General features: G+C 66.5%; 41 protein-coding genes (1 of these 41 running past the window's edge). 24 read left to right on the top strand and 17 right to left on the bottom strand.

Annotation, left to right across the window (positions count from 1 at the left end):
* Positions 1-508, bottom strand: the beginning of a protein-coding gene (epsL, locus tag ACP7EY_RS06105; protein WP_426191519.1) for an XrtB/PEP-CTERM-associated polysaccharide biosynthesis outer membrane protein EpsL. 806 nt of this gene lie to the left of the window's left edge; 508 of the gene's 1,314 nt are visible here — the first part of the coding sequence; it begins with the start codon at positions 506-508; its stop codon lies off the left edge, out of view.
* Between the two features lie 272 nt (positions 509-780).
* Here epsL and ACP7EY_RS06100 point away from each other — a divergent pair, with 272 nt between their 5' ends.
* On the top strand, positions 781-1,926 hold the full coding sequence (locus ACP7EY_RS06100; protein WP_426191517.1) for a hypothetical protein: 1,146 nt from the start codon (positions 781-783) through the stop codon (positions 1,924-1,926).
* Between the two features lie 22 nt (positions 1,927-1,948).
* Here the strand turns inward: ACP7EY_RS06100 and ACP7EY_RS06095 are convergent, their stop codons facing one another.
* The 3 genes from ACP7EY_RS06095 to ACP7EY_RS06085 form a co-directional block, all read right to left on the bottom strand.
* On the bottom strand, positions 1,949-3,454 hold the full coding sequence (locus tag ACP7EY_RS06095; RefSeq protein WP_426191515.1) for an undecaprenyl-phosphate glucose phosphotransferase: 1,506 nt from the start codon (positions 3,452-3,454) through the stop codon (positions 1,949-1,951).
* A gap of 232 nt (positions 3,455-3,686) precedes the next feature.
* Positions 3,687-4,259 carry an FxDxF family PEP-CTERM protein gene (locus tag ACP7EY_RS06090; RefSeq protein WP_426191513.1) on the bottom strand — a complete coding sequence of 191 codons (573 nt, stop codon included), beginning with the start codon at positions 4,257-4,259 and terminating at the stop codon, positions 3,687-3,689.
* A gap of 247 nt (positions 4,260-4,506) precedes the next feature.
* Positions 4,507-5,700 carry a glycosyltransferase family 4 protein gene (locus tag ACP7EY_RS06085; protein ID WP_426191511.1) on the bottom strand — a complete coding sequence of 398 codons (1,194 nt, stop codon included), beginning with the start codon at positions 5,698-5,700 and terminating at the stop codon, positions 4,507-4,509.
* A gap of 449 nt (positions 5,701-6,149) precedes the next feature.
* Between ACP7EY_RS06085 and ACP7EY_RS06080 the strand changes: the two genes are divergently transcribed.
* Positions 6,150-7,349, top strand: coding sequence for a glycosyltransferase family 4 protein (locus tag ACP7EY_RS06080; RefSeq protein ID WP_426191509.1), 1,200 nt, complete (start codon positions 6,150-6,152; stop codon positions 7,347-7,349).
* 18 nt (positions 7,350-7,367) lie between these two features.
* Here ACP7EY_RS06080 and ACP7EY_RS06075 read toward each other — a convergent pair whose 3' ends face one another.
* The 3 genes from ACP7EY_RS06075 to ACP7EY_RS06065 all read right to left on the bottom strand — a co-directional run bounded on the left by ACP7EY_RS06075 (position 7,368) and on the right by ACP7EY_RS06065 (position 10,044).
* Positions 7,368-7,910, bottom strand: a complete 543-nt coding sequence (locus tag ACP7EY_RS06075; protein ID WP_426191507.1) for a cytochrome b — start codon at positions 7,908-7,910, stop codon at positions 7,368-7,370.
* Between the two features lie 89 nt (positions 7,911-7,999).
* Positions 8,000-9,382 carry an ATP-binding protein gene (locus ACP7EY_RS06070; protein WP_426191505.1) on the bottom strand — a complete coding sequence of 461 codons (1,383 nt, stop codon included), beginning with the start codon at positions 9,380-9,382 and terminating at the stop codon, positions 8,000-8,002.
* Positions 9,379-10,044, bottom strand: a complete 666-nt coding sequence (locus tag ACP7EY_RS06065; RefSeq protein ID WP_426191504.1) for a response regulator — start codon at positions 10,042-10,044, stop codon at positions 9,379-9,381. The genes ACP7EY_RS06070 and ACP7EY_RS06065 overlap by 4 nt, the downstream gene beginning before the upstream one ends.
* Before the next feature lie 114 nt (positions 10,045-10,158).
* On the opposite strand from ACP7EY_RS06065, the gene ACP7EY_RS06060 reads away from it, so the two are divergent.
* From ACP7EY_RS06060 to ACP7EY_RS06040, 5 genes are all read left to right on the top strand, one after another.
* Positions 10,159-11,322, top strand: a complete 1,164-nt coding sequence (locus ACP7EY_RS06060; RefSeq protein ID WP_426191502.1) for an efflux RND transporter periplasmic adaptor subunit — start codon at positions 10,159-10,161, stop codon at positions 11,320-11,322.
* Positions 11,322-14,411 carry an efflux RND transporter permease subunit gene (locus tag ACP7EY_RS06055; protein ID WP_426191500.1) on the top strand — a complete coding sequence of 1,030 codons (3,090 nt, stop codon included), beginning with the start codon at positions 11,322-11,324 and terminating at the stop codon, positions 14,409-14,411. Before ACP7EY_RS06060 ends, ACP7EY_RS06055 begins: the two co-directional genes overlap by 1 nt.
* Positions 14,404-14,724, top strand: coding sequence for a DUF3240 family protein (locus tag ACP7EY_RS06050; RefSeq protein ID WP_426191498.1), 321 nt, complete (start codon positions 14,404-14,406; stop codon positions 14,722-14,724). The genes ACP7EY_RS06055 and ACP7EY_RS06050 overlap by 8 nt, the downstream gene beginning before the upstream one ends.
* Positions 14,721-15,965, top strand: a complete 1,245-nt coding sequence (locus tag ACP7EY_RS06045) for a TolC family protein (RefSeq protein ID WP_426191496.1) — start codon at positions 14,721-14,723, stop codon at positions 15,963-15,965. Before ACP7EY_RS06050 ends, ACP7EY_RS06045 begins: the two co-directional genes overlap by 4 nt.
* Positions 15,966-16,121: 156 nt before the next feature.
* Positions 16,122-17,213, top strand: coding sequence for a DMT family transporter (locus ACP7EY_RS06040; RefSeq protein WP_426191494.1), 1,092 nt, complete (start codon positions 16,122-16,124; stop codon positions 17,211-17,213).
* A gap of 31 nt (positions 17,214-17,244) precedes the next feature.
* On the opposite strand, the gene ACP7EY_RS06035 is transcribed toward ACP7EY_RS06040, so the two are convergent.
* On the bottom strand, positions 17,245-18,351 hold the full coding sequence (locus ACP7EY_RS06035; RefSeq protein ID WP_426191492.1) for an S-(hydroxymethyl)glutathione dehydrogenase/class III alcohol dehydrogenase: 1,107 nt from the start codon (positions 18,349-18,351) through the stop codon (positions 17,245-17,247).
* 140 nt (positions 18,352-18,491) lie between these two features.
* On the opposite strand from ACP7EY_RS06035, the gene ACP7EY_RS06030 reads away from it, so the two are divergent.
* The 4 genes from ACP7EY_RS06030 to ACP7EY_RS06015 all read left to right on the top strand — a co-directional run bounded on the left by ACP7EY_RS06030 (position 18,492) and on the right by ACP7EY_RS06015 (position 24,370).
* Complete coding sequence (locus ACP7EY_RS06030) at positions 18,492-19,505, top strand: GlxA family transcriptional regulator (RefSeq protein ID WP_426191490.1); 1,014 nt, start codon at positions 18,492-18,494, stop codon at positions 19,503-19,505.
* 350 nt (positions 19,506-19,855) lie between these two features.
* Positions 19,856-20,149: a hypothetical protein gene (locus tag ACP7EY_RS06025; RefSeq protein WP_426191488.1), complete on the top strand. Its 294-nt coding sequence runs from the start codon at positions 19,856-19,858 to the stop codon at positions 20,147-20,149.
* A 25-nt stretch (positions 20,150-20,174) separates the two neighbouring features.
* Positions 20,175-21,053: a cupin-like domain-containing protein gene (locus tag ACP7EY_RS06020; RefSeq protein WP_426191486.1), complete on the top strand. Its 879-nt coding sequence runs from the start codon at positions 20,175-20,177 to the stop codon at positions 21,051-21,053.
* The gene (locus ACP7EY_RS06015; RefSeq protein ID WP_426191484.1) at positions 21,050-24,370 is read left to right on the top strand and encodes a lantibiotic dehydratase; all 3,321 of its coding nucleotides are present in this window, start codon (positions 21,050-21,052) and stop codon (positions 24,368-24,370) included. Before ACP7EY_RS06020 ends, ACP7EY_RS06015 begins: the two co-directional genes overlap by 4 nt.
* On the opposite strand, the gene ACP7EY_RS06010 is transcribed toward ACP7EY_RS06015, so the two are convergent.
* A complete protein-coding gene (locus ACP7EY_RS06010; protein WP_426191482.1) occupies positions 24,339-25,133 on the bottom strand; it encodes a transglutaminase domain-containing protein in 795 nt (264 codons plus the stop codon). The two genes, ACP7EY_RS06015 and ACP7EY_RS06010, sit on opposite strands and share 32 nt — an antisense overlap.
* 234 nt (positions 25,134-25,367) lie before the next feature.
* Between ACP7EY_RS06010 and ACP7EY_RS06005 the strand changes: the two genes are divergently transcribed.
* The 6 genes from ACP7EY_RS06005 to ACP7EY_RS05980 all read left to right on the top strand — a co-directional run bounded on the left by ACP7EY_RS06005 (position 25,368) and on the right by ACP7EY_RS05980 (position 34,120).
* Positions 25,368-27,908: a circularly permuted type 2 ATP-grasp protein gene (locus tag ACP7EY_RS06005; RefSeq protein WP_426191480.1), complete on the top strand. Its 2,541-nt coding sequence runs from the start codon at positions 25,368-25,370 to the stop codon at positions 27,906-27,908.
* Positions 27,905-28,840, top strand: coding sequence for a transglutaminase family protein (locus ACP7EY_RS06000; protein ID WP_426191478.1), 936 nt, complete (start codon positions 27,905-27,907; stop codon positions 28,838-28,840). Before ACP7EY_RS06005 ends, ACP7EY_RS06000 begins: the two co-directional genes overlap by 4 nt.
* A gap of 216 nt (positions 28,841-29,056) precedes the next feature.
* A complete protein-coding gene (locus ACP7EY_RS05995) occupies positions 29,057-30,451 on the top strand; it encodes a hypothetical protein (protein WP_426191476.1) in 1,395 nt (464 codons plus the stop codon).
* A complete protein-coding gene (locus ACP7EY_RS05990; protein WP_426191474.1) occupies positions 30,426-31,850 on the top strand; it encodes a CHAT domain-containing protein in 1,425 nt (474 codons plus the stop codon). The genes ACP7EY_RS05995 and ACP7EY_RS05990 overlap by 26 nt, the downstream gene beginning before the upstream one ends.
* On the top strand, positions 31,819-33,189 hold the full coding sequence (locus tag ACP7EY_RS05985) for a hypothetical protein (RefSeq protein WP_426191687.1): 1,371 nt from the start codon (positions 31,819-31,821) through the stop codon (positions 33,187-33,189). Before ACP7EY_RS05990 ends, ACP7EY_RS05985 begins: the two co-directional genes overlap by 32 nt.
* A gap of 457 nt (positions 33,190-33,646) precedes the next feature.
* Positions 33,647-34,120, top strand: a complete 474-nt coding sequence (locus ACP7EY_RS05980) for a LysR substrate-binding domain-containing protein (RefSeq protein ID WP_426191472.1) — start codon at positions 33,647-33,649, stop codon at positions 34,118-34,120.
* A 37-nt stretch (positions 34,121-34,157) separates the two neighbouring features.
* Here ACP7EY_RS05980 and ACP7EY_RS05975 read toward each other — a convergent pair whose 3' ends face one another.
* From ACP7EY_RS05975 to ACP7EY_RS05955, 5 genes are all read right to left on the bottom strand, one after another.
* Positions 34,158-36,353 carry an OsmC domain/YcaO domain-containing protein gene (locus tag ACP7EY_RS05975; RefSeq protein ID WP_426191470.1) on the bottom strand — a complete coding sequence of 732 codons (2,196 nt, stop codon included), beginning with the start codon at positions 36,351-36,353 and terminating at the stop codon, positions 34,158-34,160.
* Positions 36,354-36,614: 261 nt separating this feature from the next.
* Entirely contained in the window at positions 36,615-37,877 is a 1,263-nt protein-coding gene (locus ACP7EY_RS05970; protein ID WP_426191468.1) for an esterase/lipase family protein, read from the bottom strand.
* On the bottom strand, positions 37,843-38,616 hold the full coding sequence (locus ACP7EY_RS05965) for a hypothetical protein (protein ID WP_426191466.1): 774 nt from the start codon (positions 38,614-38,616) through the stop codon (positions 37,843-37,845). Before ACP7EY_RS05965 ends, ACP7EY_RS05970 begins: the two co-directional genes overlap by 35 nt.
* Before the next feature lie 27 nt (positions 38,617-38,643).
* Positions 38,644-39,210 (bottom strand): phasin family protein, encoded by a 567-nt coding sequence (locus ACP7EY_RS05960; RefSeq protein WP_426191464.1) that lies wholly within the window; start codon positions 39,208-39,210, stop codon positions 38,644-38,646.
* The gene (locus ACP7EY_RS05955; protein ID WP_426191462.1) at positions 39,207-40,940 is read right to left on the bottom strand and encodes an AMP-binding protein; all 1,734 of its coding nucleotides are present in this window, start codon (positions 40,938-40,940) and stop codon (positions 39,207-39,209) included. The genes ACP7EY_RS05960 and ACP7EY_RS05955 overlap by 4 nt, the downstream gene beginning before the upstream one ends.
* Before the next feature lie 250 nt (positions 40,941-41,190).
* Here ACP7EY_RS05955 and ACP7EY_RS05950 point away from each other — a divergent pair, with 250 nt between their 5' ends.
* Positions 41,191-41,853 carry a hypothetical protein gene (locus ACP7EY_RS05950; RefSeq protein WP_426191458.1) on the top strand — a complete coding sequence of 221 codons (663 nt, stop codon included), beginning with the start codon at positions 41,191-41,193 and terminating at the stop codon, positions 41,851-41,853.
* A 452-nt stretch (positions 41,854-42,305) separates the two neighbouring features.
* Here ACP7EY_RS05950 and ACP7EY_RS05945 read toward each other — a convergent pair whose 3' ends face one another.
* Together ACP7EY_RS05945 and ACP7EY_RS05940 are read right to left on the bottom strand one after the other, a co-directional pair.
* Complete coding sequence (locus ACP7EY_RS05945) at positions 42,306-43,742, bottom strand: wax ester/triacylglycerol synthase family O-acyltransferase (RefSeq protein WP_426191456.1); 1,437 nt, start codon at positions 43,740-43,742, stop codon at positions 42,306-42,308.
* A gap of 1 nt (position 43,743) precedes the next feature.
* The gene (locus ACP7EY_RS05940) at positions 43,744-45,729 is read right to left on the bottom strand and encodes an SDR family oxidoreductase (protein WP_426191454.1); all 1,986 of its coding nucleotides are present in this window, start codon (positions 45,727-45,729) and stop codon (positions 43,744-43,746) included.
* A 438-nt stretch (positions 45,730-46,167) separates the two neighbouring features.
* Here ACP7EY_RS05940 and ACP7EY_RS05935 point away from each other — a divergent pair, with 438 nt between their 5' ends.
* The 6 genes from ACP7EY_RS05935 (at position 46,168) to ACP7EY_RS05910 (ending at position 56,956) form a co-directional block, all read left to right on the top strand.
* The gene (locus ACP7EY_RS05935) at positions 46,168-48,243 is read left to right on the top strand and encodes a CHAT domain-containing protein (protein ID WP_426191453.1); all 2,076 of its coding nucleotides are present in this window, start codon (positions 46,168-46,170) and stop codon (positions 48,241-48,243) included.
* On the top strand, positions 48,240-51,851 hold the full coding sequence (locus ACP7EY_RS05930; RefSeq protein ID WP_426191451.1) for a hypothetical protein: 3,612 nt from the start codon (positions 48,240-48,242) through the stop codon (positions 51,849-51,851). Before ACP7EY_RS05935 ends, ACP7EY_RS05930 begins: the two co-directional genes overlap by 4 nt.
* A 19-nt stretch (positions 51,852-51,870) precedes the next feature.
* On the top strand, positions 51,871-53,193 hold the full coding sequence (locus ACP7EY_RS05925; RefSeq protein WP_426191449.1) for a hypothetical protein: 1,323 nt from the start codon (positions 51,871-51,873) through the stop codon (positions 53,191-53,193).
* Positions 53,190-54,647 (top strand): C25 family cysteine peptidase, encoded by a 1,458-nt coding sequence (locus ACP7EY_RS05920; RefSeq protein WP_426191447.1) that lies wholly within the window; start codon positions 53,190-53,192, stop codon positions 54,645-54,647. The genes ACP7EY_RS05925 and ACP7EY_RS05920 overlap by 4 nt, the downstream gene beginning before the upstream one ends.
* A gap of 237 nt (positions 54,648-54,884) precedes the next feature.
* Positions 54,885-56,570: a sensor histidine kinase gene (locus ACP7EY_RS05915; protein ID WP_426191445.1), complete on the top strand. Its 1,686-nt coding sequence runs from the start codon at positions 54,885-54,887 to the stop codon at positions 56,568-56,570.
* Positions 56,567-56,956, top strand: a complete 390-nt coding sequence (locus ACP7EY_RS05910) for a response regulator (RefSeq protein WP_426191443.1) — start codon at positions 56,567-56,569, stop codon at positions 56,954-56,956. Before ACP7EY_RS05915 ends, ACP7EY_RS05910 begins: the two co-directional genes overlap by 4 nt.
* Positions 56,957-56,988: 32 nt before the next feature.
* Here ACP7EY_RS05910 and ACP7EY_RS05905 read toward each other — a convergent pair whose 3' ends face one another.
* Entirely contained in the window at positions 56,989-57,627 is a 639-nt protein-coding gene (locus ACP7EY_RS05905; protein ID WP_426191441.1) for a hypothetical protein, read from the bottom strand.
* Positions 57,628-57,671: the final 44 nt, after the last annotated feature.

The raw sequence follows: 57,671 nt of genomic DNA, 5'->3' as shown, positions 1-57,671 counted from the left end.
CCAGCGTCACGGTTCGGAAATAGCCGGCATTGCCATTCCAGTTATTTCCCAATTGCCAGGCCCAATCGGCATTCGCATTTTCACCCCGGTAATCGAGGCGCGACAAACGGTTAAATTTTGTACGACTGTTCGCCACATTTGCCGTGATTAATTGGCGTCCGAACAATTGTCGATAATCGACACCCGCAAACGCGGTCCATGCGCTGTCCGATAAGCTGCGCGTGCCGGTAGCCGCCAGGGCCGCCTCGGGACTGCTCAAGCCCAGCACGTTTGAATCGACGCTGGCCGTCAAGCCGATCGACGGCCGCAATACATCGCTATTGAGCTGCGCCTGGGCCGGCGTGCTCAAGCAAAGGCCAATCAAAAATAGTGGTGAAGTAACACCAAGCAGTCCCTGCACGAAACCCGCTTGCTGTTGCCCCTCCCCATCACTCAATGGGCGCCGCTGCGCACTGATGTTCGCCATGTCGCCTTGAGATAAACGCAAAACCGGATGATAAAAAGGCATTGATTCAAACTTTTTCTAGAGCAGGGATTATCAGGGTTCATCCCGCGGGTATTTACTATAGGAAAAATCTTACGGGCCAAAAACCAACAAATACGTCCTTGTTGAAGTAATCGTACAGAGCAAGATTTCTGCGTGCTATTATTTTTCCATCGGGAAACTTATATTTCCATAGATAATTTTCACCATCGCGCCGACACGCTACAAAGCGCCGTGTTGTCATCGGCCACGCACCCTGGACGACGCGCATTCAAGCAATTTTCGGAGAATTCACCATGATTTTTACGCACTGTATTTCGGCGTCCGCGCCCCTGCCGGCACGCTGCATCGCCGTGGCCTGCTCGACCCTGCTGCTGGTCGCTGGCGCCGCGCCGCCGACTACGGCCGCCCCCGCCGTAGCCGTCATGCTCACGCCGGCAAGTTGCGAGTTCGCAGCCGTTCAGGCCGTGGTCGCCCTTGCGCGGACGGGCCAGACAGTCAACATTCCCGCCGGCACCTGCGACTGGGGCACCAAGCAGCTTTCCATCGCGGCGGGGATCGCCCTGAAAGGCGCGGGCATCGATGCCACCATCCTGCAACGAAGCGGCGCAGTCGCGGTCAACACCTACCTGGTGCGTTTCGATTGCGGCAACGGCAAGCAGGCAAATTTTTCCGGCATGACCCTCGCTGGCGCCAACCTGCCCTACAGCGAAGACCGCGGCCTGGGCCTGATCAACGGCTGCGTCGATTTCCGCGTGTCGAACGCCAAGTTCACCAAGTTCGTATTCGCCGGCATTGAAGTGCGCGGCGCGATCAGGCAGCGCGGCGTTATTTACAACAGTCAATTTATCGATAACTACAACGCGACCGTGCACAACCTGGGCTACGGTGTCGTCGTGTTCGGCGATGGCACCTGGCCCGCGCTCGAACTGGGCTCGGCCAATGCCGTTTTTGTCGAAGATAATTACATGTCCGGCAACCGCCATCACATCGCCGCCAACAACGGCGCCCGCTATGTTTTTCGCCGCAATACGGCCGTGGCGAACACTTTGACCAAGGATTTTTCGCAAGTCGATGCGCACGGACTGTCGAGCGCGCCGCGCGGTACGCGCAGTTGGGAAATCTACGACAACACGTTTTCGGCCATCCTCAGCGCGGGCCGCAATTTCGCTGCGATCGGCATCCGGGGTGGTGACGGCGTGGTTTTCCACAATACGTACACGAGCAATATTGCCTACCCTGTCGCGCTGCTTCTCGAGGGCGCTGCGTGCGGCACCTATCCGGTGCAGGACCAGATCAGCCAGGCCTACATCGCCGAAAGCATCAGCAAACCCGTGACCAGCCTGTGCGAAGCGTCGATCGCCCTCAATCGCGAGTATTTCCTCACGACCAAGGACCAATACAAGCCCTACACCTACCCTCACCCGCTGCGGCAGAACTGAACCAGCGACGGCGGGCAGTGCGTCAGTACGCATTGGCGTCGAACCAGACGGCAATTGCGGTACGCAGGATGATTTTGATATCGAGCGCCAGCGACCAGTTTTCAATGTAGTGGAGATCGAACTGCACCCGTCGATGCATCTTGTCGACGGTATTGGTCTCGCCACGCAAGCCATTGACCTGCGCCCAGCCCGTGATGCCCGGCTTGACATTATGGCGCGCAAAATACTCCGAGATAATCGAAGAAAATTCGATATTGTGTTGCACTGCGTGGGGCCGCGGCCCGACGATCGACATGCTCCCCCGGATCACGTTGAACAATTGCGGCAGTTCGTCCAGGCTGCTACGGCGCAGGAACTTGCCCACCTTGGTGACGCGAAAGTCGTTACGGGTTGCCTGCTTGACTTCGCTGCTGGCCGAATCGGCGACGGTCATGGAACGAAACTTGTAGACTTCGAACACATCGTTGTTGAAGCCATGCCGGCGCTGCTTGAAGATCACCGGGCCCTTGCTGTCGAGCTTGATGGCAAGGGCGATCAGCAACAGCAACGGTGCAATCAGCAGCAATAAAACGCTGGATATGACCAGGTCTTCCGCTCGCTTGATGATGCCGCTCTGTTCGGCCACGCGGCCGTTGGCGATGGTCAGCACGGGAACCGTGCCGACCCGTTCCATGTTCATCCCGGCGAACCGCCACACCACGTCATTGGGCACCAGGTCGATGCGCACAGGGACCGTGCGCAATTTATTGAGCAGTCCATCGATGCGCTCGGAAGCGACCCACGGCAGCGCGACGATGACACGGTCGACGTAATTGGAACGAATATAGTCCAGCAAGGCCGTGGTGCTGCCCAACATTTGTACACGCAGCGATTCGGGGATCGGCCGGTCGAGTCGGTCGTCGAACACGCCGAGCACCTTGACGTTGGCATGGTGCGCCACCCGGATCGCACGAATCATTTTGACGGCGTGCTCATTGGCCCCCACCACGACGATGGTTTCAAACATCTTGTCGGCCGCGATAGCACGCCGCACCACTTGGGTAACAACGATGCGGTTGATCACCAGCAGCGCGGCCGACGCGCAAATCGTCAAACCGAACCAGAGTCGGGAATACTCATGCAGGCTGCCCGACAGGTAGCCGCAGACGGAAATGAGGCAAAGTGCGCACGTGCCGCCCACAAACAGGGTGCTGATCATGGTGTACAGGGACGTAAGCGCGCGTGCACGGTATCCCTGCGCAATATGCAAGGACACAATGGTCACCACCGTGCCCAGATAAACGAACAGGTGACTCGCTGGCGCCATCGTCGACCCAAAACCGAAGCGCAAAAAATAGCCTCCGAATCCGGCCAGTAACAAGGCCAGCAGATCCGCTATCTTCAAAACATTGAGCCAGTGCGCGGCCCCGTAACCGGCCAAATCGCCCACGCCACGGCGCGGAAACGCCGGCACTTGCGCATGCCCCACAGGGGCGGCGACGCTCGCATCCTGGTCCGTCACAACGGTTGAGCCGACATGATTATTCATGATTCACACACCCATTCATAAGAAATCAGTCGCGGCAAGCACAGTGCCAGCGTCGAGGGGACGCGGCATTTACATCCGGTTATCGTAATATTGCTTACGAGCAGCGTACTTTCTTCATTCCGCTGCTGATTCGCCTGCGCGCAGACGAAACCGTCAATTCGTACAATTAGGACAGGTCCGGACTATCCTGCCTGGTGAAGTGCATCAACTCGCTCATTAGCGATGGGCGCAGTCAGTGACCTTGTTCATTGCGTACGGCAGGCATTCCATCGCCTGATCTGCGACGGCGCGCGATAAAACAAAGCACTGCCAGACCGCCAATCAACATGCTCGCACTCTCGGGTTCCGGTACCGCGCTCACGTAGCCGTCGCCAGAAAATGCGACGCCCAAGTTACCGACCACAACACCGCCCACACGCAGGGAGTACAAACCTGCTGTCGCAGTGACCGCGTCAAGTCCCCAACTTTCAATGCTGCCCGTCGAATTCCTTGTTCCAGCCGCAATCAAGGTCGCGCCCGAATACAGGCCGAACGACGTAATATCGAGGTCATGCCCGCCCGAGAGCTTGGACGTCAGCGACGACCCCAGAATGGAGGGCCCATCAAGGCTGAAATTAAGAACCTCCAGGAACGATTTACCTGCGTTTCCACCAACAAAGGCGGCGCTAAACACCGTATTACTCTCGTCAAGGATGATCGACTGTGTATGCACAAGGGCCGGCGTCAAGGTGACCGTTTCCACTGCATTGGCCGAGAGCGACAGCAAAGCCAAGGAGAAACTGGCAAGCAAATTCTTGTAGTTCACGAATATGTACTCCGTCTAAAGGACAACATAGAAAGGCATGCCGCAGGGGCTCTTTTATAGTTAACACCGCGATCCAATACCAGGTCGTACCATGTTTGTTTTTCAAGCCGCAATTCAGCCGAAAATGGCCGCTGCCACGGCATACCATGATTGCCTGAATGCCATTCACGGCAAATACGAACTGCAATTTATGACGCCCACCACCACAATGGCTTCACCGGGCGGCCATGCTGCCTGTGATACGGTGCTATTTGCGTACTCCGCGCGCGGCGCCGGTCTTGATATTGGCTTGCGCATGCGCCAATTTCACCTTGATGCGCTGATATACCTGGCGCGTATCACGGGCGATGGCACTCCAGCGATAGGTCTCGGCAAGCTGCTGTCGTGCGGCTTCCGCTTGCCCCGCGCTGCGCGTGCTGGCGGCAACTTGCGTGATTTGACGCGCCAGCTTGTCGACGTCACCGAGTGGATAAAAAACCAGTCCTGGATTGCGCACTTCGAGATTGGCCGGAATATCGCTGGCAATCGCCGGCAGGCCATAACTGAGCGCCTCCAGCAAGGCGATCGGCAAGCCTTCGTGCGACGACGGCAATACGAACATCGCCGCGTGCGCATACAGTTCGCGCAGTGCCAGGCCCGACTGGAATCCCGTGCACACCACGTTCCGCACGCCAGCAGTGGCGGCGCGTATCGACCGTGCATAAGCCCCTTGATGGTCGGCGTCGCCCACCAGCACCAATTTCCAGTCGTCCAGTCCAGCAGCGATAAATGCTTCAATCAGGTCCAGGTGGCGCTTCTCCGGCACCAGGCGGCTTACCATCAACACGTATTTTTTCGGCGTCAGGCCAAAGGCAGTGAGCGCGCCGGTAGTGGCCGGGATCTCGCGCAGCGTCACGCCGTTTGGAATCAACACGCTGCCGCAACCATGCTTCACCCGTACCAGGTCCGCGATGCCCCGCGAGATCACGATGCGCTCATTGGCGAAACGCATCCCCCAGCGCTCTCCCATGCGTAACACGGCTCTGGCCAATCGCCCCCATTTTTGCCGCTCATAATCGGCCCCATGGTGTGTCACCACCACCCGCAGGCCCAGCAGGCGTGCCAGCGGTGTCATCAGGGCGGGACCGATCGCGTGAATATGCAATACATCGGGACGCCGCCAGGCCGCATATAAAACACCGATCAAGGTGTGTCCGATTGCCTCGATAGTTTTTTTCCGGGGGGCCCACAGGCGGGTAAACCGCAATCCCCGCCACGCCGCCGGATTATCGTGGGGCTGGTAGCTGTCGCGCACCACCACCTCGATATCGCAGCCCATTTGCGCCAATTCGGTATACAGGTGCTCGGCGTGATTTTCGACGCCGCCCTGAACATTGGGAAAGCCACGCAGGCCCAGCACCATGACAGAAATATTCTCGTTCGCTCTCATCGCATCAGGCATCGCAGGTCACATTTCGCACACATAAACACACAGAAATATCAAACTTATACTTTTAGTTATTCAAATTTTAACTGCTATATTTTGCGTGTCAACATATTTTAAAAAGATATACGTTACCACCCGAAAAAACAACCAAATGTGTATCCCATATTTCATATATCTAATATTTGTTACCGCCGAATCGCCATGACACTATCGAGGCAATCATGCGCAAGGTTCGCCGCGCGCAGATCCTGGGCACCACGGTATGCCTACGAAAAAAATAATTATTTTTTTGTTCTTTGCAGTGAAGTGCTATGAGCGTATATGCTTGAGGGATGCGAAGAATACCCGAGACAGCTGAACTTCATGTTCTGCTGATCGTCCGCGCGAGCCCCAGTCTTGCAAAGGCTGGCGTGATACCGCTATTGACAAGCGGCGCCAACGCCCACTATTGAGTGAACAGACCCATGCAGGAAATGAAAAAAGACCCCGTCGTCGTGTTGTTTCAATACCGGATCTTTCATTACCGGAAAGAATTGTTATTGCTGCTGCGGGAAAAATTGGCAGCAGCAGGTGTCAAACTCGAACTGGTATATGGACAAGCATACGGGGATGAGATTCTTAAAAATGATGTGGCGACGCTTGATTGGGGACACCAGGTGAATAACTGGTACTTTCCCATCAAGGAGAAAAAGGATTTATGCTGGCAGCCGCTCCCCAAATCGGTGCAAAAACCCGACATGGTTATCTTTATGCAGGAGAACCGCCTGCTATCGAATTATTTCTGGATATTGCAAAGTAAACTGGGACGCACACGGACGGCGTTCTGGGGGCATGGCCGCGACTTCCAGAGCAAGGCGCCGGGCGGATTGCGCGAACGCTGGAAGAACTGGACCATCAAGTCGGTCGACTGGTGGTTTGCGTATACGGCGATGACGCTTGATGTATTGAAGGACAGCGGCTTCCCGTCCAGTCGGACGACCTTGCTCAACAACTCAATCGACACGGCCGGCTTCCAGCGCGAAGCGAACGCGGTATCAGCGGACGACCTGGCGACATTGCGCGCGCAGTTCGGCATTGCCGACGGCGCACCGGTCGGCCTGTTCTGCGGCTCCCTCTATCCCGACAAGAAGCCCGAATTCATGATCGCCGCGGCCGATCTGATTCACCGGCGCCACGGTAATTTTCACTTTATCGTCATCGGCGACGGCCAGAGCGCGCCGGACATGCGCGTGGCCGCCCTGACCCGTCCGTGGATGCACTGCGTGGGCGTCAAGCGCGGCACCGACAAGGCCGCACTGTTCAAACTGGCTAGCTTTGTCATCAACCCGGGACTGGTGGGCCTGCACGTGCTTGACGCCTTCGCCCTGTCGCTGCCAATGCTGACGACCCGTACGGCATTGCACAGTCCGGAAATCGCCTACCTCGAGCATGGCAAGACCGGCCTGATCACCGACGATGACCCGAGTGCCTTTGCCGACTGCGCGCTCGCGCTCATCGAGGACCCGGTCTACGCCGCCACCATGCGCGAAAACTGCCAGCGTGCCAGCCTGGACTATTCCGTCGATCGCATGGCAAGCCGGTTTGCCGAAGGCATCATGCGCTGCTTGCGGGAGATTCCGAAGACCCGGCACGCCTTGTCGCCACACGCGCCCGCACGCCCATAGCGCCGGGCGCCCGCACGGCTATCTGGGCAACATCCGCCGCAAGGTATCATCGCGCACCACATAATGGTGATACAGGGCCGCCGCCGCGTGCAGGCCGATCAGCACGTAGCCGATGGTGGCGCCGGCTTCGTGGAGTTCCTTGAGCAAGTGCGCCAGTGACTCGCTGGCGCCGATCAGGGGCGGCAAGCGCAGGCCGAAGAACACGATGTCCGCCCCTGCCGCGCTGCGGATGGCCCAGCCCAGCAGCGGCATGCCCAGCATGAAACCATATAGCGCAATTTTCATCAGCCGCGCCGTGACGAGCACCGTGCGTGCAGGCGGCGGCGCAATGGCCGGCGCCTTCGCCGTGAAACTGACGGCCAGGCGCAGCAGCGCCAGTCCCAGCACCGACAATCCCAGCGTGTAATGCCAGCTTTTCATCGCCTCGCGCGTGACGCTGCCTTTCGGAAAATAGCCGCGCAACTCCATGCTGGCAAACACGGCCACCAGCAGCAACAGCATCAGCCAGTGCAGTGCGGCGGGCAAGGCGCCATAGTGCGTCGTACTGTTTCGCCATTTCATGATGACTCCATTCCTGTGTGATGCGTAAGCAAAGCGCCATCAAAACGATGACGACCGTTGCAGTGTGGCCCCCACTTATTAAGGAATAGTTAAGTACCGTCGGTGGCGAAGCGCACCGTGACGGCCAGCCCGCGGCCATCGGGGCCGGCGGACAGGCTGACCGTGGCGCCGTGGACGTCGGCGATGCGGCGCACGATCGACAGACCGAGCCCGCTGCCGGGCCGGTTCGCATCGGCCAGCCGAAAAAAACGCTCGAAGACGCGCTCGCGCATGGCCGGCGCGATGCCGGGGCCGGAATCGCTCACGCTGACCCAGGCGGCAGCGCCGTCGCCGTGGCAGGCCAGCACCACGGTCCCGCCCGGCGGCGTGTAGCGAAACGCATTGTCGAGCAGGTTGCGCACCAGGATCAGCAGCAACTCGGGATGGACCGGGCACGTCGCCGGCGCCAGTGCCGTCTGCAGGCTGTGACGGTACTGGCCAGCGCTGGCGCGCCAGGCCTGTACCTGCCCGGCCAGCAGGACCGCCATATCGTGCTGCTCGGGCGGGACGCTCGCTTGCAGCGGGTCCAGCCGCGCCAGCGTCAGCAACTGGTCGACCAGGCGGGTGGCGCGATCGACGCTCACGCCCAGGCTGGCGATGAATTCCAGCCGCTCGCCGTCGTTGCGGGCCCGCTCGATCACTTGCAGGCTCGTCTTGATGGCCGCCAGCGGCGTGCGCAACTCGTGCGCGGCGTCGGCGGTGAAACGCTGTTCGTGCGCCATCGTCTGGCGCACCCGCCCGAACAGGCGATTGATCGCCAGCAGCAAGGGCGCCAGTTCGTCGGGCGCCCCGCGCAGGCTGACCTCGGCCAGGTCGTTCGGCGTGCGCAGCGCCACCTCGTCGGCCGAGGCTTGCAGCACCCGGAACACCTGGTTGACGCTCCACCAGATCGCCACCCCCGCCACGCTCACGGCCAGCAGCGCGAAGCCGAAGAATTTCAGGGCGAAGCGGGTGCTGATGTCGCGCCGGTGCGCGGCCGGTTCGGCGACCTGGATCTGCAGGCGGCGGCTGCTGTTCCAGCTGGCATACACGCGCCACTGCTGACCGTCGACCCGGGCCCAGGAAAACCCGCTGGCGCCGGGTCCGGCAAAACCGACCAGGGGCGCCCCGGCGTTTCTGTACAAGATACGCTGGTCGGCGCTCCAGATCTGGAACAGCAGATATTGCCGGTGATTGTGATTTTCCTGGGTCGCCATCACCAGCGGCGCACCGGCCGCATGCTCCTGCACTTCGTGGTCGGCCAGCGAGAGCAACAAGTGGGCGGTCTCGCTGAGGGACTGGTCGAACAGCGCCTCGCTTTCCTGTTGCGTATCGAAGTACACGATCAGCGCGCTCACGCCCCACAGCAGCAGCGTCAGGCCCAGCAGCAGCGACAACAGGGTGCGCCGCAGCGACCAGCGACGGCCCCTGCCCAGCCACAGCGGCGCATTCATGGGGCCGCCTTGTCGATGCGGTAGCCGACCGCGTGGACGGTGCTGATGAGGCACTTGCCCAGCTTCTTGCGCAGGTGGTGGATATGCACCTGCACCGCATTGCTCTCGATTTCTTCGCCCCAGCCGTACACGCTTTCCTCCAGCCGTTCCCGGCTGATCACCTGGCCGCAGTGCTCAATGAGCATCAGCAGGATGCTGAACTCCTTGGCCGTCAGGGCGACCGCCAGGCCCGCCCTGTGCACTTGCCGGGCGGCGGCGTCGATGACGATATCGCCGTGGACCAGGCTGGTCCTGACGCGCCCGTGCGCCCGCCGGCACGCGCTGCGGATGCGCGCGGCCAGCTCGTCGAGGTCGAACGGCTTGACGATGAAGTCATCGGCCCCCGCGTCGAGCCCGGCAATCCGGTCGGCGATCTGGTCGCGCGCCGTCACGATCAGCACGGCGCCGTCGTAGCCCCCCTGGCGCAGCAGCGCCAGCGCCTGCATGCCATCCTGCCGCGGCAGGCCAAGGTCGAGCAGGATGCAGGCGTAGCGGTGCAGCCGCACCGCCGTGTGCGCGCTTTCGGCCGACTGCACCCAGTCGACGGCGTAACCGGCTTGCTCCAGGCCGATCTGGGTGGCGCGTCCCAGTTGCGGATCGTCCTCGGTCAACAAGATACGCATCGTCCAATCCTCTGAGCTTGAATGGCGTCGAAGATCAGCGAAGCTTGTTAAGAACTTCTTAATATCTTCCCGCCACCATGCACGCCATTGACCACCTCGACGAAATGACGCGCCATGCCGCCCAGCCGTTCTCCCTTCCTTCACGCCCCACGCCTGCTTGCGCTGTCTGCGCTGGCGTTTGCGCCCATCACGATGGCGCAGGCGCTTGCGCCGCAATTGCGCCTCAGCGAGGCCGACATCGACCGCGCCGGCATTGCCGTCACCGCCGCGCTGGCCACGCTGGCGGGCACCGAGGGCAACGGCGCGCGCTTTGCCGGCACCGTGATCGCCGCGCCGGCGTCGCAGCGGATCGCCAGCAGCGAGCTGGCCGGGGTGGTGCAGACGCTGCATGTGAGCAGCTTGCAGCAGGTGCAGGCGGGCGCGCCCCTAGTCACTCTGTTCAGCCAGCCCTACCTGGCGCTGCAAGGCCAGTATGTGCACAGCGCGACCCAGGCCCGGCTGGCCGCCGACAAGCTGGCGCGCGACGAGAGCCTGTTTGGCGATGGCATCATCGCCCGTGCCCGGCTCGACGAGAGCCGGGCGGCGGCGCGGCTTGCCGCGCTGACGGCGGCAGAACACAGCCAGGCCCTGCGCCGCGCTGGCCTGAGTAGCCGGCAGGTCGGCGCGCTGGCGCAGGCCGGCAGCCTGTCGCCGCTGCTGGTGGTCAGGGCGCCAGCGGCGGGCACCGTGCTCGAATTGCCCGTCCAGCCGGGCCAGCAGGTCGACGCCGGCGCCATCATCGCCCGGCTGGGCCAGGCGGCGCCGCTGTGGGTCGAACTGCAGGCCGCGCGCGCGCAGCCGCACCTCAAGGTGGGCGATCGCCTGCAAGTGGCCAACTGCAGCATGCTGCGTGTTATTGCCATCTCGCCCATCGTCAACAGCGCCAGCCAGGCCCTGCAGGTGCGTGCCGAGCAACTCGATCGTGATCCCTGCCTGAAAATCAATGCCTACGTCGAGGCCAGCCTGCTTGCGCCCGAGCGCCGCGCAGGCAGCGTGGCGGTGCCGGAAGCGGCCCTGGTGCGCCAGGGCAGCGCACAGTTCCTCTTCGTGCGCGCGCCTGGCGGCTTTCGCGTCGTTCCCGTGCAGGCCAGCGCCGCCGGCGGCGGCATGGTGTGGGTGCACGGCGCCGTCGAGGCCGGCGACGCGGTGGCGAGCAAGGGCCTGGTGGCCTTGAAAGGCGCCTGGTCCGGGCTGGGCAAGCCGGCCGTCGCTGCGCCAGGCGCCGCGGGAGCCCGCTGATGCTGGCCCGGATCATCGCGCTGGCGCTGTCGCAGCGCCTGCTGGTACTGGTGCTGGCCCTGCTCATGACCGCCGCCGGCGTGCAGGCATTTCGCCAGCTGCCCATCGACGCCTTTCCCGACGTCTCCACGACCCAGGTCAAGCTGATTCTCAAGGCGCCGGGCATGACGCCCGAGGAAGTCGAAGCGCGCATCGTCGCCCCCATCGAGCAGGAGCTGCTCGGCATCGCGCGCCAGGCCGTGCTGCGCTCGCAATCGAAATACGCGATTGCCGACATCACCATCGACTTCGACGATGGCACCGATGTGTTCTGGGCGCGCCAGCAGGTCAGCGAACGCCTCGCCGGCGTGATGAAGGACTTGCCCGCGTCCGTCAGTGGCGGGCTCGCGCCCATCACCACGCCGCTGGGCGAGATCTTCATGTTTACCATCGAAGGGCCCTTGACGCTGATGGAAAAACGCAGCCTGCTCGAGTGGACGATCCGTCCGCAACTGCGCAACATCGCCGGCGTGGCGGACGTCAACTCGCTCGGCGGCATGGTCAGGAGCTACGAGGTGGTGCCGGACCTGGCAGCGCTGGCCGCGCGCGGATTGTCGCTGCCCCAGTTGCAGCAGGCGCTGGAGGCGAATAACCGTAGCGATGGCGCCGGCCGCCTGGGCAGCGGCGAGGAGGCGCTGCTGGTGCGCAGCGACGGCGCCATTCGCAGCCTTGAGGACGTGCGCGCCATCGCCATCGGCAGCCGCGACGGCGTCGCCACCACCGTGGGCCAGGTCGCCACCGTGCGCATCGGCGCGCTGACCCGCTACGGCGCCGTCACCCAGAATGGCCAGGGCAAGGCGGTCGAGGCACTGGTGCTGGCCATGCGCGGCGCCAACACCCAGCAAGTGCTGGGCCAGGTGCGCGAACGCCTGCGCGATATCAGCAAGACCCTGCCGCCAGGCACCATCATCATGCCCTTCTACGACCGTGGCAACCTGGTCGAGCGCGCCGTCTCCACCGTCACCGCCGCGCTCGGCGAAGCGACCGTGCTGGTGATCGTGCTGCTCTACGTGTTCCTCGGCAACTTGCGCTCGGCGCTGGTGGTGGCCTGCATCCTGCCCCTGTCCGCCCTCGGCACCTTCTTGCTGATGAACGCCTTCGGCCTGAGCGCCAACCTGATGTCGCTGGGCGGCCTGGCCATCGCCATCGGCATGCTGGTCGACGCCGCCGTGGTGGTGGTGGAAAACATCGAGGCTCAGGGCGCCAGCAGCCGGCCGGGGCTGGCCAGGCTGCACGTGATCTACCGTGCCGTGGCCGAAGTGGCCGTGCCCGTGAGCGCGGGCATGCTCGTCATCATGATCGTGTTCCTGCCCCTGCTGTCCCTGCAGGGCCTGGAAGGCAAGCTGTTTGCGCCGGTGGCGCTGACGATCATCTTCGCGCTGGCCGCCTCGCTGCTGCTGTCGCTCACCGTGATACCGGTGCTGGCCTCGCTCGTGCTCAAGGATAGCCATGGCCCCGTGCCGCTGCTGGTACAGCGCCTGGAAGCGCTCTACGCCCGGCTGCTGGCGCGCGCCTTGCGGCGTCCCCGCAGCGTTGCCGCAGTGGCGGCCACGGCGCTGCTGCTGGCGGTCGTCGTGTTCATGTTCGTCGGCAAGTCGTTCATGCCGACGCTCGATGAGGGCGACATCATCATGCAGATTGAGAAGCTGCCGTCGGTCAATCTGCAGGAATCGGCACGCCTCGACCTGGCCATCGAGCGCCGCATCCTGGCCGCAGTGCCTGACGTCGAACGCATCGTGGCACGGCTGGGCTCCGATGAACTGGGGCTCGACCCCATGGGCCTGAATGAAACCGACGCCTTCCTCGTGCTCAAGCCCCGCGCGCGCCGCCAGCACCACGACAAGGAGGCGCTGGTCGATGCGCTGCGCAAGGCCACCGATAGTTTTCCAGGCGTCAATATCAGCTTTACCCAGCCGATCGAAATGCGCACGGCCGAGATGCTCTCGGGCGTGCGCGGCGACCTGGCGATCAAGATTTACGGTCCCGATCAACAGGTGCTGGCGGGGCTGGCGGCCAGGATTGTCGGACTGGTGCAGGCGATACCCGGCAGTGAGGACGTGCTGACGGTCAAGAACAGCGGGGTCCAGTACCTGCAGGTGGACATCGACCGGGTCGCGGCTGGCCGGCTCGGGCTGTCCATCGACCAGGTGCAAAACGATCTGCGCACCCTGGTCGAAGGGCGCATCGGCGGCGTGGTGATCGAGGGCGGCAAGCGCCTGCCGCTGCTGATCCGCGGTGATGCGTCGCTGCGCCTGTCGGCAGCCCTGTTGCAGCAGTTGCAATTGCCGCTGGCCGACGGCCGCGCCATCGCGCTCAGCCAGATTGCCAGTTTGCGCAGCGTCGATGGCCCGGTCAAGATCGAACGGGAAAACAGCACGCGCATGGTGGTGGTACGCGCCAATGTACGGGGCCGCGACCTGGTCGGCTTTGTCGATGAAGCCAGGGCGACGGTGGCGCGCCAGCTCAGACTGTCCCCGGGCTACCGCCTGTCGTGGGGCGGCCAGTTCGAAAACCAGCAACGCGCCGCGGCCCGGCTGGCGCTGGTGGTGCCGGTGGCGCTGGGCCTGATCATGCTGCTGCTTTTCATGACCCTGGGCAGCCTGCGCCAGGCGCTGCTGGTGTTCATCAATATCCCGTTCGCCCTCATCGGCGGCGTCTTCGCGCTGGCCTTGACGGGCCAGTACATGTCGGTGCCCGCCTCCGTGGGTTTTATCGCGCTGATGGGCATCGCCGTGCTCAACGGCCTGGTCATGATCACCTGCTTCAACGACCTCGTCGCGCGCGGCCTGACGCTGGGCGAGGTGGTCACCCAAGGCGCGCTGCGGCGCTTGCGGCCCGTGCTGATGACCGCCTGCATCACCGGCCTGGGCCTGGTGCCCCTGCTGCTGTCCAGCGGCCCGGGCTCGGAAATCCAGAAGCCGCTGGCCATTGTTGTCATTGGCGGCTTGCTCAGCGCCACCTTGCTGACCCTGATCCTGTTACCCATCCTGTTTCGTCGCTACGGTGTAGCGGCGACGGCCCCTTGCCTGACTGGAGTGCCCCATGACTGAACTATCCGCCTACAACGCCTTGCTGACGCTGGCCATCCCCACCGCACTGGAAGAGGACGTGCTCGATTTCCTGCATGCCAACCGCGCCTGGGCCAGCGGCTTCTCGCTGCTCACCGCCCAGGGCATCGGGCTGGGCGCGCCCCTGCAGACAAGCATGGAGCAGGTGCAAGGGCGCGCCGCGCGCAAGCTGGTGCTGATCGCCGGCGTCGAGGACGATCTGCGCGAACTGCTGCAGGCGCTGGCGCTGGAAATACGCAACCCGAACGTGGCCTACTGGATCAGTCCGCTCGGGGCCTACGGGAGGCTGGTATGAGCGCGCGGCGATGGCTGCTGGTGCTCGGCTTTGGCCTTGGCGGCATGCACGCCGTGCCGGCGAGCGCTTCGGGCGCCCTCAGCGCGCTGCCGCCGGAACCGGTGGTGCGTCGCGTGCTGGAAAATCTGCCCCAGTTCAGGCTGGGCATGGCGGCGATCGATCTGGCCGACGCCGAGCAGGCAAAATTGCAGGCCGGCCCGTACGAGTGGACCGTGCGCAGCTCCGTGAGCCGCCGCAGCGTGGCCCCGGACGCACGCTACGCCGAACAGGACCTCGCCCTCGAACGCACCATGCGCTGGTTCGGCAAGGCCGAGCGCGATCGCGCAGTCGGGGAAAAGGGGCGCGAAGTGGCGCATGCCCGCCACGCGGACATGTGGCATGAGGCGGGCCGCGCCCTGCTGACCGACTGGTTCGCGGCGCTGCGCGACAGCGCCGCCGTGGAACGCTTGCAGGAGCAGTTGCAGGTGGCCCGGCAGTTGCACGAGGTGGCAGCAACCCGCGTCAAAGCCGGTGACGGCGCCGCGCTCGAGCAGCGCCAGGCGGCAACGGAAGTGCTGCGGGTCGAGGCGCTGCTGCTGCAAGCCCGGCAACTGCAGGACCAGTCGCAGGCGCTGCTCGACAATCACTACCCGGGCTTGCCCGCGCCCGTGCCCGGCCGGCTGCCCGCACCGCAACCGGACGAGCAGGCGAACGGCTACTGGCTGGCAAAAATAGTCAACGATAATCACGAAGTGGAACTGGCCCAGGCCGAAGCGGACCTGGCGGCGCTGCGTGCCAGTCGCGTCGCCAGCGACCGCATGCCGGACCCGACGTTTGCCGTGCGCGCGGCGCGTGAACGGGGCGGCGAGGAGCGCGTGCTGGGCCTGACCATCTCGATCGCGATTCCCGGCCCGGGCCGCAGCGCCGACGCGGCGGCGGCGGCGATCAAGGCGCGCGCGGCCGTGCAACTGCTGGCGCAGGCCCGCACCCGGGTGCAAAGCATGGCCAGCCGCGCCGTTATTGACAGCACGCGCAGTTACCAGGTCTGGGACAGCCTGCGCGAGATCGAAGCGCAGACGGCGCAACAGGCGCAATTGCTGCAGCGTGCCTACCAGGGCGGAGAAGGCTCGCTGGCCGACGCGCTGGCGGCGCGCCGCCGCGCCCTTGAAGCGGCCTTGCTGGCGCAAGCGGCCCGGATCGATGCGCTCGCCGCGTTTGCCCGCGTGCGCCTCGATGCCCACCTGATCTGGTCAATCGACTAAGGCTAAGGCGCGGCGCGCTTTTTCGCGCTGGCGGTAGCGGCCGGCGACGACGCCCGCGTCTGTCGATTGCCTGCTGGCCGCCCTGCCCGTATGATGGCGCGGGCAGCGTTGGCGGCCTGGTCGTCGCGGCAAGCGGCACAATTTCAAAGGTCTCGCATGGCACAAGCCTCCATCAAACCGACACTGCCGCACCAGGGTGTCGGCTACGCACTGCTGGCGGCGGCGCTGTTCGGCGCCAGTACCCCGTTTGCCAAGACGCTGGTGGGCCAGGTCTCGCCCGTCCTGCTGGCCGCCCTGCTGTACCTGGGCAGCGGGGTCGGATTGCTGCTGTGCTATCTGCTGCGCGCGGCGGTGCGGCGCGCGGCGCATGAGCGGCCGGTGGCGCTGACCCGGCCCGACCTGCCCTGGCTGGCCGGCGCCATCGCCGCCGGCGGTGTGGCCGGCCCCGTGCTGCTGATGCTCGGCCTGGCGCTCACGCCCGCGTCGGCCGCATCGCTGCTGCTGAACATGGAAGGGGTGCTGACGGCGCTGCTGGCGTGGTTCGTCTTCAGGGAAAATTTCGATCTGCGCATCTTTATCGGCATGCTCCTGATCGTCGTCGCCGGCGCCGTGCTGTCGTGGGAGCAGGTGCCGGCGCTGGGGGTGCCGTGGGGCGCGCTGGCCATTATCGGCGCCTGCCTGTGCTGGGCCATCGACAACAACCTCACGCGCAAGGTGTCGGCCAGCGATCCCCTGCAGATCGCCTGCCTCAAGGGCCTGGTGGCCGGTACGGTCAACCTCGGCATTGCGCTGGCGCTGGGCATGGCGGTTCCGGCCGCCCCGACGATCCTGGCGGCCGCGCTGGTCGGCTTTTGCGGCTACGGCCTGAGCCTGGTGTTATTCGTGCTGGCGCTGCGCCACCTGGGCACGGCCCGCACCGGCGCCTACTTCTCGGCCGCGCCGTTTGTGGGCGCGGCCGTCTCGGTGGCCCTGCTGGGCGAAGTGCCGGGTACACTGTTCTGGCTCGCCGCCGCCTTGATGGCCGGCGGCATCTGGCTCCATCTCACCGAGACGCACGCCCACCATCACCAGCATGCGCCTCTGGCACACACCCACGCGCACCGCCACGACAGCCATCACCAGCACCGGCACGATGGGCAAGATGGGCACCGCGATGGCAGCGAAGTCCATTCCCATCCGCATGTGCACGAGGCGCTCGCGCATGCGCATGCCCATTATCCCGACATCCACCACCGCCACGAGCACTGAGCACCTTCACCGTCCGTGCCGGCCCGCCCTGTCAGTACAGCACCACCGAACGGATCGACTCGCCGCTTTTCATCAGGTCGAAGCCCTCGTTGATGCGCTCGAGCGGCAGGCGGTGGGTGATCAGGTCGTCGATATTGAGCTTGCCTTCCATGTACCAGTCGACGATCTTCGGCACGTCGGTACGGCCACGGGCGCCGCCGAACGCCGAACCGCGCCATTCGCGGCCGGTGACGAGCTGGAACGGGCGGGTGGCGATTTCCTCGCCGGCGGCGGCCACGCCGATGATGAAGGACTTGCCCCAGCCTTTGTGGGTGCATTCGAGGGCCTGGCGCATGGTGCCGGTGTTGCCGATGCACTCGAAGCTGTAGTCGGCGCCGCCGTCGGTGATCTGCACGATGGCGTCGACGACGTTCTCGACCTGTGTCGGATTGATGAAATGGGTCATGCCGAACTTGCGCGCCATCGCTTCGCGGGCCGGGTTCAGGTCGACGCCGATGATCCTGTTGGCGCCCACCATTTTCGCCGCCTGGATCACGTTCAGGCCGATGCCACCGAGCCCGAACACGACGACATTCGCGCCCGCCTCGACTTTCGCCGAGAACAGCACGGCGCCCACGCCCGTGGTGACGCCGCAACCGATGTAGCAGACCTTGTCGAACGGCGCATCCTGGCGGATTTTCGCCAACGCGATTTCCGGCACCACGATGTAGTTCGAGAACGTCGACGTGCCCATGTAGTGAAACAGGGGCTTGCCGTCGATCGAGAAGCGGCTGGTGGCGTCGGGCATCAGGCCGCGCCCCTGGGTGGCGCGGATCGCCTGGCACAGATTGGTCTTTTGCGACAGGCAGAATTTGCACTGGCGGCATTCGGGCGTGTACAGGGGAATGACGTGATCGTCTTTTTTGAGGGTCGTCACGCCCGCGCCCACGTCGACGACGACACCGGCGCCTTCGTGGCCGAGAATGGCGGGAAAAATGCCTTCCGGGTCGGCGCCGGACAGGGTGTAGTAGTCGGTATGGCAAATGCCGGTCGCTTTCAGTTCGACCAGCACTTCACCGGCGCGCGGGCCGTCGAGGTCGACTTCTTCGATGGTCAGGGGGGCGCCGGCGCGCCAGGCAATCGCTGCTTTGGTTTTCATGAAGGGGCATTCCTTTGAGGTCGGTATGGGCAAGGCCCCGATTGTGGCGGCAGGGGCGGCGCGGCGCAGGCGGCGCCGGCCGGAATGGCAGGATTTGATGCAATAATGACCGGATTGTCCTCCTCTCAACCATCGTACTCATGACATTGCGCGCACCGGCCGCCGCCATCACCGTCGATATCGTCGTCTATCCCGGCTTCAAGGCGATGGAAGCGATCGGTCCCCTGTCCGTGTTCGAATACGCCAATCTGCACCTGCTGCGCGATGGCAAAGGGCCCGGCTACGACGTGCGCATCGCCTCCTGCCGGACCGGCGCGGTGCCGTCCGACACCGTGATGACGCTCGAGGCCACCAAGGCCGTCGGCACGCTGGCCCTGCCCGATACCGTGCTGGTGGTGGGCGCCCGTCACATCCACGCGGCGCTGGTCGACAGCGCGCCACTGGTCGACTGGATCGCCGCCGTCGCGCCGCGCGTGCGCCGCCTCACGGCGCTGTGTTCCGGCGCCTTCTTCCTGGCCCACGCGGGCGTGCTCGACGGCAAGCGTGCGACCACCCACTGGGGCGTGGCCGATCGCCTGCAGGCCGACTTTCCCGCCATCGAGGTCGAGGTCGACGCCATATTTATTCAGTCTGACAACATCTGGACGTCCGCCGGGGTGACGGCGGGCATTGACCTGGCGCTGGCCCTGGTGGAAGAGGATTTTGGCCGCACGCTGGCGCTCGAGGTGGCCACCGAGATGGTGGTATTTCTGAAACGCCCCGGTGGCCAGTCGCAGTTCAGCGCCCACCTGCGCAGCGAGCGCACGGCACGGCCGAACATCCGCGAGCTGCAGGGCTGGATTCTCGACAACCTCGCACAGCGCCTGCCGCTGTCGCAACTGGCGCAAAAGGCGCTGATGAGCGAGCGCCACTTTGCCCGCGTGTTCCAGCAGGAAGTGGGCATGAGCGCCCAGGAATTCATCGAGACGAGCCGTTTCGAGCGTGCCACCCACCTGCTGGCCGACCTGGCCCTGCCCCTTAAAACGGTGGCCGTGCGCGCCGGTTTCAGCGACGAGGCGCACATGCGACGGGTGTTTTTGAAAAAACTCGGCATTGCCCCCAAGGCCTACCGGGAACGGTTTGCCACCACGGGCGTGAGCGGATCGGCGCCCTGAGTGGCGCCCTGAGCGGCGCCGGCTGTGAGCCCGCGCCCGGCGCTTGCCGACGGCGCGCCAATTGTCAGCCGCATTGTCAGCCATATCGCGCTAGCAGATTCGGAATCCCCCTCTGAACTTCAGTACCAGTGCCCGCTCTAAAAGCAGTGAGACCTGCAAACGCGGCAGGCAACGCCGGACCAATCGCCGTGCAGTTGTTTGCCAGTTGCTCACGATCGGGCACCTGGTCGGGCCGTCCAGGCTGCGAATCTCGGTTTTTCTCTTTGGGGGGCACTGCGATGGGAATGCAATCGGACTATATCAAGGTCAGTCAAACCGACGTTCAACAACTAGCTGACAAGCTCAACGCAATGCGCGATCACCTCACGGAAGAAGAAACCACCGTGCTGGTGGGGGTCTTGTCACTGGCAGAACACGCGCTGGCCCCGCCCGGCCATCCTGCCCACGGCACACCGGCCGCCAGTGCGGCGCCCGCCGCCGAGGTGGCCGGTGTGCCAAAAAAACGCCTGCTGCTCGAGCGGGAAACCATCCGTTCGCTCAATGTCTGGGACCGCCTGCTGCAAGTGGAGGCGCACAGTCTCTGGACGTGCAATGGCGCGCCCCGGCGCCCCAGCGAGGAGCTCAAGAAAACCCGCGGCAAGTAAGCGCGCGCCCCCACCTGGCCCGCCCATGAAACTGGCCCCCGTTCCGCGCGTGCTCGTGCGCCACTTCACACCGCCCGTTCTGGGCGGTGCGCCCCGCATCGTGGTGGGGCAGGTCGCCCGCTGGAAGGCGCTGCGAACCTGGACACCGGCCTACCTCAAATCCATTGCGGGAAACACGCGCGTGATGGTCCGCGAAACGCAGGGCGCGCCCTGCAATTTCTATCAAACCATGGGCGAAGGGGGGCGGACCACCCTGGCCAGTTACCTCGACTGGGTCCTTGAAACCGCCAATGGCCGCGCCGTGCAAGCCATTGCCGCGCGCGGCGGCGGCCCCGCCGACGTCGTGCGGGCGATCCGCGCCAGCGGCATCGCGTGGTCTTATTATCTCGACGTCAAGCTGGCGTGCCTGCCCGCCCACCTCGTGGCCGACATCGCGGCGCCGCACTGGTACGGGCGCGATCCCATCGACCGGATTTTCTGGTGCGGCGTGCTGGGCACCTCGTCCGGGCTGCACTTCGATTTACAGCCCAATTGCAACGTCCAGCTTGCTGGCAACAAGCATTTTGCCTTGTTCCCTCCCGCAATGGGGCGCGCCCTGTATCGCATCGGTGGCACCACGCATTGTCACTTCGACCCGAACCTGCCCGATTTCGAACGGTATCCGCTGGCACGCCATGTGCGGGGCATGCAATGCGTGCTCCAGCCGGGCGAGTCGCTGTATATTCCCGCCGGCTGGTTTCACCAGGTGACGATCGTCTCGCCATGGGCAACGAACGTCAATTTCTTCTGGCCCCGCCCCCTGCCCCAGGCCCTGTTCACCCCCCTCCTGTGGGGCCAGTTATTGCTGCGCGGGCGGGCGCGCGTCCACGTGTCGCTCAACAAGCTCAGGGAGCGCTTGCCATGAGGGACTTCGTGGCCGCCGGATTTTTCGTCCAGCGCACCCCCGCCCTGCCCTGGGACGAGGTGCAGCGCTGGTCGGCCGGCATCGGCGCGCAGCACCGTGGGGAGACAGATGGCGCCCTCGAGGCGCGCGTGCAGGCGGACGCGGCCCTGTTGCGGCAGCGCCTGCGCGAGGCCGTCAGGCGGCCCGCCATCGGCGCCGCGATCGGCCTGGCCTCGCCCGGCCTGCACCAGCGCCTGGGCGCCTGGCTCGATGGCGCCACCGATACGGCGGCACTCAAAATCGAGGCGGCGGTGCTGCGTTACTTCATGCGCATGTGCAGCCGCCCGACGCCCTTTGGCCTGTTTGCGGGTACCAGCCTGGGGCGCATCGGCGCCACCACGCATTTCGCCGTGCCCGGGCAGGCCGCGCACCAGCGCCGAAGCCGTCTCGACATGGGCCTGCTGGTCAGGCTGGCCCAGCGCTTGTCCGACGACCCAGCCGTGCAAGCGCAATTGCGCTTTACGGGGCCATCGATCGCTTACCGGGTCGACAACCGGCTGCGCTACTGCGAGGCACGCCCGGACCAGGACCTGATCGACTATCGCCTGGTCGATGTCACGCCGTCGCCGCCCTTGCAGGCCGCCTTGGCCGCGGCTGCCCGGGTCGAGGGCGGCGCAAGCATTGCTGACATTGCCGCCCACGTGGCCGCCGCCTGCGCGGTCGACGACGGCGCGGCGGCGGCCTATGTGCGCGAGTTGCTGGCGGCACGCCTGCTCTGTTCTCCGCTGGCGCCGTCGGCCACGGGCGCCGACCCGCTCGAGTGCCTGATGGGGCAATTGAACACGGTCAGCGCCGCCGCCGGCACGAGCACTGTGCTGGCCGCCGCCAGCGCGGCCCTGCGTCAGCTGGACCAGGACGGTGCGGGCGCGGCAGGCGCGGGCGCCGGACTGACCGGGCAACTGGCCGGCCAGCTGCGCGCGCTGGCAGGCACACCGGCGAGCGCGCCGCTGTTGCACGTCGATCTGATCAAGCCGGCGCCCGACCTGGTGCTGGGCGGCGCGCTGCTGGCGGACATCGAACGGGCTTGCGCCCTGCTGCTGCGGGTCGGCACCACGCCGGCCGACCCCCTGCACGCCTTCAAGCAGGCCTTCAGCCGACGCCACCAGGATCGGGCCATGCCACTGCTGGAGGTGCTCGACGCCGAACGGGGCATCGGCTTTGAATGGCACGGTGGCCGTGCTGACGGCGGTGCGCACGCTGGCCCGGCGGACACGGCGGCGCACACCACGGCGCCGGCACCGTGGGGCCCGCGCGACAAGGTTCTGTTGCGCATGCTGAGCGAGGCCTTGCGCGATGGCGCCACCAGCATCGAACTCGACGATGCCCTCATCACGGCGCTGACCGGCGACGACGACCCGGTTCGGCACCCGCTGCCCCCGGGCATGGCGGCCATCGTGACCATCGGCGCCACCGGGGCGACCGGCGCCACCGGCGCGACCGGCGCCATCGACGCCACCATGGCCCAAGCGGCGCCGGCCCCAGCCCAGGCCCCGTACCTGCTCCATCTCCAGCGCCTGACCGGGCCCTCGTCCTGCCGTTTGCTGGGCCGCTTCTGCGCGAGCGACCCGCAACTGGCCGCGCAACTGCGAAACACGCTGCGCATCGAGCAATCGCTTGCGCACGACAGCCTCCATGCCGAAATCTGCCACCTGCCCCATGCGGGCCTGGGCAATGTCATCTTCCGCCCCAGCCTGCGCCCGTACCAGATTGCCATCGGCGCCCATGCGGGGGGCGCCGGCGTCGACCAGATTGCCTTGTCGGACCTGCTGGTGTCCGTGCGCGACGGCCAGGTGTGCCTGCGCTCGGCAAGCCGGGGGCGGCCCGTGATCCCCCACCTCGATTGCGCCCATGCTTTCGACCGGGGCGGCATCGGCATCTATCGCTTCCTCGCTTGCGTGGCCACCCAAAATGTAGCGGCCGAGCGCCAGTTCTCCTGGGGCGCACTGGCTGGCGCGCCGTTTCTGCCGCGCGTGAGCCGTGGCAATACGATCCTGTCCCTGGCCCAGTGGCAGCCCGATGCCCGCCAGTTCAGATCGATGGCGACGCTGGCCTGCGGCGCCCGCTACGCGGCGATGCAGGCCCTGCGTGCCAGGCTCAGGCTGCCACGTTTTGTGGCGTTCATCGATGCCGACCGCACCCTCACGGTCGACCTCGACAACATCCTCGCCATCGACAGCTTGCTGCGCCTGTCGATGCAGGCCGAGGTGCTCACCCTGCGCGAGGTATTCCCGCCACCGGCGCAACTGGTCGCTGCGGGACCGGATGGCCATTTTTACCATGAGCTCATCGTCCCCTTCGTACGCACGCACGCGCCGGCCGACGCGGGGCCGGGCCGTGATATGCCCTCCGGCCCCGGACCACGGCCTGACGCGAGAAAGATGCCAGGCAGCGACTGGCTCTACCTGAAGCTCTACGGCGGCCCCATCGGGCTCGAACGCCTGCTGGCCCGCCACCTGCCGCCCTTGCTCGCGCAGATGCGTTCGACGCAGGCGATGGTGCGCTGCTTCTTTGTGCTGTACGCCGATCCCGACTGGCATGTGCGGCTGCGCTTTCAGGGGCCGCCCGCGCGCCTCTGGCACGAAGTGGCGCCTGCGCTGATGGCGTGCGTGGCCTCGGGAACGGTAGCGCTTGAGCGGATCGCGCTCGAGACCTACGATCCCGAAATCGAACGCTACGGCGGTGTCCGCGGCCAGCGCGCGGCCGAGCACATTTTCGAGGCCGACAGCGACGCGGCGCTGACCATCCTGGCCGGCGACGGGCGCGACCCACAGGCTCGCTGGCCGATCGCCTTGTTGAGCATGGCGATGCTGCTCGACGATTTCGGGCTGACGGCGCCTGACCGGCTGCCCCTGCTCGATCTGTGCGCCGCCGCCTGCCGTGCGCGCGATCGTCAGGCGCACGCGCATCACGCCCCCTGCTCGCCCCAGCGGCTGGCCGCCCAGTGCCGCGCCCTGCGCGACGAGGTGCGTACCCTGCTCACGGCGCCGCCGCCCCGCTATGCCCGCGCCCTCGCGGCCTTCCAGCGACGCTCGCAGGCGATCGTGCGCCCCGTGCGCCGGTACCAGTCGCTGGCGGCGGCGGGCGCACTGACCCAGCCACTGCACAGCATCATCGCGAGTATTTTGCACATGGGCGCGAACCGCCTGGGCGTCCCGTGGGGCGCTCACCCCGAAGCCTTGCTGCTGGAATTGCTGCGCCGCGCTTACAGGGAGCAGTCGATCGTGTCACCGACAGTGGCGACAGCAATCAGGGCGCCGTCGCCAGCAGCTCGACGCTGATGCGCATGTCGTGCGCTTCCAGCGCCGGACCGAACTGGTTGAAAATCGCCACCTGGGCGGCATCGTGGCCGTAGCCGAGGGTGACGCGGCCGCCGCGCGGCGCGTCCTGGGTGGCGTCGAAGGTGTACCAGCGGCCCCCCACGTAGGCTTCGAACCAGGCATGCAGGTCCATCGGCGCCAGCCCGTGCAGATAGCCCACCACCATGCGCGCCGGAATGCACAGGCTGCGGCACAGGGCGATGCCCAGGTGAGTCAAATCGCGGCAGACCCCTTCGCGCCGCTGGTTCACTTCGCTCGCCGCCATGTGGTTGTAGCCCGAGGCGGGATTGAAGCGCACCTCGCGCCGGATCCACGCGCAAATGGCAGCAACCTGGTCGTAGCCGGGCGCGACGCCACCGACGATGCTGCGCGACATCTCGATAAAGCGTTCAGAATCGCAATAACGGCTGGGCAAGAGGTAGGTCAGCACGCCATCGGGCAGGTTCTGCACCTCGTCGAAGGGCGCGCCGGGCGCCACGTCGATCATGTCGGCCGTTTGCACATCGGACGAGGTGTTGATGGAAAATTCGCCGGGCGGCGCGACGAAACGCTGGCACAGATTGCCATACGCGTCGGTGAACTCCTGCACCGGCACGCTGGGCGTGAGCGTGTAGGTCTCGCGCGCCACCCACTGCTGCGCACCGCTGCGCGGCCGCAGCATCAGGATGAACGGGGTGGGCTCCGGAACGGTAAATTCAAGCTTGCAAGCAGTACGCAGCCACATGGGCATTCACTTTCGCTATGGGGGTGCGCGCACCGTGAGGGCGCAGGAATTGCAATTTTATCATGACAACAAGACACCGGGCGCACGACCTGTGACGGTGCGTGCGCAAGCCGGTCCACGGCAGGTCAGGGTCGATGGTAGACCAGGTTAAATGTCAGATCAATTAACAGTTTCCTTGCGCTGGCAGGCAGATTGACCTATCGTTCGCTTCCACCAAGAACGCAGCCGCGCGCCATGCCGAACCCATTACTTGCCCACTATCTGGCCGCGCCGGACAGCTTCGATGAAATGCGCGATGCCCGGCAGGCGCCGCGCCCGCACTGGCGCGCCATGCTCGACAGCCTCGGCCAGGAAGGGCCGGACATGATGCGCCAGCGCTATGACATGGTGCGCCGCCAGGTGCGCGAAAACGGCGTGACCTACAATGTGGCGGCCGACTTCGATGCGCGCCAGCGGCCATGGGACCTGAACGTGCTCCCGCTGATCCTGCCCCACGAAGAGTGGCGCGCCATCGAGCGGGCCGTGATCCAGCGCGCCGGCCTGCTCAACACGATCCTGGCCGACGTCTACGGCAAGCAGCAGATGCTGGGCGAAGGCCTGCTGCCGCCGGCTTTGATTCACGGCAACCCCGGCTTCCTGCGCCCCTGCCACGACGTGCGCCACCATGACGGCATCGCCCTGCATTTCTATGCGGCCGACCTGGCGCGCGGCGCCGATGGCAACTGGACGGTGCTGGCCGACCGCACCCAGGCGCCGGCGGGCGCCGGCTATGCGCTGGAAAACCGCGCCATCATCTCGCCCACCTTCCCCGACCTGCTGCGCGAGCTGAAGGTGCTGCCGCTGAGCCCGTTTTTCCGCATCATGCACGACAGCCTGATGCACTGGGGCCGCCTGTGCGCCGCCGGCGGCGACGCCCCGGCGCCCCTGCGCGGGGGCGAAATGCCGCTGGCCGTGCTGCTCACGGCCGGACCGCGCACGGAAAGCTATTACGAACAGGCCTACCTGGCGCGCCACCTGGGCGTGCCGCTGGTCGAGGGCGGCGACCTGACCGTGCGCGAAGGCGTGGTCTATCTGAAGACCCTGGCCGGTCTGCAGCGGGTCCACGTGGTCATGCGCCGGGTCGACGACGACGCCAGCGATGGCCTCGAACTCAAGCACACCAGGCTGGGCGTGGCCGGGCTGACCCAGGCCGCCCGGCGCGGCAACGTGCTCATCGCCAATAGCCTGGGCGCGGGCCTGCTCGAGTCGAGCGCCCTGCTGGGTTATCTGCCGGCGCTGGCGCAGCGCCTGCTGGGAGCGCCCCTGCTGATGCCGTCGGTGGCCACCTGGTGGTGCGGTGAACCGGCCGCGCTGGAAACCGTGGTCGCCAACCTGGACCGGCTGGTCATCAAGCCCGCCTTTTCCCAGTTGCCGCAGGCGGCCGTGTTCGGCCAGGACCTGGCCGGTGCGGCGCGCGCGGCCCTGATCGCCACGCTGCGCGCCAACCCGGACCACTACATCGCCCAGGAACGGCTCAAGCTGTCGCAGGCGCCCGTGTGGCAGGACGGCGCCACCCCCGGCCTGCAGGCGCGCGCGGTGGGCCTGCGCGTGTTCGCCTGCGCCACCCCGCACGGCTACGTGGTGATGCCGGGCGGCCTGACGCGGGTAGCCACCGGGCCCGATGCGCGCGTACTGACCATGCAGATGGGCGGCGCCAGCAAGGACACCTGGGTGCAGGCGCATGCCCGGGTGGCGCTGCCGCATCCGCAAAAGCGCAGCATCACCAGCGCCGACCTGGTGCGCGAGGACAGCAATCTGTCGAGCCGGGTGGCGGAAAACCTGCTGTGGTTCGGCCGCCATGCCGAACGCTGCGACAACACCGGCCGCCTGCTGCGGGTCGCCCTCACGTTCCTGTTCAACGTCCGCTTCGACCAACGGGGCGCCGAATGGCCCACCGTGCTCGCCCTGTGCACCCGCTTTCACCTGATCGACCACCACCAGGGGCACGGCCCGGCCGCCCCGGACTCCGCCCTGAGCGACGCCGCCATCGAAGCGGCCCTGCTGCTGGCGGTGGTATCGCCCGCCGTCCACGGGCTGGCGCGCCAGCAGCGCCAGTTGCACCGGGTCGCCAGCCAGCTCCACGAGCGCTTTTCGGTGGACAACTGGCGCGCCCTGAACCGCATGGTGCAGCCCGCCGTCGAGCCCGGCGCGCAGCCGTCGCAGTCGGACATCATGACCATTCTCGATGACGCCGCCGCCGCCTTGATGATGCTGTCCGGCTTCGCGCTCGATGGCATGACGCGCGACCTGGGCTGGCGTTTCATGTCGATCGGCCGCCGCCTCGAGCGGCTGCAGTTCCAGAGCATCGTGCTGCAGCGCGCGCTGGCGATGGACGGCGACGGCAGCCTCGACTGGCTGCTGGAACTGTCCGACAGCATCATCACCTACCGCGCCCGCTACCGCGCGCAGCCGGAATGGCTGCCCGTGCTGGACCTGCTGCTGCTCGACGGCACCAATCCCCGCTCGATCCTGTTCCAGGTCGACGGCATCCTGGGCGCGCTGCGCAAGATTGCGCAGACCCATGGCGCCTGTGGCGAACACCTGCTGGCGCCCTTGCGCGACGAGCTGGCGGCGCTCTCGCCCGACCGCGACTTCAACGGCGGCAATGCGACGCTGGCCGCGCTGCTGGGCCGCATCGGCCATGCCAGCGGCGCCCTGTCCGAGCAGATCAGCGTGCAGTTTTTCAGCTACACGGACCCTGCCGACAACGGCCGCCGCCGGACCCGCCGCGCATGAGCGCGCCCCCCCTGTCCGCCGCGTCCGGCGCACCCGTCTGCGCGCGCTACCGCGTGGTCCACGAAACGCACTATCACTACCAGAGCAAGGTCACGTTGTCGCAGCAGTACCTGCACATGACGCCGCGTCCGTTTGCATTCCAGCAGACGCAGTCGCACCTGATCCGGCTCGAGCCCGCCATCGACGAGGGCCGCGACGGCGTCGATTTCTTCGGCAACCCGACCCGCCACGTGGCCCTGACCGTGCCGCACGCCCACCTGCTCGTGCATGCCGCCTCGACGGTGCTGCTGCGCGCGCGGCCCACGCTGGCGCAGATCGCCCGCGACAGCAACACGCTGCCGTGGGAAAGCGTGCGTGCCCTGATCGCCAGCGACAGGAGCGCCGCCACGCTCGAAGCATGCCGCTACCTGTACGCCTCGCCCCACGTGGCCTGGTTCGCCGAACTCGAGGCGTACGCGCGCCTGAGTTTCACGCCAGGCCGGCCGCAGCTCGACGCCGCGCTCGACCTGGGCCAGCGCATCTTCGCCGACTTTCAGTTCGATCCCCGGGCGACCGACATTTCGACGCCGCTCGAACAGGTGCTGCGGGGCCGGCGCGGCGTCTGCCAGGACTTTGCCCACCTGATGATCGGCTGCCTGCGCGCGCTGGGCCTGCCGGCGCGCTACATGAGCGGCTACATCCTGACCCACCCGCCGGCGGGCCAGCCGCGCCTGATCGGCGCCGACGCCTCGCACGCCTGGGTGGCGCTGTATTGCCCCACGCTGGGCTGGATCGATATCGATCCCACCAACCGCACCCTGGTCCAGCACGAACACATCACGCTGGGCTGGGGACGCGATTTCAGCGACGTCACGCCGATGCGCGGCATCGTGCTGGGCGGTGGCCAGCAGCGCCTCGAGGTGCAGGTGACGGTGACGCCGCTGGCGCTGTAAGGCGCGGGGCGACGGGCGCCGGCGACTGGCGCCGGCCACTGGCGATGACGGGCGATGCCACTTTCGGTTCCGCGAAAAATGGCGCTGTTTGCGACATCTCAAGGTTGCGTGTATCGGCAACCGTGCGGCTCGCGGCGCGATCTAGACTTGTCTTTACATTAAATCAAAGGCAGGTCGGGCACAGCAAACCATCGCCCGCGGCCGGTGGAGGCCCCCATGCACTACGCCAGCAGTGTCGGCGCGCAGCTGCAGCAGTCGTATCGGCTGCGGGTACTGCGCATCAGCCTCAACACGCACGACAGCGCGCCGCTCGCCGTTTTTTCCCTGTCCCTGTTCACCTCGCTGCACCAGCGCGAGGACGTGGCGCTGCTGACGGCAACCCTGCCTGAGCTGGGCTTTGCGCCCGATGTGGCCGGGCGTGGGCGCTTGCCGCAGGCATTCACGCTGCCGCCACGCATCGTGCGGGCCCTGAAAAGCTGGCTGTGCCGTGGCGCGGACGCCGCGCAGCCGCTGTGGCTGCGCTTTGACGCCCCGACCGGCTTGCTGGCCGCCGTCGCATGGGAGCAGCTGTTGCAGCCGCCCTTGCAAGTGCCGGTGGTGCGCCTGCCCTACCAGGCCCTGTGCCCGCACATCCCGGCACGCGGCCGCGATGTCGTCATCTGCCTGAGCGGCGCGCCCGGCGCGCCCGGGGCACCCGACGGCGGCGCATGGATCGAGCAACTGCTTGCCCAGCTACCGGCCGATCTGCCGGAGGCACCCACCTTCCACCTGTTTGCCGACGCCCCCCTGCAGACCCGCCTGCTAGCGCTCAAACAGCAGTTCGCCGGGCGCATTGCCATGAAGCTCTACCGTCCGCGGCGCCAGGCCCGTGGCCGCGCGGTGGGGGCCAACGGCGCGTTGCAGTGGATCGCCCGGGAGATGACCACGTGCCAGCAATCGAGCGTCGATGTCGTGCACTTTGTGTGCCAGGGGGAACGCAGCGCCGATCAGGGGCGGCTGGTGCTGAGCGCCGAACCGTGGTCGAAAACGGGCACGGCCGCGCGCGCGGTGCTCTCAGCGGAAAAAATCGTCAGTTTCCTCAACGACGTGGGCGCCTGGGCGGTGGGATTGAGCGCCGTCGGCAGGGGCACCGGCGCGGCCAGCATGCGCCTGCTGCAGGCCCAGATCGCCATGCTCCGGCCGGGGCCCGTGTTCGTCCACGACCTCAAGGCCGATGACGGCAAGAGCGTCGACAGCGCCTACCGCTTCCTGTTCGCGCCAACGCACCCGGCGCCGGCCAGCGCCGCATTGTCACTGTGCTGCCATCCGATCCTCCTCGCAGAGGCCGACACCGATGCGGCGAGCCATACCCAGCTGACCAGTTTCACCCTGGCAGACAAGCTTGCCGACCTTTACCAGGCGAGCGCGCCGCCGGCCTGGCTCGTCTCCGCCCAGCGGCAACTGGAGATGCTGGCAGGCGAACTCGCCCACGAGAACGACCCGGTCCTCGTCGATGGCCAGCAAAGCGCGCGCGATGTGCTGTTCGCCGCCGTCGATGACTATTTCCATGGCGTGCTGCCGGCAGCGGCGCTGCAAGGAGGGCATCATGCCTCGCGTCGTCATCGGCATTGAAACAAGTTATGACGGCAAGCGGGACCAGCTTTACCTGCTCGAGCCCACTTCGCACGAAGGTGAAAGAACGCTGGACATCAACGCCATGCTGCTCGAAGCGATCAGCCGCATCGAACTGGACATCGAGAACGCCGACTCGGCCAATCCTGCGCACAATGCACAGAGCATGGAGGCGCTGGGCAAGGCCGTGTACGAAGTGCTCCGTACCCATCCCGTCATTGACAGCGAGGCCGCCGACCACTTCACGATTCACAATCCGACCCTGTCTCCGCTGTATTTTTTCCTCAACACGGACAAGGCGCGCCTGCTCGACATTCCCTGGGAAGCCATCCATGCCCCGGACGCCGGCTTTCTCGCCCAATCGCGCAATTATGCAGTGGCCCGCGCCATCAAGCTCGAAGGGTACGTCGAACCCTGGCTGTTCCGCCCCCCCCTGCGCGTGATGGCGGTGCTGGGCGTGAACACGGGCAAGCAGAACAAGACCTCGGCCCTGGGCCAGTACAAGGCCTTGCGCGAAGCGCTCGCGCACAGCGAGCTGGCAGTGCGCTTGCACGTGCTGTCGTGCGAACCACGCCTGGTCGCACGGATCCGGCGCGACGGGCGCAGCATGCCCGAGGACCAGCAGATCGAGGCAGAATTCTTGCGCAGCGCGAAGACCTTGCGGAAAAGCATGGAGACGTTCCAGCCCCACATCCTGCATTTCTTTTGTCACGGCAAGGCGGACGAACAGCCGGCGATCCAGATCGCGACGCAATTGAGCTGGACCAGTGGCATCCACACCGAAGACATCATGGTCGGCGCCGGCGACATCAAGCAGTTCGGCGCCACCGACGACAGTCTGCTGCTGGTCACGCTGGCCTGCTGCGAAGGTGCGTCGCAGGGCTCAGGCAGCACGGCATTGTCGATGAGTCTGGCACAGCAGCTCGTCAGCGTGGGCGTGCCCGCGGTGGTGGGCATGCGCAAGCCCATCCTGACGGGCCTGGCCGACACCTTCAGCGAACTGTTCTACCAGGAACTTTTAAAGGAGCTCACTGCCTGCGTCGCGAGCGCCAATGGCCACGCTGACGGGGGCGCCGAGGTCCATCTGGCATGCGCCTTGCACGCGCTGCGCCGTTCACTGTTCAATCACGGTCAGGCGTCGCCCAGCCTGCAGTGGACCATGCCTGTGCTGTACACGCGCCTGGCGCCATTCAGGATCAAGGTCGATATGGGCGAAGCGCAAAGCCGCGCGATGCTGGCGCAGGAGCGCGCGCTGGCCCGCACCGAGCACCTCCTGAAAAAGGCGCCGCGGCGCATGATCGCGCCCATTCAACGGGCCCGCGCAACGCTCGACGCGCGTCTGAAATCACAACAGCGAGGACAAGCCAATGGCAAGCGCAACAATTCGCGGCCCGATTGAAGTGAACGCATTTGACGGCAAGGGCACCTTCGCTGGCCACTTGTCGGACACGATCCTCGAGTGGGCGCTGGCCAATGAACCTGCGCGCGTGCGGACCTGGCTCAAAGCGCCGCCCGACGCCGATCCCCGCAATTGGGCGGACCCCCGCAATGGCTGGGGCCTTGTGCTGCCAGCGCCGGCGGGCCCGACGCTGCCGACGCTGCCGGCACCGCTGGCCGAACTGCTGGCAAGGCGCAGCGAGGCCATGGGCACGCCGGCTCCCGTGCTGCACTATGACCCGGGCCCGGAGCACCTGGGATGCCTGTTGCGCGATGGCGAGCCGCTGCCCGTTAGCCAGTCGTTGTACGGCACGCAAGCCGGGGCGGTGCCCCGATACCTGCTCATTTGCGCCGGCCCCGAACAGATCCCGTGGCAGGTGCAATATGCGCTCAATGTCAGCGGGCGCTGCGTCGGCCGTTTGCCGTTGGCGGGAAGCGGCCTCGAGAACTACGTGCGGGCCCTGCTCGATGACTGGCGTGGATCGGCCGCCGATCCGCATGCGGCGCTGGTCTGGGCGGCGCAGAACGGGCCGCTCGACATCACCACACTGCTGCGCCGCTCGATCGCCGAACCGGTCGTCGCCAGGCTGCGCAACGACGACGAACTGCGTGACGGCCTGTGCTATCTCGATGGCAGTGTGCACGATGGCGCCACTGCGGCCAGCCTGGCCTGCGAACTGGCCGCGCGCAAGCCGGGGTTCGTGCTCACCACCAGCCACGGCATGGCGGGGCCGCTCGACGATGTGGCGCAGATGCAGTCGCAACTGGGCTTTCTGGTGGGCAGCGGGGGGCAGTTGGTGGGCCCCGAACTGCTCCGGGACTGGCAGCCCGACGGGGCCATCTGGTACGCCCATGCCTGCTGCTCGGCCGGCAGCGACAGCACGAGCACTTTCGATGCCCTGTTCGAAGCAGCATCGCCGATGCATCAATTGTTGCGCGGCGTCGCCCGATGCGGGGCGCGGGTGGCGCCGCTGCCGCTGGCACTGCTGGGCGCGGCCAAGCCGCTGCGGGCCTTCATCGGCCACGTCGAGCCGACCTTCAACTGGACGCTCATGCACAAGCAAACGGCGCGCTTTACCACTGCCCCGCTGACGCAGGCGCTGTACGGCAAATTATTCCAGCCGCTGCCGCTGGGGCACGCGCTCGAAGCGCTGTTCGCCCCGGTCGCGGGGCTGTACGCCGCCTACGACCGCGCCAGGGACCGGGCCAGCGCGGCCGACATGTTGTACCGCCTGCTGGTCGTGCGCGACTTGCAGGGCACGGTCATTCTCGGCGACCCCACCGTGGCGCTTCCCCTGTAGCGCCCCTGCCACTGCCGCGCGGGCACGATCGTGGCGTGCGCCGTGGCGCCCGAGCGACTCCACCGCTGTGCCCGCAAGTGGCGAAATTCGCCGTGCCGCCCGCGAAAAAAGCATGCTAACGTCGAGCAACATTACAAGACTGGCAGCAGGCCCGGGTGCAAGCACGTCGCGCGTACCGGGCGCACTGCACCAACCGCAGTCGCTGCACCAGCCTGCTGGCGCAGCAAGCGGTGCCGCCCTGCGACGCCCAGGCAGACCCGGCAGCTGCGCCCGCCGCTGGCGGCCGGCTCAGGAGCACCGGTGACGCCAGGCAAGCGCGCACGTTTGCGCCTTAGCGCCTATCCCAGTAGACTGGAGTCGCTGCTGCCACACCTGGCAAGCGGGGGCGGGCCGTCATGCATGACTTGCCTCGTCGTTGCATGGCTTGCCATGCCGCCTCCTCGCGCCTAGCCCGCGCTTGCCTGTCATCGCCAACGCGCATGTCGCCTACGCGCATGTCGCCTACGCGCATGTAGCCTACGCGCATGTCGCCTACGCGCATGTCGCCATCCGCTTCCTCCCCTCTGCTGAGATAGATTCTAAAGCGCACAACTGGGTCAGCCTGCGCCTGTCCACCCACGGCGGCCTGTATGCATGGGAATTTGAAAAGGACGGCCACGCCCTCGATGTGCGCGTGCAAGGCCAGCTCACCTTCAACAGCAGCCGGCCCATGCTGCGCGCCGCCCTGGCCGGCTTTGGCATCGCCTTCGTTCCCGAAGACCTGGTCGAAGCGCACGTGGCCGCGGGGCGCCTGCAGCGGGTGCTGGCCGACTGGACCGCCACCTTCCCCGGCTACCACCTGTATTACGCCAGCCGCCGGCAATCGTCACCCGCGCTTGGTCTGCTCATCGAGGCCCTGCGCTACCGACCCGGGCCAGCCGGGCCGGGCTGAAGCACCCGCCACCGATGCGGGCGCGTGGCTGGCACACTTACCCGGCCGCCTCTGTGCGCGCCTTGTGCAGTTTTTTGTAACTGTCGATCAGGCGCTGGTGCCGGTCGAGGCCCTCGAGTGCCATGCTGGTGGGCGTCAGGCCGAAGAAGCGCACGCTGCCGTCCACCGAGCCCAGCGCGGCGTCGATGCGCGCGTCGCCGTACATGCGGCGAAAATTGACCACGTAATCGTCAAGGTCGAGTTCGTCGTCGAGCACCACTTCGAGCACCACGTTCAAGGCTTGATAGAACAGTTTGCGCTCGACCGTGTTGTCGTTGTACTGCAGGAAGGCGCCCACCAGCTCGTGCGCCTCGTCGAAGTGTTGCAGGGCCAGCTGTATCAGCAGGCGCAACTCGAGCACGGTCAGTTGGCCCCAGTCGGTGTTGTCGTCGAACTCAATACCGATCAGGCTGGCAATGTCGGAATACTCGTCGAGCTCATTGTTGTCCAGGCGCTCGAGCAGGTCTTCCAGGCTGGCATCGTCGAGGCGGTGCAAGTTCAGGATGTCGGCACGGAACAGCAGCGACTTGTTGGTGTTGTCCCAGACCAGGTCTTCCACCGGGTACACCTCCGAGTAGCCGGGCACCAGGATGCGGCAGGCGACGGCGCCCAGCTGGTCGTAGACGGCCATGTAGACTTCCTTGCCCATCGCTTCGAGCATGCCCAGCAGGATGGCCGCTTCCTCGGCGTTGGAATTGTCACCCTGGCCCGTAAAATCCCACTCGACGAAGGCGATGTCGGTCCTGGCGCTGAAAAAGCGCCACGACACGACGCCGCTCGAATCGATGAAGTGCTCGACAAAATTGTACGGCTCGGTGACCGCTTCGCTGGCGAAGGTGGGCTGCGGCAAATCGTTGAGGCCCTCGAAACTGCGGCCCTGCAGCAATTCCGTCAGGCTGCGCTCGAGCGCCACCTCGAAGCTGGGGTGGGCGCCGAACGAGGCAAACACCCCGCCCGTCTTCGGATTCATCAAGGTCACGCACATGACGGGATAGGTGCCGCCCAGCGAGGCATCTTTGACCAGCACGGGAAAGCCCTGCGCTTCCAGCGCCTCGATGCCGGCCACGATGCGCGGGTACTTGGCCAGCACGGCCGGCGGCACGTCGGGCAGCGTCATTTCTCCTTCGAGTATTTCGCGCTTGACGGCCCGCTCGAAAATCTCGGACAGGCACTGGACCTGGGCTTCGGCCAGCGTATTGCCAGCGCTCATGCCGTTGCTGGCGTAGAGGTTTTCAATCAGGTTGGACGGAAAATACACCACCTCGCCGTCCGACTGGCGCACGTAGGGCAGCGAGACGATGCCGCGCGCCGCGTTGCCGGAATTGGTGTCGACCAGGTGCGAAGCGCGCAGTTCGCCATCGGGATCGTAGATGTCCAGGCAGGCGGCGTCGAGAATGCCGGCCGGCAGCGCATCGTCGGGGCCCGGCTGGAACCAGCGCTCCTCGGGGTAGTGGACGAAGGGGGCGTTGGCGATGTCTTCGCCCCAGAACGCGCCCGCATAAAAATGGTTGCAATTGAGACGCTCGATGTACTCGCCCAAGGCCGAGGCCAGCGCGCTTTCCTTGCTCGCGCCCTTGCCGTTGGTGAAACACATGGGCGAATGGGCGTCGCGGATGTGCAGCGACCAGACATTCGGCACGATATTGCGCCACGAGGCGATCTCGATCTTGACGCCCCAGCTGGCCAGCATGGCCGACATATTGGCGATGGTGTGTTCCAGTGGCAAATCCTTGCCGGCGATATAGGTGGCCGCCCCGGCCGCCGGCGCCATCGTCAGCAGCGCCTGGGCGTCGGCATCGAGGTCGGCCACTTCTTCGATCACGAATTCAGGGCCGGCCTGCACCACTTTTTTCACGGTGCAACGGTCGATCGACCGCAGAATGCCCAGGCGGTCCTTGTCGGATATATCCGCAGGCAACTCGACCTGGATCTTGAAAATTTGCTGGTAGCGGTTTTCCGGATCGACGATATTATTTTGCGACAGGCGGATATTTTCGGTGGAAATATTGCGCGTATCGCAATACAACTTCACGAAGTAGGCGGCGCACAGGGCCGACGAGGCCAGAAAATAATCGAACGGCCCGGGCGCCGAGCCGTCGCCCTTGTAGCGGATGGGCTGGTCGGCCACCACCGTGAAGTCATCGAACTTCGCTTCCAGGCGTAGCTTGTCGAGAAAGTTGACCTTGATTTCCATGAGAACAATCCAATTGAGTGCGTAAATGATCCAGCCGCTATTATCCCTTGTTTCAGCCAGGCAGCATGGACGCACTGAAAGGGGCAAGGACCCGGAGGGCGGGCGACGGCATCGGCATCGGCCGTGCGACGCGCCGATGCGTCCCACGGCAAGCTCTAACGGGACTGAGCCGGCGCCGACGACGGGGAGCGGCCGGGTCGAACAAGCACAGAGACCGCCGGCAGGAAGGCGCCCGGGATCGGGGCATGGCCTTGCGTGGACTCAGCCAGCGCGCTTGTCGCGCAGCCACGCCAGCATGGTCTCGTACACTTCGGCACGGCTGAGCAGGTCGAGATGGTGCACGCCGAAGGCAATCGACTGGCGCGCCTTGGGAAAGGCCAGCGTGCGCGCGGGGTCGCTGTGGCGCCCCAGGGCCGTGTCGAGCGGAATCAGGCCGTCGCCCAGCAGGCGGTCGCGCAGGTCGCCCGTGCGGCGCCCCGTGGTGCCGGCGATCGTGTAACAGCGCACGCCCCGCGGCAAGGGCAACTTGCGGCGCAGGTCGCCGCTGTGTTCGAAGCGTCCGCGACCTTGCCAGTCCTCGTCGAGCAGGTTGCCGTAGCGCAGATCGGTGATGCCGGCGCTGCGCATTTCGCCCAGGCGCGCGAACGGCGCCGTCAGCGCGCTGCGTCCCAGCACGGCGCCCAGCCAGTTGCCGTGGCGCTCCAGCGGCGCGCCGTGGTGTGGCGTGCCAAGAAAGATCATGTGCTGCAGCAGCGGCAGCCAGCCGTGGTGCGCCTGCCGGCCGTAGTAGCAGGCGCTGCGCGCCACCAGCCCGCCCATGCTGTGGCCGATGATGGCCAGCGATTCGACGGGCACGGGCCACTGCGCCACCAGCACCTCGAGCAGGCCGGCCAGTTCGCGCCCGTTCACGGAGATATGGCGGCCGCTGTTGTAGTGCAGGTAGAGCGCGGTGTAGCCGAGCGCGCGGCCCAGCGCGGCGCCGTGATCGTGGCCGGCGCGCCGCCACTGCAGGTCGCTGCGGCACAGCCCGTGCACGAGGATCAGCAACTTGCTGCCGGGCGACGCAATGGCCCTGGCCAGCGCCGCCGTCTCGAGCACCAGCGGCTGGCCGTGAAGGCGCAGGCGCATCGGGATCGCCAGCCCGTTGTCCAGCCGTTCGAGCAGATCGCCGAACAGGCCGTTCAGGGCGGCCAGCACGGCATCCCGCTCGGTGCTCGACAGGCGCGCCGACGAGATGTCGGCGCCCGGCGCCAGGCCGCGCCCGGCCAGCAGCAGCACCGCCCGCGCACGCCGGTACCAAGGGGCGCCCGCGGCGGCGCCCGCGGCGGCACCGGCAAGGTCGTCGTGCCCACTGCCGGACCTGCCCGCCAGGGCTCGCAGGTGCAGCGATTCGATCTTGTCGATGCCTGCCCCCAGCGCCAGCAGCAGCAGGTGGCCTGCCGCGCGCAGGTCGGCCGCATGCAAGTGCTGCCCGGCCGGCTCGGCCGGCTCATTCACCGAGTTCTTGCCGCGCCCGTTCGACATCGAGTCGTTCCATCGCATCGCGGGGCGTCATCGCGGCGGCCTCGCGGACCAGGGCACGCGCGGCGTCCGCCCGCGCCGCGCCGCCAACCATGCGCAGCGCACGGGCGTATTCGACGCGGGCGATGGCCGAGTGCCGGTTCAGGCGCAGCGCCGTGTCGAAATGATCGATCGCCTGCGCGCGACTGGCGCCGTAGCTGATCCCGCCCAGCACGGCGCCCACCTTGTCGATGATTTCGGCGTGATAGACACCGAGTGCGATGTGGGCATCGGCGTGGCGTGGCGCCAGTTTCAGCGTTCGCTCGAGACTGGCCTTGACCTTGCCGCCGATCCCTTGCGCCAGCGCCGTGACGACCGAGATGTCCTGCGAATAGCGCCCCAGCGCGTAGGCATGCCAGTAAAACCCGGCGGCGCAATCGGGCTGCTGGCGCTGTTGTTGGACGCAGCGCTCCGCCACGTCCTGCAGGCGCGCGCGGCGCGCCGCCGCATCCGCGTCGAGGTAGATGGCGTGCATGCAGGTGGCCTTGTGAGCGACCGCGTAGCCGTCGATGCCCAGGTGCAGTCCCGCGCGGGCGGCCAACTCGAAGCGGCCGGCGTGAAAGTCAATCCAGGCATTGACCAGCACGGGCCGCGCGGGCCATGCTTCGACGTCGCCGGCGTGCAGGCCGGGCCAGGCCTGCCGCAGCGAGCCCGCCGTGTAGTCGAACGCGGGTTCGGGATAGGGAAATTTTTTCCACGTCATGGCGAAGACCCAGGGGCAGGATGGGCCTCAGTGCCCGCTTGCGCCGCTGCGGGGCGCCGGCTTCACTGCGGCTGCGGCTGCGGCTGCGGTTTCAGCTGCCGCGGCCGCGGCCGCGGCCGGGTTGACGGTGCTCCTTGGCTTGCGGCGCGGCCGGGCCGGCGCGGACCCGGCCGCGGCAATGCGCGCCGCAGTGGCGACCTCGAGCGCCTCGCGCAAGGCATCCACCTCCTGCTGCAACTTTGCCACGTCGTCGCGTGAGGGCACGCCAAGGCTGCGCAGGGCCAGCGCCACCCGCTCTTCGAATATTTTCTCGATGCGCTCCCACGAGCCGCTGGCCTGCCGGCCAACCTGCCCTGCCAGCCGGCTCACCTTGCCGGCCATCCCCGTGTTCGCGGTTTCCCCGTGCTCACGGGTCAGCGCGTGCAGGGCGGCGCCTTCCTGTACCAGCTTGTCGAACCATGCGCCGCCCTCGTGCTGCGCCTTGGCGAATGCGCCCAGCCCCGCCTGCCATATCTGCTGCGCCGACTCGCGCACCGCATCGACGATGGCGTGCTCGTCGTCCGTCATGGTCGATTTCGGTTTTTTGGCCATCATGTGCTCCCTTGATTGTGAATCGCCCCCGACGGGCGCCCCGTCGGCGCCCCGGCACCGGCCCCCGCTTCCTCGGCCATGACGACGCGCCGCAAGATTTTCCCGATGTTTGACTTGGGCAGAGGCGCGTCGCGAAATACCACGTAACGGGGCACCTTGTAAGCGGTCAGGGTCTTGCGGCAATAGTCGATCAGCGCCTCCGCGCTGAGGTCGGCGTCACGGCGCCGCACGACGATCTTGACGACCTCTTCCGAATGTTCGTCGGCGGCGCGGATCGCCGCCACCTCGGCCACGCCCGGGTGCAGGCTCACCACTTCTTCCACCTCGTTCGGATAGACCTTGAAGCCGGACACGACGATGATGTCTTTCTGGCGGTCGATCAGCTTGACAAAACCCTGCGCATCCATCACGCCGATGTCGCCCGTGCGCAGCCAGCCGCTGTCGCCGTGGAACACATGCGCGGTTTCGTCGTCCATGTGCCAGTACCCTTGCATGACCTGCGGACCGCGCACGCAGATTTCGCCGCGCTCGCCGGGTGCCAGCATGCGGCCGTCCTCATCCATGATGGCCACCTCCGTCGATGGCAGCGGCAAGCCGATGCTGCCCGTGAAATGGTCGACGTTGAGGACATTGGCGCAGACGATGGGCGAGGTTTCCGTCAGGCCGTAGCCTTCGGTCAGTGGCACGCCGAAGCTCGCCCGCCAGCGCTCGGCGACGGCGCGCTGCAAGGCCATGCCGCCGGCCACCACCAGCTTGACGCCGGCCGGCCTGAACTGGCGCGCCTCGGGCGCCTCCAGGATGGTGTTGAACAGGGTATTTACACCAATCATGACGCTGAACGGGGTGTGCTTCATCTCGCTCAGCAGGGTCGGCGTGTTGCGCGGATCCGTGATCAGTACGATATGCGCACCGAGTCGACAAAAGGTCAGCGTCGCCGTCAGCGCAAACACGTGATACAGGGGCAGCGGGATGATCGCCGTTTCCGCCCCTTCGACCAGCACGCCCGTGACCCAGGCCGCGGTCTGCTCGATATTGGCCACCAGGTTGCGATGCGACAGAATGGCGCCCTTGGGCACGCCCGTGGTGCCCCCCGTATATTGCAGGAACGCGATATCGGCAGGCCCCGGCGCAGGCCCGACGGGGGCCTGCGCCTCGCCCAGTCGCAGCGCGTCGGCGAAGCTGACGGCGCCACCGATGTGCCATGCGGGCACCATGTGGCGCACGTGCTTGACGAGCAGATTGACGATTTGCGCGCGGGGGAAGTGCAGCATGTCGCCCAGGCGGGTGATGACGACCTGGCGCACCGCGGTCAGGGACTGGATCTGTTCGAGCGTGTGGGCAAAATGATCGAGCACGACGATGACACGGGCGCCGGCGTCGGCCAGTTGATGCTGCAATTCGCGCGCCGTGTACTGGGGGTTGACGTTGACCACCACGGCGCCGGCGCGCAGGGCGCCGAACAGCGCCACCGGGTACTGCAGCAGGTTCGGCATCATGAGCGCCACGCGCTCGCCCTTGCGCAGCCCCAGCGTATGTTGCAGGTACGCGGCGAAGTGGCGCGACAGCGCATCGAGGCGGCCCCAGCTGAGCGTGGCCCCCTGGTTGCTGAACGCCGGCAGGCCGGCGTACCGACCGCAAATCCAGTCGAGCATGTCGACCAGCGAATCGAAGCGGGCGGGATCGATGTCGGCCGGCACCCCGGCGGGATAGCTTTTTAACCAGATTTTGTCCATGAATGCCTCGCAGCCGTTCTCGCACGATGGTCCCGTCGTGCACAGACCGACGATGCGCCGTCACCTGGCCACGGCTTTGATGTCCATCAAGTGTGAACGCCAACACGACGCCTGGCTGCTTGCCAGCGGAAAGGGTGGGGCCGAGCCGCGCACATTGAGTCAGATCAAAAGCGGCGCTAGTCCGGCGCGCACAGTGACGGGGCACGTGCAGCGGTTGGCAGCGGCCACCGTTTAACCACCAGGAGCCATCATGAGCAGCAAGCACCCCCGCGCCGAGCAGTCCGGCGCCAGCAACCGCAGCAGGAGCGGCGACGGCGGCGGCGACGGCGGCGGCACCATCGAACAAGGCATCGCCGACAGCCTCGCCCTGCTGGGCACCGCCGAAACCCAGGTCAGCGCCCTGGTACGCCAGGCCATCGCTGACACCGTTGGCACGGGCGGCGGCGCCGCCGGCGCGCTCACGGTGGTCCTCAAGCAGGTCGCCGAGGGCGCCATCAACGCGGGCGGCCAGGTGGGCACCGGCCTGGCCATCAGCGTGCGCGGGGTGGCCAAAGGCATCGTCGCCGGGGTACATGACGTCGGCGGCGACGTCGTCGCCGCCTCGTTCGACACCATGCACGCGCTGATCCTCGCCGCCGCCGCACTGGGCGCCGACCTGGGCTACGTTGCCCGCCACGCCATCAGCGGCATCCTCGAGGCAACGGCCGAGAGCGGCGCCGATGTCGCCCAAACCGGCGCGCGTGCCGTTGCCGGCGCGGTCGAAGCGGCAGGCCAGGTCAGCACGGTGGCGGTCATGACGGTCAAGGACGTGTTGATCGGCATCGCCGCCAGCCTGGGCCAGACCCTGCATGCCCTGGCGCCGTCCTCCCCGCCCGCGCCGGCGCACAAGGGCGGCACGGCGCCGCCCCATTAAGTACCGATCCCGTTGGGTTTTAAGCGCCCAGGCGCCCGCGCAGCGGTTCTTACGGGCCGGCGTCCTTGCTGATGCGCCTGACGGGAGCGGGCGCGCGGCGGTCGCAGGGGCGCGCAAAACGCGCGACAGGCATCGCTGCCCTGGCGCGCCAGGGCAGCGGCGACGCCGCACCCGAGTAGCTGCCACGCCGCATCAGGGTAGCTGCGATGCCGCATCCGGGTAGCGGCGACGCCGCACCAGGGTAGCTGCCATGCCGCACCAAGGCAGTGGCAACGCAGCAGCGAGGCAGCAGCAACGCCGCACCAGCAACGCCGCACCAGCAACGCCGCGCCAGGGTAGCTGCTATGCCGCATCAGGCCAGCGCCGACGCCGCAACAAGCCAGCGCCCACGCCCCACGATGGCGACGAAGGTCGAGCCATCGCCAAGGCAAGTGCGCGTGCAGCCACCCCGTTCACGCAGGCGAGCGGCACCGGACGCCCTCGCGCGCTGGCCACGGCATCATCAGGGTGCACAGCAGCAGCTGTTCGAACTGCGCGGCAAAGCGCGACGCGATGGCGCCCGGATCGGGCACGCACCGGGCGTCGGCCACCACCCCGCAACTGAGTTCGCCGGCGTAGCTCAGAAGGCTCACGCCCAGCCCGATTCCACCTGACTGCGGCACCCAGAATATCTGCCGCGTGATGCGCCGGCCAGCCAGGTAGCGGGGCTCCTGCGGGCCACGCACATTGGTAAGCACCAGGCTGGCGTTCGCCGCCAGTGCCGCCACCAGGCGCTCCTTGAGAAATTCTGGCGCCACGCCCATGCCGGCCAGGATCCCCAGGGCCACCTGCGCCTGCTGCGACTGCTTCAATTGCGCCATTTGCCGCTGTACCGCGTACACGCGCTCGACGGGATCGTCGGTACCGATCGGCAGGCAAACAAACACCAGGCCAAAATGATTGCCCAGTTCGGTGACGGGCCCTGGCGCACGCAGGTTCACCGGCAGCAGCGCGCGCACGGGGCGCTCGCTGACGGCATCGCCCTGGTCGCGCAGATAGGCGCGCAGGGCGCCGGCGACGGCGGCCACCATGACGTCGTTGACCGAGCAGTCGAGGACAGCGGCCACGGCTTTGACGTCCGCCAGTTTCAGCGGCGCCGCCCACGCCACCCGCTTCATCACCCCCATCTCGCCCTTCAGACGCGTGGCCCCGTCCGGCGCCATGGCGGCCAGCACGCCCGCTTGATATATCAGGCTGGCACCGCTGCGCGCGTAGTCGAGCGCCGTGCCGGGCCGCTTGAGAATGGCGGCGCCGGCGCCGGTGACGGCGAGCGCGGCCCGCCAGGCGTCGCCCACCCCCTCGCCCAGCGGACCGGCGACCCGCTCCCACGCTGCGCGCGCCGGTGAGGCCGCTGCCAGGTCGATCCCGCCCCGCCGCCCTTGCTGCCCGGTGCGATCGGTGATCGCCTCGACCAGGTGCAGCATGGCAAAGCCGTCGCCATAACAGTGGTGGATGCGCATCACGAGCGCGTGGCAAGCATCGCCCTCCAGCAGGTGAAACTGCCACATGGGCTTGCTGGGGTCGAGCGCGGTACTAATGAGGTCGCTGGTCAGTTCGCGCAATGCATCGGCGCCGGCCGGCAGTGCCAGGCGGCGGACGTGCCAGTCGAGGTCGAAGTGCGCGTCAAGCTCCCAGCATGGCCCGGCACCAAGCCCCCCCGCGCGGACCACGCGCTGGCGAAAGCGGTGAAAGCACAGCATGCGACTGGCAATGAGGTGCTTGAAGGCGGCCAGGTCGATGGCGCCATCGAATTCCATCATGCCGCATATCATCATCAAGTTGGTGGGACGATCCATGCGCAACCAGGCCGCATCGACGGCGTCCAGCGGCTCGGGCGGCAGCGCGGGCATGTCAGAGGTGCACGCCGCGCAGCAGCTGTTGCATGGCCTGCAACTGGGGCGAGGCGGCTGGCGCGGCGGCATCGAGGACGCCGCCGTCGGCGCTGTCGGCCGACAGCCGGTAGGCGGTGTTCATGATGATCTGGCCCACTTGGGGCGCTGCCAGTTGCACGCCCAGCCCCAGCAAGCCCACCTCGGTGGCAATGCGCGCCGGCTGCGCGACGATGGCCTGCACCACCAGGCGGGCGGCATCGGCGGGCGTGAGCGCCGGGGCATCGCGATAGACGCTGGTGGGGGCGATCATGGGCGTGCGCACCAGCGGCATGTTGATGACGGTGAACTTGACACCCACATCGGCGAACTCGGCGGCGGCGCAGTACGACCAGGACTCCAGCGCCGCCTTCGATGCCGCGTAGGCGGCAAAACGGGGGGCGTTGGTGAGCACACCGATCGACGATATATTGATTACGTGGCCGGCGCCCTGCGCCACCATCGGCGGCAGCAAGCCCAGCGTGAGCTGCACGGCGCCAAAATAATTAATTTGCATCAAGCGCTGAAAATCGTGCAGGCGCGTGTAGCTGGCGTCGATGGCGCGCCGGATCGAGCGCCCGGCGTTGTTGACCAGCACATCGATGCGCCCGTGCTGGGCCAGCACGGCTTGCACGAAGCGCGCGCAATCGGCGCTGTCGGCCAGATCGACCTGGTACGTATGCAGGCAGTGGCCGTGCGCCGCCACCTGCTGACGCGCCGCTTCGAGGCGGGCGCCGTCGCGCCCGCACACGAGCGTGACGGCGCCCGCCTCGGCCAGCATGCCGGCGGTGGCCAGGCCGATGCCAGACGAGCCGCCCGTCACCAGCACCACCTTGCCGGCCACCGCGCTGCGCAGGCTGCGCTCGATGCGCAGCGCCGGGTCCAGGTGGCGCTCCCAGTAATCCCACACGGGCGCGGCATACTGTTCGAGCGGCGGGCAGGCAATGCCACTGCCTTCGAGCGCCGCCACCGCCTGCCGGTTGTCGAAGCGGGTCGGCCAGTTGAGCAGCGCAATGATGCCCGGCGGCAGCCCCAGGTCGCTCATCAGGGCATGCTGCAGGCGGCGCACCGGGGGCAAGGCGCCCAGCCCCTTGCGCAGCCAGTCGGGCAGCATGCCGGCCACGCTGGCGTTGATACGCAGGCCCATCGCGGGTGCATGGGCGGCATGGGCAAACACGTTCAGGACTTCGCCCACGCGGCGGGTGGCCGTGTCGGTCAGGTGGAAGCAACGGCCATCGAGGCCCGCCCGGTGCGCGATGAAGGCGAGCGCATCGACCACGAAGTCGACCGGCACGATATTGATGCGGCCGCCCTCGATACCGATGGCCGGCATCCACGGCGGCAGCAGGCCGCGGATGCGCTGTATGAGCTTGAAGCAGTAGTAGGGGCCATCGGCCTTGTCGGTCTCGCCCGTGTGCGAGTCGCCCACCACCAGCCCCGGCCGGTACACCCGCCAGGGCACGGCGCCCTGCTCGCGTACCGCGCGCTCGGCGGCGTGCTTCGAGGCGAAATACGGATGGTCGAGATGTTCGGCCTCGTCGAACATGTCTTCGCGAAACGTCCCCTCGTACAGGCCGGCAGCCGCAACCGAGCTGATGTGGTGAAAGCAGCCGGCGCGCCAGGCGGCGGCCGCGGCCAGCGCATGGCGCGTGCCGTCGACGTTGGTCGACCGTTGCGCGGCGGCGTCGGCGCGCAGGTCGTAGATGGCCGCCAGATGAAAAAAATGGTCGATGGAGCCGCGCAGCAGCGCCTGCCCGGCATCGTCGATGCCGAGCCCTTGCTGTAACACGTCGCCATGGACGGGGCGCGCGCGCGATGCCTGCTCGCCCCAGTATTGCAGCAGTTCGGGCAACCTGGCCGCGCTCGACGGCCGCAGCAGGAACCACACGATGCTGTCCGGCGCGGCCAGCAGCGCGCGGATCAGGCGCTTGCCGAGAAATCCGGTACCGCCAGTGACGAAGTAGTGCATGCCGCTTCCCCGTTGAAGTTGCTTCAGGCGGCCTAGATCGAAACGGGCCGCGCCGCCCCCGCCAGGCACGCGGTGAGCGTCGATGCCTGCCTGCGTTGTCGGCTACTTAATTTAGACAGCGGCAGTGACAAGTGGTTCCCCCTGCACAGTCCGGCAAAGCCCCGGCGACCGCGCCGTGGCCCAGCGCCTGCCGGCACAATCTCATCGGCCGGCGCCGGCCATCGGGTCGCCGCTTGACTATTTACCTATCACAAAGAACGGGATTGCCGCCCCCATACCCAAGGCGAATTGCTATTTAAATATCAATTCGCCATATTGGCGGGGCTGCGCCCGTGTTCTCCAACTCGCGCTGGTTGATCAGGCCGCCGCATCACTGGCCATGCGCAGACGACACCACCACGCCGGTAAGCGGGACTTGAGGGAGTTAAACAGCAAATAATGAAAAATTATTCCGAGCTTGAAATCGTGATCCAGCGCGATTCCCGCGACGGGTTTCAGGCCAGCGCGCGCCAGCGCCTCGACGATGGCGACCTGATCACGCCATTCGTCGCGCTCGAACTCGCCCCCGACGATCCACGCTTGCTCGCCGCCGATGCGCACATCACCGGCGCCCTGCTCTCCGATGCCCTGTTTTCCCCGCTGGCCTTGCGCGATAAATTTATCGCGGCAAGTGCGCTGGCGCAGGCGCGCAATATGCCCTTGCGCGTCAGGCTGCGCATCGATCCGGCGGCGGCGATCCTGCACAGCCTGGCATGGGAAACCATGGCCGATCCGCAGGAGCGGGGACACGCGCTGTTGCGCAACGAGCGCTGCGTGTTCTCCCGCTATCTGTTCACGCGGGCGTTTCGCCTGCCCATGCTGCGGCCCCGGCAGGACATCCAGGCGCTGCTGGCGGTGGCGCATCCGGCCAATCTGGGCGCGCAGTTTGCGACCATCGATGTGCAGCAGGAACTCGCCGCCGCCCGCACCGCCCTCGCCTCGATTCCCTCGCTGTGCCTGGGCGAACTGGCGGCGGCGACGCTCGAACGGATCATGCACGCGCTCGAACAAGGCGTCGACGTGTTCTACCTGGTGTGTCACGGTGCGGTCGGCCCGAACGGTCCGGCACTCTGGCTGCAGGATGAAAACGGCCGCGCAGCCCTGACAAACGGCGAACAGTTTGCAGCGCGCATCAGCGCGCTGCCTCGTCCGCCCAGCCTGGTGGTGCTGTGCTCGTGCCAGAGCGCCGGGGTGGGCACGCCGGCCCGAGACGCCCTCACCGCACTGGGACCGATGCTGGCGCGCGAAGGGGTTGCCGCGGTGCTGGCGATGCAGGGAAACCTGACGATGGCGACCTCGGCCGCATTCATGCCGACCTTCTTCAGCGAACTGGCCGACCACGGCGAGGTCGACCAGGCCACTGCCGCCGCCCGGCGCAAGGTCATGCACCGACCCGACTGGTGGATGCCGGTGGTGTTTACCCGGCTCGACAGTGCCCGCATCTGGTCGCCGCCCGGCTTCGGCCCCGGTGGCGACGGCGGCGACGGCAGCGACCCGTGGGCGTCGATCATCGGCAACCTCCGTGCGGCGTCATGCACGCCGATCCTGGGTCCGGGCATGGGTGAACAGCTGTACGGATCACACGCGGAACTGGCCAAGTCCTGGGGCGAGACCTACCGCTATCCCATGAGCGCCCCGGACGACGCCGACCTGCCCCGTGTCGCACAGTACCTGGCCATTACCCGGGAAGGCGTGTTTCCCAGGCGCGAATTCTACAAGAGCGTGTACCGGCGCATCCTCGACAAATTCCGGGAGGACGTGCCGGCATCGCTGCGGGGACTCGACGATGCCGCCATCATGGAGCAGCTCGGCGCCCTCGTTTCCGTGGTGGGGAGCGCGCAACGCCAGCGCGACCCGGCCGACCCGCACGCGGTGCTGGCAGGCTTTCGCCTGCCCCTGTACATCACCACCGACCCCGGCGACCTGCTGGTGGACGCCTTGAGAGAGCGCGGCATCGAGCCGCGCGTCCGGCTGCTGCGCTGGAACCCGGCAGCGGCCCGTTGCGACGACGACTACCTGGCCAGGAGCGGCAAGGGCGCGGGCGGCAAGCCCACGCGCGAACGCCCCATCGTGATCAAATTGTTCGGCGACCTGTCGGCCCCGGCCTCGCTGGTGATCACCGAGGACCAGTTTTTCGACTACCTGACCTGGGTCCCCACGGTCAAGAATATCGTGCCGACCTCGGTCATCTCGCGCGTCTGTGACAGCGCACTGCTGTTCGTGGGATTTCAGGCGGACTCGTGGGAATTTCGCGTCATGTTCCGGACCTTGCTGCAGGTCGAGGGCGTCGATTTGCGCCGGGATCATCAGCATTTTGCCGCGCAAATCGATCCCAGCAGCATTCTCGACGCGGGCAGTGCCCGCCGCTACATCGAGAAATATCTGCAACACAAGGCAAAACTGCGCCTGTACTGGGGCGACGTCGCGTCCTTTATTGCCGAACTGTACAGGCGCATGCAAGGGGGGCCGCCATGATCACCCCGTATGTCGGCCCCACGCCCCTGAACGATCAACACGTGCTGTTCGGCCGCGACGAGGAAGTCGAGGAACTCGCGTGGCGCGTCATTGCACATCGGATCATCGTCCTGTATTCGGCATCGGGCGCAGGCAAGAGCTCGCTGCTGTTTGCAAAAAATGGTTTGCTGGCCCAGTTGCAGCACCGCTTCCACGTCTTGCCCACCATCCGCCTGGGCGGCAGATGCGAACGCGATCCCGTTCGCACAAGCTTGCAACAACTGGCACCTGCCCACGGCGCGGCGGCCGACCAGGACACCCTGCTCGCTTACTTCGAGCGCATCACGATCCCCGAGCATGCGCCGCCCAAACGCCTGCTGCTGGTGATCGACCAGTTCGAGGAGATCTTCTCGAATGGCGCCAGCCGGGCCGAACAGCTGACCTTCTTCCAGCAACTGGGCACCTTGCTGGCGCGCGAGCACAGTCCCGTGTGGGCGATCCTGAGCATGCGCGAAGAATATTTTTCCTGGCTTGACGAATTCCGCGAACTGGTGCCGACCCGCCTGCACAACACCTTCAGGCTAAACCTGTTAAGCAAGGACCAGGCGATCGCCGCGATCAAAGGACCTGCCCAGGCGATCGGGGTGCGTTTCCCCGAGGAGCAAGGCGGCGACGCCGCCACCGTGCTGGCGGGCGCCCTGAGCGAGGTGCGCGTGCGGGGGCGCGACGGCAGGATCGAGACCCGCCAGGGCGATCGCATCGAAGCGGTTCAACTGCAGGTGATCTGCCTGGACCTGTGGAAAAAATTGAGCATGGGCGGCAGACCGGTCGACGCCATCCGCATTGCCGACGTGATGGACTACGATCCTGACAAGGCGCTACGGCAATATTGTGACAATGCCCTGAGCAAGGCGGCCGTGGGGCGGCGACGGGCCAAGCTCTTGCGCGACTGGATCGACCTGCGCCTGCTTTCGCCGAGCGGCATGCGCTTGCCGGCCATGCTCGACCCGCAGGAAAAGCACAGTCCCAGCGACGAGGAGATGGATGTCCTCCAGGAATGCCACCTGATCCGGCGCCAGACCCGCGAAGACGGCGCGTGGTACGAACTGTCGCACGACAGCCTGGCGCTGCCGGTGCGCCGCAGTATCGAGCGCTGGCGCATGGAGAATCTGGAGCCCTGGCAAAAGTGGGCACGCGCATGGCAACTCGGTGGCGGCCGCGACCGCTATTTCAGGACATTGTCTGGCCGTCAACTTCAGCAAATTCCCACCCGCGGCGACCGCGCCCACGATACCGACAACGACCTCGCTTTCCTCGAAGCCGTCGCCGGCTATCGTCAGCAGCAAGGAAAAACGAAAATCTTCATCGCCAGCTTGACCTGCCTTGCCATTGTGCTCGCCTACATCTTCTGGAAAAACATCAGCAAGGAAGCCGCGCTTGTCCTCGAACGCAATACCACTGCCGTGCAGGCCGGCGTGCTGGCCATTCTCAGCGAAAAGCCCGGCATCGCCCTGGGGGCGCGCGCCGCCGTCACCGGCACCACTCTCCAGAAAGAAAATCCGCATGCCGTCGCCTTCAATTTTCGTAGTCTGCTCAGTGACTATCTCAATGCGAACCGCAATCTCGTCGCCGTGGAAGCGGAGGAGACGGGACTGGCCACGGCAAGCGACGTCAATGGCCAGTACCGCGTGATCGCCGCCATCGGCCGCGATCACCATGCGGTGGAAGTGCGCGAGCGGCGTGCCCACGGCAGCACCTGGCAGATCGATCCAAACGCCCTCAGGCAAGCGCATCCGGACGGCGTGCGCCTGGTCGCCTTGCTCGACCATGGCCTGCTTGCCACCGGTGACGACGGCGGCGCCATCCAGCTCTGGCGCATCGCCACCCGCACCCGCGAAGGCGATCGCCTGCGCCTGCCTTCCGACGATCCCGGCAAACCGTCGCGTATGGGCCTGGTGTCGTTCGCGGTGAGCGGCGAGTACCTGTTGGCCAGCTACGCGTTCGGCATGGTCGCCGCATGGCGCGTGCCGGCGTCGGGACCGGTTCCCGCCACGCCTGCCTGGCGCCACGGCCAGTTCAATCGCCAGCCCGTGCTGACGGCCTGGGACGGCGGCAGGCAGCTTGCCGTGATCGATGCCGCGGACAACCGCAATATCCTGCTCATCACCGCCCTCGATGGGCAGGCCCAGCTGAGCGAACTGGCCAGCGTGGCGCCAACCGGACAGGATGGCGCCATTTATGAGAGCGTCGCCGTCAGCGGCGACGGCCGCCTTCTCGCGGCCGGCAACCGGGCCGGCACGATCGACCTGTGGGACATCGCCAGCAAATCGCTCTTGCGACGTATCAACGCCCATGCGCAGACGGTGACCCAGCTCAAGTTTTTCGGCAAGGACCAGTTGCTCTCGACGGGGGGCGACGGCCACCTCAAGCGCTGGTCGCTGCCGGCCGATCAAACAGACCAGGCCAGCGGCAGCACCGTCTTCACGTTTCGGCGCAAGCTGTCCGGCATGGCGGTCGACCCGGAGCACAAGGAAGTCCTGGTCAGCACGGACAAAGGCGATGTCCTGACCGTGAGCCTGGAAGAGAACCGCCATGCCTTCGGCCGCGTGGTGGCCGGTGCGGCAAGCTATGCCTATTTGCCCAAAAAGAGCGGCCGCGCGCAGGCGATGCCAGCGCAGCTCGGTCCCGACCAGGGCGCCATGCCGCCGTCGTCCGACCGGGCCCTGGCGCGCACGCCCCTTGCCGGCATGGCCCGGGCAGAATCGATCGACACGACTTTCCTCGCCCGGGCGGCCGATATCGTCGCCGTGCCCGATGGGGGCGCGAAAGGCGGGCCGACGACGGTGGTGCATACCGACTACACGAACATCGACAGCATCCATGTCGACGACAAGGGCACATTGTTGGTCATCCGCGTTGCCCGGGCAACCGCGCTCTGGTCCTTGCCCCGGCCCGGCAGTGCCGCGGGCGCCTGTGAAATCAAGCGCAATTTGCCGAACAGCTTCCCTTCGCGCGGCACGGCGGCTGTCGCCTTTCACCCGGCCAAGGGCGACTTCGTGACCGTCGCAAAGACCGGTGAACTGCAATACTGGCATGCCACGGACAGCGCCTCCGGCTGCGCCACCATCAGCGAACTGCCCGCCAGGCTGGGCGACGCCCATCGCGCCGTCCGTGCCGCCACCTTCGACGCCAGCGGCAACAGGCTGTGGATCGCAGAGCGCGACGGCCGCATCCATGGCATCGACCTCGCCAACGATCTGCCGAAGAAGATCGCACCCATCCAGGAAGAAGCGGCCACGCCGCCGACCGTCCTGGCAGCGGGCCGCAACGATCTCGCGGTCGGCAACGAACGGGGCGAGTTATACGTGTTCCAGCCCGGCTCGCGCTTTCCCGTCCGCATCGCGCAGGACTTTCATCACGCCCCCATCACCGCACTGGCCTTGTCGGAAGACGGCCGCTGGCTGATCTCCTCGTCGGCCGAAGGCACCATGACCTGGGACCTCGACATCCGGACCTGGACCGACCGCGCCTGCGTGCTGGCACGGCAGCGCAGCTTCAGCCAAAGCGAGACGGACCACTATTTTGAACGCGTATCAGACAAGCCCACGCCCTGCGTGCCATCCGATTGACCATGACAAGGACGCTGCCATGCCGTACCGAACCATACCTGGAACCAAGCACCCGTATTTCCTCATCGCCGTCGACGAAGCGGGCGTCGAGCGCAGCGCCGATCCGGATGCCGATGCCGCGCACGGCCTGATCAGCGAACAGTTTCTTGCAGCACTGGCGGAGCAGGACATCAGCGATCTGTTCATCTGGAGCCATGGCTGGAAAGGCGATGTGATGGGCGCATTTGACCAATACGACCGCTGGATCGGCGCCTTCCATGCGCGCACCGGCGACCGCGCGCAGATGCGCGCGCAGCGGCCCGCATTTCGCGACATGCACCTGGGCTTTCACTGGCCCAGCCAGCCCTGGGGCGACGAATCGCTGGTGGCGGGCAACAGCTTCGCCCCTGGCGCGGGCGCCCAGGTCGACGCGCTCACGCTCAGCCATGCGCAGGTACTGGGTGATTCGCCGGCGGTGCGCGCAGCCTTGCGCGCCCTGTTCGAAGAGGTCCGCACCCACGCCGGCGCCACCGCGATGACGGCAGCGGCGAGCCAGGCCTACCTCGACCTGAACGAGGCGCTCGCCCTGGGCCAGGGCGGCGCCGCCGGCGACGGCAGCGCCGACCGCCCGCCGTTCGACCCCGCCTCGAGCACGGCCGGGGACGCCATCGCCTCGTTCGGCGTTGGCGCGATCGGCCAGGTCCTGCTGGCTCCCTTGCGCCAGTTGACATTCTGGACCATGAAAAAGCGCGCGCGCACCGTTGGCGAAAATGGCTTGCACAGCCTGCTGCTGAAAATCGGCCAGACCTGTCCCGCCGTGCGCGTGCACCTGATCGGCCACAGCTTCGGTTGCATCGTGATGTCGTCGGCCATCCAGGCGGGCGGCGCAGCCCCGCGCCTGCCGCGCGCGGTCGACTCCTGCGTGCTGCTGCAGGGCGCGACCTCGCTGTGGGCCTTCAGCGCGCGCAACCAGTACCAGGGCGATGTTGCCGGCTACTTCAACCCGGTCATCGCCGGGCGGCTCGTGAGCGGGCCGCTGGTCACCACGCGGTCGACATTCGATTATGCACTGGGTAAAATCTATCCCTGGGCGGCCGGCCTGGCCGGCCAGATTTCCTTCGGCCCGCCGCAGTACGGCGCCATTGGCATCCACGGCATCTGCGGCATCGACGATGCCGTCGAGCTGCCCATGAAGGACGCAGCGGCCCCCTACCAACTGCAGCCGGGCCGGGTCTACAACGTCGATGGCAGCGCCTACATCTGCCAGATCGACGGCGTCTCGGGCGCGCATAGCGATATCGGCGGGCCCGAAGTGGCGCACCTGATCTGGCAAGCGGCGCTGCCCGCCGCAGGCGCGCCATGAACGCCCCGCTCGCCTCCCCGCTGCCGTTCGGGATCGACGCCAGCACCGGCCGGCCGCTCGACGTGCGCGTGCCAGCGCACCTGAGCAGCCTGATGCTGCAGCAGGAAAACCAGCAACAGGCCACGGCCAGGTCGCTCGACCATGCCAAGATCTTTGGCGTACCGTACGATCTCGACACGGACAGCCTGGCCGAAGTCGGCTGGGGCGTCATCGTCGCCGCCAATGTGGACGCCAGTGCTTACCTGGACGCGCTGGCGCGGCTGCTCAAGCGGCGCCAGGCCGAGGCCGGCGCACTCTACCGGGTGTTCGCCGGTGCCGACGGCTACCGCAGCGGGGAAAGCGCCAGCACCTGGCTGAACCGCAACGGCGCCTCCCTGAACCTGATCAATCCTGCCGACGGCATGCCGTATTACCTGGTGATCGTCGGGCCGCCCACCGAGATACCGTTCGAGTTCCAGTACAGCCTCGACATCGTCGCCGCCGTTGGCCGCCTCGACTTCCCCACCACCGACGCGCTGCGCGCCTATGCCGACAGTGTCGTCGCGTTCGAGGAGGACGGGACAAAAATGACCCGGCGGCAGATCGACCTGTTCGCCACCTGCCACGACTTCGACCGTGCCACCCAGTTGTTCACGGAACAGGTGGCGCAGCCGTTTCTTGCCGAAACGCAGCAGCAAAAATCGCTCGGTGCGAAATATGACTACACGGTCAAGCCCTATCTGCACGAACAGTCGACCAAGGCGGCACTGGCGGCCATTCTCAGCGATCGCGAGCGGCCCGCGTCGATCCTGTTCACGGGCTCGCACGGCATGGCCTTCCCTCACACCGACGCCAGGCAGGGTCTCAACCAGGGCGCATTGGTGTGCAACGACTGGCCCGGCTACGGCAATATCTCCAGCGAGCACTGGTTTGCAGCGCAGGATGTACCGGCCCAGGCGAATGTCCACGGCTTGATGCATTTCTTCTTCGCTTGTTACAGCCTGGGCACCCCGGAGTTCGACAATTTCCCCATGCAGACACCGGCGCCGCGGATCGCCCCGGCGGCAATGACGGCGCGCCTGCCGCAAACGCTGATGTCCCTGCCGCAAGGCGGGGTGCTGGCCTCGCTGGGCCACATCGACCGGGCCTGGGCAAGCAGTTTCCAGTCACCCGTGGGGCGGCCGCAGGCACAGGGCTTTCGCGACGTGCTCGCGCGCCTGATGGCGGGCCAGCGTATCGGCCATGCCACCGACCAGTTCAACGGCCAATGGGGTGTGGTGAGCACGCAACTGATTGAGCTGCTCAATGACAAGGCCTACGGCAAAACGGTGTCGGACGCAGCGTTGTTGTCGCTCCGGGTCGCGCGCGACGACTGCCGCAACTACGTGGTGCTGGGCGATCCCGCCGTCAAACTGCGGCCGGAGCCGCCCTCGCAACCGCCGCAGGCGCGCCCGCCCGCTCCCGGCACCGCCTGACAGGCAGAAATGGGGCGCGCTCTGCCCCACTGCTTTCGTGCGCGCCCCCGGCACTCCGACCAGCCCGTTCGGGCTAGCCCGTTCGGCGCCGATTGATTCACTGGCAGTAGTCAGTGAGCAAGGCGCCACTTTTTCTGCCCAGGTGTGCAATACTTGCCGCGCAGAACTTTTACTGCAGATTTTCTCAACGCGAGGAACGCCTGGCCTGGCGCTGCCCCCTTTACGATCGTCCGATTCATGAAAACACTTTCACTGCCGCGTCTGAGCACGGCGCCTCTGGTCGTGGCGTTATGCTGCTTTGCGGCGGCGTGGGTGGCCGACGTCTGGTGGTCCACCCACCGCCAGATCAGTGAGGGACAGGCGCGCGCGCTGGTGAGCGCCACTCGGGATGCGGCCAGCTTTGCCAGGGTGTTCGAGGAGCACACGGCGCGCACCATCCAGTCGGCCGACCAGGCCGTGCAGTTCCTCAAGAACGAGTTCCGGGAAAAGGGTACCAGGCTGTCGCTGCGCCAGCTGATCGACGATGGCGTCATTCTCGACGACATTTTCAATCTCTACACCGTGGTCGGCGCCGATGGCGAAATCCTGCTGTCGAGCCAGCCCTTCAAGCCCATCAACCTGGCCGACCGTGCCCATTTCGCGGTGCACCGCGAGCATCCCGAGACGGGGCTGTTCGTCAGCAAACCCGTGCTGGGCAGGGTGTCGCGCAAATGGTCGATCCAGCTGACCCGGCGCATCGAAGCGCCCGGCGGCGGCTTTGGCGGCGTCATCGTGGTGTCGATGGACCCGTATTATTTCACCCGGCTGTACGAATCGGCGCAGATCGGCGCGCACAGCGTCGTCACCCTGATCGGCGAGGACGGCATCGTGCGTGCGCGCCGCACGGGCAGTGCCAGCGAGATCGGGCAAGATATCACGAAGAGCGAATTGTTCCGTAACCTGGGCGCCAAGCAGGCGGGAACAACCCGCTTCAACAGCCTGATCGACGGCCGCGAGCGCGTGTATGCGTTCCGCCGCCTCAAAGGCTATCCCCTGCTGGTGGTGGTCGGCATCGACGTGGCGGACGTGATCGGCGCCCTGTCGGGTGTTCAGACGCAATTGTTCAAGCAGGCGGTGATGTCGACGGTGGCCATCGTGCTGTTCACGGGGATCCTGCTGCTGCTGACCCGGCGCCTGCTGCGCAGCCATGCCCAGGCCATTGCGGCCAATGCGGCCAAGACGCAGTTCCTGTCGAATATGTCGCACGAGTTGCGCACGCCCCTCAACGGCATCCTTGGCTACGCCGAACTGCTCACGTTCGAACTGGAACAGCCCGAGCAGCGCGAATACGCCGACATCATCCACACCAGCGGCCAGCACCTGCTGTCCCTGGTCAATCAGCTGCTGCAGCTGAGCAAGATCGAATCGGGCAATGACAGTGCCGAACTGGCCGAAGAGCAGGTGCGCATCGTGCTTGCGCGCGTGGTCGATGCGCATCGCAGCAGCGCCGCCCTGAAAGGTCTCAAGCTCGACCTTGCGATCGCGCCCCAGGTGCCGGCAATGATCGTGTGCGACCGCATGAAACTGGTGCAAGTGCTCAACAACCTGCTGCACAATGCGATCAAGTTCACCGATGCGGGGCGGATCGACGTCGCGCTGGCGCCGCGCGGCCCCGACCTGGTGTTCTCGGTGCGCGATACGGGGCGCGGCATTCCCGCCGACGTGCATGAGAAGATCTTCGAAAAATTCTTCCAGGTCGATGCCGGCGACGCCCGCATCGGCGCGGGCACGGGCATGGGCCTGTCGCTGGTGCGTGAACTGGTGCGCCTGATGGGGGGACAGCTCACGCTCGAGTCCGCGCCGGGAGCGGGCAGCACGCTCGCTTTTTCCATCCCCCAGGCGGCGCGGGTCCCCGCCGCCCACCCCGTGCAGGAGATGGCATGAGCCACACCACCGTGCTGGTCGTCGAAGACAACGAGCTCAACCAGAAATTGATCACGCGCCAGCTGGCCCACCTGGGCGCGACCGACATCGCCGTCGTCGGCAACGGCCTCGAAGCGCTCGACTGGCTGGCGCTGCACAGTTGCGATCTGGTGCTGGCCGATTGCCACATGCCGTTGATGGACGGCTATGCCATGACGCGCCAGATCCGGCTTGGCGAACTGCGCAGCGGCGCGCCGCGGCTGCCGGTCATCGCGTACTCGGCCGGCGTGACGGACGAGGAAAAGGCGACCTGCCGCGCCGCCGGCATGGACGACCACATCCCCAAGCCGGTGCCGATGGCCGTGCTGCAAGCGATGCTGCGCACGTGGCTGTACAAGACCGGCTGAGCCGGCCCGCAGCAGGCCCGCAGCCGGTCCGATCAATGATGTGACAGCGAACGATTAAATTCCAGCCAACGCTTGCCCAGCTCGGTAAGCGCATAGCGACTGCCGCTGCCGTCCCTGAGCAGGAACAGATTCGATTCCAGCCAGGCCCGGATTTCATCACTGACGGGAATGGCATCGAGGCCACGCCAAATATTGTCGAGCGCGCGCACGCACGCAAAATGCTTGAGCGCCTGCCGCCCCTTGCCGGTGATGGTGGCCGTGCCGTCCTGCGCGAACTCGATCAGCCCGAAGCGTTTCAAGTCGGCCGGGCAATCGACCATCGTCAGCCGGTGCATGCCGGAGTCCGCTTCAAAGCGCAGGCGGTGCAGTACCGCCATGCCGGCCGCGTCGAGCGTCAGCGCCACCTGATCGGTCCGCTCGGGCGTCACCGCCGGGTCGGTGTGCGCGGGCGGCGCGGCGTCGCTGCGGCGCCGCTGCCCACGGCGCTCGCCGGGGATCGACAGGGCCTGCGCGATGAAGTCGTCATCGTGTCCATTGCGCAATAGCAGATTTTTCGCCGCGGCGCTGCCGAAGCCCCGCCGCATGGCGAACACGGCGTGCAGGATTTTTGCGGTAAAGCCGTCGCGCCGTCGGTCTCCCGACCTGCGCTCGGATTGCATCTCGATGGTCATGTGGATCGCCCGGCCAGTGGAGCCTCGATCATAGCAAAAAAATA

Source organism: Massilia sp. DWR3-1-1 (assembly GCF_049898325.1).
GTDB lineage: Bacteria > Pseudomonadota > Gammaproteobacteria > Burkholderiales > Burkholderiaceae_D > JAFCUW01.
The sequence above is the reverse complement of the archived record's forward strand: the minus strand, read 5'-3'. Positions and strand labels throughout refer to the sequence as shown.

Bases quoted from the DNA above. Each gene is read 5' to 3' on its own strand.
- ACP7EY_RS06075 (WP_426191507.1), bottom strand. From the start codon at position 7,910: ATGAAATGGCGAAACAGTACGACGCACTATGGCGCCTTGCCCGCCGCA.
- ACP7EY_RS05985 (WP_426191687.1), top strand. From the start codon at position 31,819: ATGGCAAGCGCAACAATTCGCGGCCCGATTGAAGTGAACGCATTTGAC.
- ACP7EY_RS05935 (WP_426191453.1), top strand. From the start codon at position 46,168: ATGAAAAATTATTCCGAGCTTGAAATCGTGATCCAGCGCGATTCCCGC.
- ACP7EY_RS05930 (WP_426191451.1), top strand. From the start codon at position 48,240: ATGATCACCCCGTATGTCGGCCCCACGCCCCTGAACGATCAACACGTG.
- ACP7EY_RS06060 (WP_426191502.1), top strand. From the start codon at position 10,159: ATGCCGCCCAGCCGTTCTCCCTTCCTTCACGCCCCACGCCTGCTTGCG.
- ACP7EY_RS05945 (WP_426191456.1), bottom strand. From the start codon at position 43,742: ATGCCCGCGCTGCCGCCCGAGCCGCTGGACGCCGTCGATGCGGCCTGG.
- ACP7EY_RS05960 (WP_426191464.1), bottom strand. From the start codon at position 39,210: ATGATGGCCAAAAAACCGAAATCGACCATGACGGACGACGAGCACGCC.
- ACP7EY_RS05915 (WP_426191445.1), top strand. From the start codon at position 54,885: ATGAAAACACTTTCACTGCCGCGTCTGAGCACGGCGCCTCTGGTCGTG.
- ACP7EY_RS06035 (WP_426191492.1), bottom strand. From the start codon at position 18,351: ATGAAAACCAAAGCAGCGATTGCCTGGCGCGCCGGCGCCCCCCTGACC.
- ACP7EY_RS05970 (WP_426191468.1), bottom strand. From the start codon at position 37,877: ATGTCGAACGGGCGCGGCAAGAACTCGGTGAATGAGCCGGCCGAGCCG.
- ACP7EY_RS06010 (WP_426191482.1), bottom strand. From the start codon at position 25,133: ATGTGGCTGCGTACTGCTTGCAAGCTTGAATTTACCGTTCCGGAGCCC.
- ACP7EY_RS06095 (WP_426191515.1), bottom strand. From the start codon at position 3,454: ATGAATAATCATGTCGGCTCAACCGTTGTGACGGACCAGGATGCGAGC.
- ACP7EY_RS06040 (WP_426191494.1), top strand. From the start codon at position 16,122: ATGGCACAAGCCTCCATCAAACCGACACTGCCGCACCAGGGTGTCGGC.
- ACP7EY_RS06015 (WP_426191484.1), top strand. From the start codon at position 21,050: ATGAGGGACTTCGTGGCCGCCGGATTTTTCGTCCAGCGCACCCCCGCC.
- ACP7EY_RS05920 (WP_426191447.1), top strand. From the start codon at position 53,190: ATGAACGCCCCGCTCGCCTCCCCGCTGCCGTTCGGGATCGACGCCAGC.
- ACP7EY_RS06055 (WP_426191500.1), top strand. From the start codon at position 11,322: ATGCTGGCCCGGATCATCGCGCTGGCGCTGTCGCAGCGCCTGCTGGTA.
- ACP7EY_RS06030 (WP_426191490.1), top strand. From the start codon at position 18,492: ATGACATTGCGCGCACCGGCCGCCGCCATCACCGTCGATATCGTCGTC.
- ACP7EY_RS06080 (WP_426191509.1), top strand. From the start codon at position 6,150: ATGCAGGAAATGAAAAAAGACCCCGTCGTCGTGTTGTTTCAATACCGG.
- ACP7EY_RS06065 (WP_426191504.1), bottom strand. From the start codon at position 10,044: ATGCGTATCTTGTTGACCGAGGACGATCCGCAACTGGGACGCGCCACC.
- ACP7EY_RS05955 (WP_426191462.1), bottom strand. From the start codon at position 40,940: ATGGACAAAATCTGGTTAAAAAGCTATCCCGCCGGGGTGCCGGCCGAC.
- ACP7EY_RS06100 (WP_426191517.1), top strand. From the start codon at position 781: ATGATTTTTACGCACTGTATTTCGGCGTCCGCGCCCCTGCCGGCACGC.
- ACP7EY_RS05905 (WP_426191441.1), bottom strand. From the start codon at position 57,627: ATGACCATCGAGATGCAATCCGAGCGCAGGTCGGGAGACCGACGGCGC.
- ACP7EY_RS05990 (WP_426191474.1), top strand. From the start codon at position 30,426: ATGCCTCGCGTCGTCATCGGCATTGAAACAAGTTATGACGGCAAGCGG.
- ACP7EY_RS06005 (WP_426191480.1), top strand. From the start codon at position 25,368: ATGCCGAACCCATTACTTGCCCACTATCTGGCCGCGCCGGACAGCTTC.
- ACP7EY_RS05995 (WP_426191476.1), top strand. From the start codon at position 29,057: ATGCACTACGCCAGCAGTGTCGGCGCGCAGCTGCAGCAGTCGTATCGG.
- ACP7EY_RS06045 (WP_426191496.1), top strand. From the start codon at position 14,721: ATGAGCGCGCGGCGATGGCTGCTGGTGCTCGGCTTTGGCCTTGGCGGC.
- ACP7EY_RS05950 (WP_426191458.1), top strand. From the start codon at position 41,191: ATGAGCAGCAAGCACCCCCGCGCCGAGCAGTCCGGCGCCAGCAACCGC.
- ACP7EY_RS06025 (WP_426191488.1), top strand. From the start codon at position 19,856: ATGCGCGATCACCTCACGGAAGAAGAAACCACCGTGCTGGTGGGGGTC.
- ACP7EY_RS06070 (WP_426191505.1), bottom strand. From the start codon at position 9,382: ATGAATGCGCCGCTGTGGCTGGGCAGGGGCCGTCGCTGGTCGCTGCGG.
- ACP7EY_RS06020 (WP_426191486.1), top strand. From the start codon at position 20,175: ATGAAACTGGCCCCCGTTCCGCGCGTGCTCGTGCGCCACTTCACACCG.
- ACP7EY_RS05940 (WP_426191454.1), bottom strand. From the start codon at position 45,729: ATGCACTACTTCGTCACTGGCGGTACCGGATTTCTCGGCAAGCGCCTG.
- ACP7EY_RS06050 (WP_426191498.1), top strand. From the start codon at position 14,404: ATGACTGAACTATCCGCCTACAACGCCTTGCTGACGCTGGCCATCCCC.
- ACP7EY_RS06000 (WP_426191478.1), top strand. From the start codon at position 27,905: ATGAGCGCGCCCCCCCTGTCCGCCGCGTCCGGCGCACCCGTCTGCGCG.
- ACP7EY_RS06085 (WP_426191511.1), bottom strand. From the start codon at position 5,700: ATGCCTGATGCGATGAGAGCGAACGAGAATATTTCTGTCATGGTGCTG.
- ACP7EY_RS05965 (WP_426191466.1), bottom strand. From the start codon at position 38,616: ATGACGTGGAAAAAATTTCCCTATCCCGAACCCGCGTTCGACTACACG.
- ACP7EY_RS05925 (WP_426191449.1), top strand. From the start codon at position 51,871: ATGCCGTACCGAACCATACCTGGAACCAAGCACCCGTATTTCCTCATC.
- ACP7EY_RS05910 (WP_426191443.1), top strand. From the start codon at position 56,567: ATGAGCCACACCACCGTGCTGGTCGTCGAAGACAACGAGCTCAACCAG.
- ACP7EY_RS05975 (WP_426191470.1), bottom strand. From the start codon at position 36,353: ATGGAAATCAAGGTCAACTTTCTCGACAAGCTACGCCTGGAAGCGAAG.